Source organism: Glutamicibacter uratoxydans (genome assembly GCF_006539925.1).
Classification (GTDB): Bacteria; Actinomycetota; Actinomycetes; order Actinomycetales; family Micrococcaceae; genus Glutamicibacter; species Glutamicibacter uratoxydans.
Genome location: NZ_BJNY01000008.1, coordinates 115,132 through 170,529, shown reverse-complemented (window position 1 = coordinate 170,529; position 55,398 = coordinate 115,132). Strand labels below are relative to the sequence as shown.

Below are 55,398 nucleotides of genomic sequence, written 5' to 3'. Positions count from 1 at the left end.
CCTGGAGCGATCTGAGTCAACCTGCACGTCCCACCGAAAGGAATCACCAATGAGCACGCCATTCATCCTGGACCATGTCACGATCCTGAGCGGTGACCGCGAAGGGAGCACGATCGATGATGCGATGATCGTCGTTGATTCGGCGGGAAAGATCACCGCAGCGGGCCCGCGGGCCGGTATCCAGAAGCCGGCGGGCTGCCGCTACATCGACGGCGGCGGCCGCTTTGCCGCCCCGGGGCTGATCAACGCGCACGCCCACCTGTTCTCCGACGGCAAGCCCCTGCCGGCGTTCATGACCAGCGAGAAGGCGGAGCACCTGGTCGCCAAGTTCATGCACAGCAAGCCCGGCGAGCTGCTGCTGAACAAGCGCACCAAAACCAATGTACTCACGCAGATGAACAGCGGCGTGACCACCATCCGCTCGCTGGGCGACGCCCGCTATGAGGCGGTGCGGGTGCGCGACGCGATCGAGCGCGGGGACTACCTGGGCCCGCGCGTCTACCCTTCCGGCCCGCTGCTTGCCATGCCCGGAGGGCACGGGGCGCCGCAGATCGCGCTGTGCTCCACCAGCCCTGCCGAGGCGGCCCAGCAGGTGCGCGACAACCTGGCGGCGGGCACCACCGCCATCAAGATCGCCGCAACCGGCGGGGTCACCGACGCCCGGGAGATCGGCCAGGCGGGCACCCCGGAGATGCCCGAGGAGCAGATGCGCGCCATCTGCGAGACGGCACACGAGGCGGGCATCATCGTCGCCGCCCATGCCCAGAGCGCCGAGGGCATCGCCATGGCGCTGCGCGCCGGGGTGGACACCATCGAGCACGGGGCGGGCATGAACGAGGAGATTATCGCCCTGTTCAAGGACAACCCGAACTCCCTGCGCGGCTCCTCCGCGCTGATTCCCACGCTGCAGGCCTGCCTGCCGCTGGTGAAGCTGGACCCGAAGGTCACCGGCATCAACGAGATCGTGCGCGCCAACGCCGAAATGATCTACGAGGAAATGCTGGCAGGTATCCGGGATGCGCTGGAGCACGGCATCACGATCGGCATGGGCACCGACTCCGCGCTGACCCACGTCACCCACTACAACACCTGGCGCGAGATGGACTACGTGCACCGCTATGGCGGGCTGACCCGCGCCCATGCGCTGCATGCCGCCACCCAGGCCAACGCGCAGCTGCTGGGCATCGATGCGATCACCGGCTCCATCGAGGCGGGCAAGGACGCAGACCTGGTGGTGCTTGATGCCAATCCGCTGGCCGCAGGGTTCCGCGCCTTTGAGAACCCGTTCCTGGTGGCCACGCGCGGGCAGGTGATCCAGCAGCCGAAGGTCAAGCGTTTCGCCGACCTCGACGCGAAGCTGGACTCCTTCTAGGAAGCGGCGCATGCCATCGCCTTCCGCCCCGCCGCAGCTGGCGCGGCTGGTCCTGCTGTCGGCCGCCGCGGTGTGCGTCGGGCTGCTGCCAGTCGGGCTGGCCGCCTGGCTCTTCGACGCGCAGATCGCCCAGGGCGTGTACATCGGGCTGGTGCTGATGACCTCCGTGGTGCGCACGCTGAACCCGCGCGAGCAGTGGCTGGCGGCGGGATTCAGCGCGCTGGTGGCCGCCGCCGGGTCATTCATCGGCCCGCAGCTCGGGTGGCTGCTGCTTGCAGTGCCCGTGGTCTGCGCCGTGCAGGGCTGGTTCAGCCTGCACAGCACCCAGGCGGTGGCGGTGCTGCCTGCCATCCTGCTGCTCGACGCCATGGGCGGAAGGCAGCAGCAGTGGCTGGCGATGGGCATCGCCACGTTCGTCGGCGCGGTGTTCCTGATCCTGGCGGCAAGACTTGCCAAGATCAGCGCCGAGCCCAAGCCCCTGGCCGCGGCGCCGGCGCTGCTGCACGCCTGCCTGCTGGCGGCCGGCTGCCTCCTCCTGGTGCTACTGGGCCACTGGCTGGGAGTCGAGCGGGGCCACTGGGCGCTGTTGGCCTTCTGCCTGATGTTCACCCCTGCGCTGGTGACCGGCCAGCAGCGTTCGGCCTTCGGCTACATCGCCGCGGTGATGATGGGAACCGTGCTGGCGGCGGCGGTCGGCCTGCTGAATGTCGAGGTCCTCACCGTTGCCTTCTTGGTTATCGGTGCGCTGGGGACCGTGGCGGGAACACTCGCTGCACGGCCCATCCTCTCGGCCAGTGCGCTGACCCTGGCCGTCATCCTGCTCAACTCCATGGCCAGCGGTGAAAGCGTCGGCGCCATCGGCGGGCAGCGGGCAGGGCTGGCGCTGCTGTCCCTGGCAGTGGTGCTGTCGCTGCTCTGGATCGGCCGCTGGGCCGGCGCAAACTTTTCACTTTTCAACCCCGAGCCCGCCGGCGGGCAGACTGGAGCCAGAGAATGATCGACCCCATGATCAGCACCTTTGCAGTGCTCGGCCTGTCAATCATCGTTTTCATCTGGAACAAGGTCTCCCCGGCCCTGGTGGCGCTCGGGGTCGCCCTGGCGCTCTACTTCGCCGGCGCGGTGAGCTTCGAGCAGGCGATTGCCGGGTTCGGCGACCCCATCGTGGTGTATCTGGCGGGCCTGTTCGTGGTCAGCGATGCCCTGGAAGCCACCGGCATCACCGCCTGGGCCGGGTCGCAGCTGGCCGGCAAGGTGGGCGAGAAGCGTTCCCGGGTGGTCATCGCCCTGATGCTGCTCTCCGCGGGCCTGACCGCACTGATCAGCGTGAACGGGGCCGTGGCGGCCCTGGTCCCGGTGGCCGCGATGCTTGCCACGCGCACCGGGCAGCCGCCGTCCAAGGTCTTGATCCCGCTGGCCTTCGCCGCCCATGCCGGTTCCATGCTCACCCTGCTCGGCACGCCGATCAACGTGCTGGTCTCCGAACTGTCGGTCCAGGCGGGCGGGCGGCCCTTCGGCTTCTTCGAATTCGCGCTGGTCGGCATCCCGCTGCTGACCGGAACCATCCTGCTCTGCCTATTCCTGGGCCCCAAGCTGCTGCCCGCCCATGCTTCCAGCAGCGCCCCGCGGGACCTGAGCCGCCACGTCCAGACCCTGGCGGCGGCCTACGGCCTGGACGAGGATTCCTCGAAGGTCTCCTACTCCGACGGCATCACCGAGGTGCTGATCCCTCCCCGCTCCGAATTCATCGGGGATATCGTCTTCCCCGGAATGCTCACCGAGTCCAAACAGCTGGTCGTCTCCGCCATCCACCGGCAGGGCGAGGCGCTGGGCAGGGCGAAGCTGCAGGCGGGCGACGTGCTGGTGCTGCGCGGCGGATGGGATGCGGTGGAGGCCAAGGCCGCGCATCCCGGGGTCCTTCCGGTGGACAGCCCCGAGCAGGTCCGCCGCCAGGCAGTGGTGCTCGGGCCGCGCTCCTATGTTGCGGCGGCGGTGCTGGTGCTGATGTGCGTGGTGCTGGCCACCGGGCTGGTCCCCGCGGCGATCACGGTGCTGGCAGCGGCCGGGGTGCTGGTGCTGGCGCGCACCCTGAGCGTGGAGCAGGCGCAGCGGTCCATCTCCCTGCCGACGCTGGTCATCGTCGCCGGCATGATCCCGCTGTCCACCGCCATTCAAACCAGCGGCGCGGCGGAGGTGATTGCCGCCGGGCTGATGAAATACCTCGGCGGCTCCTCCCCGCGCATCATGCTTCTGGGCATTGTCATCGTGGTGATGCTGCTGGGCCAGTTCATCAGCAACCTGGCCACGGTGCTGATCGTGGCGCCGATCGCCGTGGCGGTGGCTCAGAGCACCGGGGTCTCCCCGATGCCCATGATGATGGCGATCACCGTTGCCGGAGCGGCGTCATTCCTCACCCCGGTGGCCACCGCGGGCAACCTGATGATCCAGGAGCCCGGCGGATACAGCTTCGGGGACTACTGGAAGCTCGGGCTGCCGAACCTGCTGCTCTTCGGCCTCGTCGCGGTAGTGCTCGTCCCGATCATCTGGCCGTTCTAGCCAGCAGCACCGAAGAAAGGATCGACCCACATGCCTGCTTCACCAGAATCCAGGGCCGCGGAGCTTGAAAAACGCTCCTGGGCGCCCATGGCCGGCCTGTTCCTGGCCCAGGTGCTCATGTCATTCAACGTCTCTGCGCTGCCGATCTCCCTGGGCGGGATGGTTCAGGACTTCGGGGTGCCGCCCACCACAGCGGGATCCACCATCGTGGTCTACGGCCTGTCGGTGGCCGCGCTGGTGATGACCGGTGCAAAGCTCGGACAGCGCGTGGGCTGGGTGCTGATCTTCCGCTGCACGCTGCTGGTGTTCATCGCCTCCTCACTGATGATGCTCTTGGGGCCAACCGTCGCCTGGGCCATCGGCGGACAGGTGCTGGCCGGCGCGGCGGCCGCGATCATCGTCCCGGCGCTGGTGGCGCTGATTGCCGAGAACTACAAGGGCGAGCAGCAGGCGACCGCGGTGGGCTCGCTGGGCACCTTCGTGGGCTGGCGGCCGATCTTCGCCGTCACCCTGGTCCTGGCAGTGGCAGTGGTTGCCTTGAGCTTCAAGCTGCGCGCCGACCAGCCTGATCCCGCCGTGAAGATCGACCTGCTGGCCTCCGCGCTGGTGGGCGCGGCGATCGTGCTGCTGACCCTGGGCTTCAACAACCTCAACGGCTGGGGTGTGCTGCTGGCCAGCGATACGGCTCCATTCGCGCTGGGCCCGCTCTCCCCGGCCCCGGTATTGGTGGTGCTGGGATTGGTGTTCGGGCAGCTGTTCTTCCTGCGCACCCGCGGCCGCATGCGCCGCGGCCAGGTGCCGCTGGTGGATCTGAGCGTGCTGGACCACGCCGCCGAACGCGCGGCGGTCTACGCCATGTTCATCATCGTGGCCATGGAGGCGGCGGTGAACTTCACCGTGCCGCTCTACATCCAAGTGGTCCAGGGACGCACCCCCTTCGACACCTCGTTGGCCATGATGCCGTTCAACCTGACGGTATTCATCACCGCGACGCTGATTGTGCGCTTCTACAAGAAGTACACTCCGCGCGCCATTGCACTGTTCTCTTTCACGCTGACTACCGCGGCGCTGGTCTGGCTTTCCTTCGTCGTCACCAACAACTGGGAAACCCTGCCAACGATCCTGGGGCTGGTGGTCTTCGGCATCGGCCAGGGCGCGCTGGTCACCCTGGTCTTCAACGTGCTTGTCACAGCCGCGCCGAAGCATCTTGCCGGCGATGTGGGCTCGCTGCGCGGCACCACGCAGAATCTGGCCTCCGCGGTGGGCACAGCGGTGATGGGCGCGGTGCTGGTGACCACGCTGAGCGCCGGCATCACCAGCAGCGTTCAGGAGAATCCGCAGCTGCCCGAGCAGCTGGTGGCCCAGGTGGACCTGGACAACGTGGACTTCATGAGCAATGAGGCGCTCAAGGAGGCGCTGGCGAATACCACCGCCACACACGAGCAGGTCGCCCGGGCGGTGGAGATCAACGAGCAGCAGCGCCTGCGCACCTTGAAACTGGGCTTCCTGGTCCTTGCCGGCCTCAGCCTGGCGGCGGCGGTCCCCGCCTCGCGGCTGCCGAAGTACCGCCCGGGAGAAATCCCCGAATAGCGGGCGCCTGCAGGTAGACTCTGCCCTAATCATCACCGCATAAGGAGCACCCATGACGCAAAAGCCCGCTGGCGGCGCAGGATTCTTCACCACCTCACGTGTGCTTGCCATAATTCTGGCCATCATCGCGCTGGTCTTCATCTTCTCCAACACCCAGATGGCCACCTTGAACCTGATCGGCATTAAGATCACGATGCCCGGGTGGCTCTGGTTCTTCGGACTGCTGGTCGTCGGGTTCGTCATCGGCTCCATGACGCCGTGGTTCCAGAGCAAGAAGAAGTAGCGGCCCAGGTGGCCGGACGCATGAGCTCAGGGAGCAGACCGTGGATCCGCAGCGTCCTGCTTTTTGCGCTGTCGGCCTTCGCGGCGATCTCCATTGCACGGCTCATGCGGTCCATCGACTGGGATGCCGTGGGGTCAGCCCTGGCACACCTGCTGTGGTGGCAGCCGGTGGTGCTGCTCGCCGTGCTGGTGGTGCGCCAAGTGGCCAACGCCGCGCCCCTGTCCTACTACATCGAAGGGGTGTCCCTGTACCGGGCGACGCTCAATGACATGTCGGCGTCCACGCTCACCGCCTTCGCCCCGCCGCCCAGCGACATGGCGCTGCGCGTGGCGATGTTCTCCTCCTGGGGCGTCAAGACGCCGGTGGCGATTGCCGGGACGACGATGAATGCGATGACTTTTTTCATCGTGCGCTTCGCGGCTCCGCTGCTCGGGTTCGTGCTGGTCTTTGCCACCGGACGTACCGTGGGCCTGCGCTGGCTGGATGCCATCAGCCTGGGCATCGCGGCGTTCCTGGTCGCGGCGGTGCTGATCATGACCCGGTCCGAAGTGGCAGCCCGCAGGCTGGGTGAAGGCTGCGGAAAAGTGGCCTGCCGGTTCAAGAAGAGCATCAGCCCGAGCGAGTGGGCCGAAAAATGCACGATGTTCCAGCAGGAACTCGAATCAAGGTTCCGCTTCGCCTTCCCCCGCTCGATCCTCGTGTCCCTGGGGATGGTTGCCTGCGATGGATTGCTGCTCCTGCTGGCGCTGCGCTTCGTCGGGATCGATGCTCAAACCCTGTCCCTGGCGGATATTGCCGTGGCTTTCCTCTTTGCCTTTCCGCTCACCGCGTTCCCCATGTCGGGGATGGGCGTAGTGGATGTGCTCATCGCTGTGGCCTGCGTCGAAGCGGCGGGCAGCGGGGTTCAAGAACCGGTGTTCGCGGCATTGATCATCTGGCGCATTTTCAACGTTGCCGGCCCGCTGCTTTTAGGAATTGTTGCCGGTGCGCTGTGGAAGCGCTCCATGAAGAAGCCGGGCCTAGCCCGGCCCGACGTCGACTAGTCTGGCACCGTGAACGAAATACCTGCACGGCCTAATCTCCCCCGGCTGCTCAAGCGGTCACTGGTGCTCGTGGGCTTGATGCTGGTTCCCGTGCTCCTGGCCGCTGTTCTGTTCTCCCAGCAGGCGGTGCTGGGCGTGGGCATCGGCCTGGCCCTGATGACCTCGGTAGTGCGTGCATTGGCCCCGCGCGAGCGCTGGTTTGCCGCCGGAGCCGGCGCCGCAGTTGCCGCCGCCGGCAGCTATCTGGGCCCGGAGAGCTGGTGGCTGCTGCTGGCAGTGGTGGTGGTGTGCCTCGTCCAGGGCTGGTTTGCCAGACACAGCGTGCAGGCAGTGGCCATCCTGCCCGCCATGCTGATGCTCAGCGCCCAGAATTCAGACCACTCCCAATGGCTGACCGTGGGCCTCGCAACGCTGGCAGGCTCTGCCTACCTTCTGGTCCTGGCTCAGCTGATGGGCTTGGCAGGAAAGCCGAAGCCGATTGCCCCACGGCTGGCCTTGGCGCACAGCGCCTTGCTGGGCATTGGCTGCCTCGCCTTGGTGCTGCTGAGTCGCTACTTCGAAATCCATCGGGCCAACTGGGCGCTGTTGGCCTTCTGCATCATGTTCACGCCCGACCTGCTGCTGCGGAAGAACAACAAGGCAGTGCTGGGCTATCTGGCTGCGGTCACCGGTGGCGCGGTTCTTGCGGCGCTCGTCGGCGTGATTTCGAGCCCCGTTCTGACGCTGGCGGTTCTTGCCTGCGGCGCTGTGGCAACGGTGGCCGGCTCCTTGGCCGGGCAGCCGGCCATCGGCGTCAGTTCAGTGACGCTCACAGTGATCCTGCTTAGCTCGATCACCAGTGATGAAAGCATCGGCTACCTGAGTGTCCAGCGCGCTGGCCTGGCTTTCCTTTCACTCATTGTTGCAGGCCTCATGGTGCTGGTCGGAAGACTGGTCCAGCGCAAGCTGATCCAACGGCACCACCTTGAATAAAGAGTTGGAATCTTTATTGTGGGAGGGAATTATTTAATCGGCAAAACTGATAATCTCAGCCCATGGATGAATCGCTCACAGCATTTATGAATTCCTTCGCCACGCTAGCGCGCCTTGCCCAGGAACAGCAGCCAGCCCCTTCTGGAGAGCCGCTGGCGCCGGTGCTCGAGCAATATTTGGGCTTTGCCCCGCATACGGTTTCGGTGCTCACCGAAACCTTCGGTAACCATCGGCTGGCAGATGCCAATATCGTGCTCGAAGAATTCGCCAGCCACGACCCCGAGGCGACGATCATCGGCATTGCTGGCCAGGAACGCAATCACATGGATCTGGCAGACATGCTCGATCCAGGATCGATGCATGTGTCCATCGCCGAGCCAATCTTCACCTCCCTAGCTGTTGGGCCAGGACAGCAGCGCCGATTTCTCGCCTACGGCATCCACCTGTTCAAGCACCTTGGCAAGCCTCTTGCCGTCGCCCTTCGCCGGGCAGATCCGCGTTTTGGACGCGAGACGTGCACCTTGGAAATCATTGCAGCCGATCCGCAAGCCGGCGATGCATTCGTCGCAGGGTTCCGCGAGCAGCTGCGTGAAACGAGCGTCTTCCGCGGGCACGTCATTTCCTTCAAGCCTTCGGACTATGGAAACAGCAACGCTGGGGTGGCTTTCCATGAGCGCCCGAAGCTTGGCAAAGACGAGCTGATCCTTCCCGAGGGAGTTCGGGAGCGGATCTCTGAGCAGGTGCTGGGCATTGGGCTTAACCGCGATTTTCTTCGTTCCCACGGCGTCCACCTGAAGCGCGGCGTGCTGCTCTACGGCCCTCCGGGGACGGGAAAAACCCACACCGTGCGGTACCTGACTTCAGAGGCCGAAGGCCAGACGGTGATCCTGCTCAACGGAAATACCCTGCCCCTGGTCAGCGAGGCGACCGCCATGGCCCGTGCATTGCAGCCCGCCGTAGTCGTCCTGGAAGACTGCGATTTGATTGCTGAAGACCGCCATTTCGGCCATGGCCCCCAGCCGCTGCTCTTCGAAGTCCTCGATTCATTGGATGGACTGGATGCTGATGCCGATGTTGCCTTCGTGCTGACCACCAACCGCGTCGAGTCCCTGGAGCGGGCCCTGGTGCAGCGCCCCGGGCGCATCGATCTTGCCGTTGAGATTCCGCGTCCCGAGCTTGAAGGACGGCTGGCCTTGCTGAAACTATATGGCGGGCATGTGCACGCCAGCGAAGAAACCCTGGCTGAGGTAGCGCAGCTCATCGAGGGGACGACGGCTTCCTTCGTCAAAGAACTGATCCGGCGTACGGTGCTCATCGCAGCCATTAAGGCCCAATCGCCAAAAGACGAAGATCTCTTGACCGCCGCCCGCGAGCTCATGAGCGACCAGGCCCTGCTGACGCGCAACCTGCTGGGAGGCACGTCCAATCCAGACGAGGAAGATTTCGACGATGACGGCGAAGCATCCAGCTTCGGCTACATTGCCCACTCCCCGATGAGCGGCTCCTACTTCCCCATGGCCCTGGGAGAGGATGAGACCGATCTAGGCTTCAAGGACGAGTAGCCGGCGTTCCTCCATGCATCATGGTCAACAGCGGGTTCGGTGGCGAACCCGCTGTTTCGCCGTCAGGTTGTCCATGGCTGCCCGGGAAGCAAGCCTTTCGTGCTTTGAGCCAAAAACTCATTTTTAACATTTCCCCGTAACCCCTTTGCAAAAGATTCCCGCCGAGGATAGATTGTTATATGAGCGTTTGGTATACAAATATTATGCTTGGCCGCTAGTCTCCGCACGTAGATTTGTTGCGTTTCTAATTTGACTTGGCCTCAGAAGTTCGCGCCCCGCGGCGAATGAACAATTCAATCCGCTTGACCGGCATTTACATATATTCAGAGGGTGCTGCAGCGCCCTCCCTGCCGCACGCTCATTAGCTGGCCAAGCGACGGATCTTCCCAGGAGAAAACATGAGCAACAACATTTACGCTGAAGCATTGACGCAGGCAATCGCCCAAGCGAGGCTAGCTGTAGACGAAGGCGGAATGCCTTTCGGCGCCGCCCTCGTGGTGGATGGAGAAATCGTATCCCTTGGCCGCAATCGCCAGATCCCAGACAGCGACTACTTCGCACATGCCGAGGTCAAGGCCCTCACCGATCATGTGAAGAAGCCTTATGCAAAGGAAGCAGGCGCAGTCTTGGTAGCCACCGAGGCACCTTGCATCATGTGCTGCGGCACCGCACTGGTGTCAGGAATCAGCAAAGTCATCGTGGGCGAAGATGTGCATTTCGCCGGCGGACTGGACGTTCTGCGCAACGAAGGCGTCGAGGTAGAGGTCTTGGGCAACGAAGAGTGCATTGCCATGGTTGGCGATTTCATTGCCGAGCACGAAGACCGCTGGAACTTCTTCAGCGCATAGACGCTACGGCCTCTAGCCCCATGCCCCCAGCAGGAGATCATTTCTGCCGGGTATGGGGCTATTTCCTTTTGCCCGATAGCACCTAGCACAGCGTGAATCCATCCCTGTAAAATCGGGGATGCCCAAGGAATTTCACCCCGAAATTCACCACAAGAATGCTCAACGCATAAAAATCAACATCGAACAGTTCGGGCGATTAGGTATACCGAAAATTCGGCGGTCAAGTTGATGCACCACGAGGCCGCAGCGTTGCTGCGGCCTCGTGGTGCACCTTTTCCTTATTCCGATACGAGCCTGTCTAAACGCCCTCGCGAGATGATAGCGATCTGCGCCAAGGCATCTTTGAACTCAGCAGCGGTGCTTTGCCCCTTGCGGCGCTCGAACTCCGAGAAGATTGACTCCTTGGTGTGCCCGCGCACCGCAATCACAAATGGGAAACCGTGATGCGCGGTATATTCACGGTTCAGCTGCTGCATGCGAGCGAGCTCTTGCGCAGTCAACGCATCAAGCCCAGCACTTGACTGCTCGCCCACAGACTCGTTGGTCATCTCCCCCGCTTGAGCTTCTTTTCCAGCCAGCTCAGGATGGGCGTTAAGGAAGTCCAACAACTGGGCTCGCGGCGAAGAACTGACAACGTCGAACATTGCCCTGTGCAAATCTGCAACGCTCTCGAAAGGCCCCCTTTGCCAGGCGCCTTCGGCCACCCATGGAGAATTCTCGAAAACTGGGCCAAGGTCGTTGACGAACTGCTCTTGCGTCATCGCATTGATCTCTTGCAAATCAAGGTTGCTCATAATTAGGCTTCTACCTCAACGTCCTGCTGAATTGCCGCTTCATTTCCCTTTGCACCCTTGCGGGCTTCGCGGAACTTTGGAACAAAGCTCAGAATCAGCACAGCCGCCAACGCTTCAACTATTCCAATGATGATCAGGCCCGGGGTCAGGCTGCCGGTAGAATCCTTCAGCGCTCCGAGCATGTACGGCGCACCGAAACCTGCCAGGTTGGCAATCGAGTTGATCAGCGCGACACCACCTGCAGCAGCGGCACCGGTCAAGAAGTGGTTCGGCATCTGCCAGAACACCGGAATGGCACCCATCGTACCGATGATGGCCAATCCCAGAGCAAGGATTGCGCCCAGTGGGCTGACATTGATCAGCAGACCAGCTGCTACCAGCGATCCTGCTCCAACCAGTGCGCCGATAGACGTATTCCAGCGGGATTCACCGGTACGGTCGGAAATGAATCCGTTGGCAATCATTGCCACAGCGCCGCCGAGGTTGACCGCCGCCATGATCCAGCCAAGAACCATTGGATCCTTGAAGCCAACCTCGGATACCAGCGACGGTCCGTAGAAGGTCAGCGTGGAGTTGGCTGCAATGATGCAGAAGAAGATCACGATGAACAGCCAGATGGTTTTGCCCTTCAAGGCTCCAAGCATACTGTGCTCGCGATGTTCAAGCTTGGCGTTCTCTGCGTCCAGTTCTTCTTGAACCATCTTCTTTTCGAAAGTGGTCAGCCACTTCGCCTGGTGCGGACGGTCCGTGAGGTAGACCCAGGTCACGAAGCCGAGAATGATTGACGGAATACCTTCGATAATGAAGACCCACTGCCAGTCGTTCAGGCCCAACACTCCGTGCATGTTCGACATGATGACGCCTGCGAGAGGACCGCCCAGCACACCGGCAAATGCCGAAGCCGACATGAACATGCCGAAGGCTTTTGCTCGTCGGTTCGCAGGGAACCAGTAGGTCAGGTACAAGATGATGCCCGGGTAGAAGCCGGCCTCAAAAACACCAAGCAAGAAACGCATGATGTAGAACATCACCGGCGTGGTCACGGTGAACATCAGAATACTGATGACGCCCCAGCCAAGGGTGATACGCATAATCGTCTTCTTAGCCCCAATCTTCTGCAGCAGAAGGTTGCTCGGCACCTCAAAGAAGAAGTACCCCAAGAAGAAAATTCCGGCACCTAGGCCATAGATCGCTTCGCTCCAGCCAAGCTCTTCGAGCATGCGCATTTTCACGAAGCCGATGTTCACTCGGTCAATCCACGCAACGATCCATAAGAGCATCAGGAATGGAATAAGGCGCATAAAGATCTTGCGATAAACGCGATCTGGCGCCTGAGGTACTGCGTCAAATGACGCTTCAGGGGTTGCCACAAAGTCCTCCGGGGGTGAGTGGGATGCAAGAGGGGTGCGAATCATCGGAAAATTTCGCATTGCAAAATTAAAATTCCAAAATGAGACTTTTCGATAGTGGCACCCATCACAGCATTTGGTCAACCATCTGACCAATAATGACGGAAACTGCATGAAATATTCGCCTAAAAGATGACATTAACGAAGGCCTTATACACGAAGTTTCCTCACGGATCCATATTTTTAGAGAAACTTGATCGAACGCTAGTAACTTTTGATCTAGCAGAGTTAACAAATCCAGCGACTGCAAATTCTGTTGCATTTAAAGGATTGTGCACTCCAAAATGGCAGGTTTATCCGATACCAGACGATATCTTTACGTCACTTTCACACCGCGACTCGCAACCACGCGTCCACGCCAGAGACATGTGAAGCGCATGAATATTAAGTCACAAAAAATGGTTAACCATTTTAATCGACCTGTTTGCTCATCTTGATTGGTGGCCTCTCTAGCGGCGCCTGAGGCTTTTCTAACGAAGAGCTTCACACATGCCGCAACACGCTGGCCCAGAACGGCCGCCAGATGCCGGTCTCTTGATGCTAAAAGACTAGTCAAAGTCTAGTTATGCCAGCTTCTCCAAGAAGAAGGCGTCAGCCGGACACCGCTGCGCTACGGCCCTGCCGAACTAGCCGCAGACGGCCTTGAGACGATTCAACTAGGTCTGCGCTTTCGACCCACGAATTCTATAAACCGCGGCAGGTTGGTCTTTTCAAACGGTTGACAAGGCCCTGGGCAGTGGACTTACTGTTGTGCCCATGCGAAGGACTACCTCCTCGCCCATCGCCTGCAACAAGGCGCATGTAGTTTCACGTTGAAGACCTACCTGAATTTTGGTCTTCAGCACGCCGCTCAGTCCGTAGACCGTGTTACCCCACGCCGCGCACGAGCCTAGCCTCCCTTCAATTGTTTGGCAGCAAAGACTACTTGGCACGCTTTCATCCCGAGCCAGCTGTCGATTTCTTCCCCCATTTCCGGACCCCTTGCCCCTCCAAGGCTTGGGCTCTGCCCCAAATTAGGAGCACCCATGGCGTTTCGCCGTACAAAAATTTCCGCCGCTCTCTTGGCCCTGCCTATGGCTTTTGCGTTGTCCGCTTGTTCACCTGCCGCGCCGACAGCAACGCCGAGCCCCTCTGCGCTGCCTGAGGATGTCCAAGTTCAGCCAGTTTCAGCCAAATCTGAACGCGGGCATCTCAGTACGCATATCCTCGATACGGTGTCGGGAAAGCCGGCCCAAGGCGTTGACGTGGTTCTAGAGCATCGAGTGAAGAACAAATGGAAGCAAGTCGCCAACGGTACGACCGATGAAGACGGACGGATCGAAAGTCTTGGCCCGAAAACCTTAGAGAATGGCGCCTACCGCATTACGTTCGAGACAGAAGCGTATTTCAAGCAACTGAAGCAGGATACGTTCTTCCCCTCCATCCCCATTGACTTCTACATCAGCAGCCCAGACCAGCACTACCATGTGCCGCTGTTGCTGAGTCCTTTCGCTTACTCCACCTATCGCGGCAGCTAGCCATCAAGACCTGAAAAGGCAGCCGAGCCACATGGTTCGGCTGCCTTTTCAGCGTCGCGCTTCACGTTGAAGCTACTTCAGGATCTCGCTCGCGAAACTGACCGATCCATCCTTGGTAACAGTGCTCCATGCAACGGCTTTGTCGTTGGCATAGATTTCTTCAAAGTTATTCTTCGGAGTAAAGGCGAAGAGCTTCCCGGTAACCGAATCGAGCACTACTGCTTCATTGCCCAACTGTCCGAGTTCCTCGGGATTCTCCATCGACCACGAGCTGAAGGTCCGGTTTCCCGAAGTGCTGGTGGCGAACGCGGCCCGATCTGCGGGCAGATCGAGCTGCCAGGCCTTTTGAGTATCCAGGTTCAGCACCACGGTCTTGTAGTCTGCCTTGCCGGAATCGATGTCAAAGCTGACGCTGGTTCCATTCTGCATGGCCGGCCAGTTGTGCAGTCCATCTCCGCTGAAGCCGCCAAGTTCAAAGTCTTGGCCAGCCTGCAGCAGCTTCTTGCCGTTGAGCAGTTCAATACCCGCAACCTTGCTCTGCCCAGACTCTGTCTTCTCCTTGCTGAGCTTAAGAATGGCAATCCCCTGGGGAGTGTTGTACACCGCGGCAGCGTTCTTGGCTTCTACCCGCGGTTTTCCATCGGCAAATGAGGCCGAGAGCACCTGAGCGCCGGACCATTCATTCGTTGCCCAATAAATGCGGTCTTTGGCCACCACGAAATCGGCGGCGTTCTCGACATTGCTGATTTTCTTCAGGCTGTCAGCGCCGGGTGCATAGACTGCCACATCGCTGAGGTTTTTGTCGTGCTTGGACTTGCTGGTCACCGCAAGAACCAGGTCGCCCTGAACGCTGAATCTCGTCGTATCGGAATCCCCAACGATTTCTTCGTTCGGCCAGTACAGGGTGTACGTGCCTTCTGCATCCACGGTAAACGGTAGCTGGTCCCGGACAACCACCGGCCGCCCATCAGACAGCACGCCGATGAAGTCTTCTCCCTTGGGCAGAGTGTGCGCCGCACGCCCCGAAATTTCGGAGTCAGCAGGTTTGACGGCTGAATCAACTGCCAGTTCGACAGCTTCAATCTTGCTGCCATCACCCCAGGACAACCCCTTGATGGCAGTCGTCTTTTGAGAATCAACGTCGCCAACTGGTTGTGTCGTGCTGCGTGGCGAAGCATCATTGCTCTGGGCAGCGGAGGAGCTGGCAGCACCAGTGGGAGCCGCATCAGGCGCTGCTGTTGAGCAGGAGGCCAGGGCCAAGCTCAGTGTGCAGAGGCCGACGACAAGCGAAGAACGTGAAACTATTCGAACCGACGCAACCATGGGTGCCTCATTTCCTGAATGAAATCCGAAGGATGATCCACTGCCATCCTGCTTACTTCCATCGACATTTACAACACCCATTTGATTATTGTGATCGAACCGTGACGCCCCATTCACCAGGTGTTTGCCTTCGACGCAGAAAACCCCGGTCCGCCTTAAAAAACGCGTACGATCATTCAGCGGGACGAGGGCCTGCTACAGCTTTCACCACCAGTGCATAATCATCATGGACATCAACGCGGGTCAGATGTTCATACCTCACCTTGATCAGGGTCTCGCTCCATGTTCCGTCCGGGTCGATGCAGTGGAACCAGAAAGAATTCTTCTTCCAACGGTCCACCGTCCCGATCCAGAGTTTGTCAGGCTCGCGCACTTCTTCATGGATCGACAGCACCGAGTTCAGTTCAGCAAGACGCGACAAGAATGCCTGTTCTGCAGCAAGGTCCAGGGATTTCCACGGGTTTGCGGGAGGCCAAAAATCCTGCGTGCGAAGGAACGGCAGGAAGGTCCGCGAGAAGACGACCCTCGAGATATTGCCCAAGCGGACCAGTGTGTAGCCGTTGAAGTACCCGCCGTCTCGAAGAACCGCCAGCAGCACCCAACCTTGAGAAATTTGCAGCACGATTGCTTCATCGTGCTCATCTGGTGCCACGCTTCGATAGATCTTCACCGGCACCAGCTCGTCTTGCGAGCAATTCAACCGGGAGATGACCTTCGACCGCTTCTGGAGTTTAGCCATGGCCCATCATCTCCTAGCAGGCTGCCGCCTGGCTACTGGGCAAACTGGGTTTCATACAGGGTTGTGTAGCGGCCACCGAGGCTGAGCAGTTCACTGTGGGTGCCGCGCTCGATGATCTTTCCGCCTTCAACAACAAGGATCTCGTCTGCCGAACGGATCGTTGAAAGCCGGTGGGCGATGATTAGCGCCGTCCGATTCTCCAATGCCTCGGTCAGCGCCGCTTGTACCGCCGCCTCATTGGCCGAGTCCAAGGCAGCGGTCGCCTCGTCGAGAATCACTACCTGTGGAGCCGCCAGCAGCAGCCGCGCGATGGTCATCCGCTGGCGTTCGCCACCCGAAAGCCGGTAGCCGCGCTCGCCTACTACCGTGTCCAGCTGATCGGGCAGCTCCTCGATCACCGGGCGCAGGCGGGCGCGTTCCAAGGCCTCCCACAGCTGCTCGTCGCTGGCTCCGGGGCGGGCCAAAAGAAGGTTCGAGCGGATCGATTCGTGGAACAGGTGTCCATCCTGGGTCACCATGGAGACGACTTCGCGCAGCGAATCCATCTTGATATGGCGAATGTCTTCCCCGGCCAGCTGCACGCTGCCCGAATCCACATCGTAGAGGCGGGCCAGCAGCGATGCGATAGTGGATTTTCCGGCACCCGAGGAGCCGACCAGGGCCACTGTCTTCCCTGCAGGGACCTCGAAATTGATATCGTGCAGCACCTCTTGTCCACCGCGGGTGTCCAGTACTGCCACCTCTTCCAAAGAGGCGAGGGAGACTTTGTCTGCGCTGGGGTAGGAGAAATTCACATCGACGAATTTCACCGAAACCGGGCCCGGCTGCAGCCGGTGGGCATCCGGGGCATCGGCAATCAGCGGTTCCAGATCCAAGACCTCAAAAACGCGGTCGAAGCTGACCAGTGCGCTAGTAATCTCAACCCTTGCGTTGGCCAGCGCCGTCAGCGGAACATACAGGCGCGTCAGCAGCATGCCAAGAACCACCACATCGCCGGCAGCGAGGTCGCCGCGCACCGCGTAGACGCCGCCCAGTCCGTAGACCAAGGCCAAAGCCAGCGCTGCAACAAGCGTCAGGGCCGCGACAAAGTAGAACTGGCGCATGGTCATTTTCACGCCGATGTCGCGGACGCGGCCGGCGCGCAGTGCAAACTGGTCCGCCTCGTCCTTGGGGCGTCCGAAGAGCTTGATCAGCGTCGCTCCGGGGGCGGAGAAGCGTTCGGTCATCTGCGTGCCCATGGCCGCATTCAGGTCCGCTGATTCCTTGCGCAGCAGCGCCACCGACTTGCCGAAGTGCCGGGCCGGCAGCAGGAAAATGGGCAGCAGCACCAATGCCAGTGCGGTGACCTGCCACGAAGTAGTGAACATGACTGCGGCGGTGAGAATCAATGCGACAGTATTCGATACCAGCCCGGACAGCGTGCCGGCGAAGGCCGACTGGGCCCCGATGACGTCGTTGTTCAGGCGGCTGACCAAGGCGCCGGTGCGCGTTCGGGCGAAGAATGCGATCGGCATTTTCTGCACGTGGTTGAACACCGCCGTGCGCAGGTCGTAGATGATCCCTTCTCCCAGCTTGGAGGAGAACCAGCGGACCACCACCGAAACCACTGCATCAAGAACGGCAACTACCGCAATCATCAGCGCAAGGTTGATGATCACCTGGATGCCGCTGCGGGCCACGATCTCATCGACGATGCGTCCGGCAAGCACCGGGGTGATGACCGCGAGGATCGCGGAGATGATGGAGAAGATGACGAAGACGATCAAGCGGGATTTATAGCCTGCGGCAAACTTGAGCACCCTTTTGGGTGTTGTCTCGGCGTAGGCGCGCCCCTTGTCGCCCGATAGCCTCCAAAGGGAATGCCATGCGGCGCTTTCCATGCTCATTGTTGTACTCTCGCGATCTCGCTGGGCTGAGTTTCAGCTAGGCTCATGTTCTCAGCAAGCGTGGCAGCTGATCCAGCTAGGTTCAGCTTATTTCCCTGGCATTGCTTGAGATACCCATGTTCCAGTCCGCCGAGCATTGCTGAGTTTCAGTGAAGAAACTGATAGGTGAACCAAGAAGCCTCGGCGGCTGAATCGCATTGATGGCGGGTCGACTCCGCGTCGGCCGTGCGCCGCCGCAATGCCCTTGCCGCCCTGCTTCCCAAAGATCTGGCGGCGGTCAGTTCAAGGGCTCTAAATCAGGAAAACGCTGGTCGAGGTCCTCTTCATCCCACGGCTCCCCTTGAGGTTCGTCCATCGCTATGGTCGAGAGGATGTGCGGATAGTCGTTGTCCAAGCTCCTGCCATCGCTGGCCGAGGCATACGCATCTGCCGCGGCATACTGCATCCATTCCCCGCTGTCGCTGTCTCCCACGCTGGCTAGAAGGGAATCGCCCAGAACCAGAGGATCATCAGCGACTGCTTCGAAATAATCTTGTCCCTGTGCGACAGCCCAGCTGCGGAGGTACTCAAAGCAGTCATCCGAACATCCGCCATGGAGCACATAGGCGGCTCCCCATAAGTCACAGGTGTAGAGTTGCTGGTTCTTCCTGGCGAACTCGTCGTGGAACGCTGCTATCTGTTCGAAGCTTAGCTTGGAGAGAATTTCTTCCAATGCCATGGCCTGCTGCTCGACATCGCCCTTGGAAGCACTTCGGGACCGCTCAATGATCTCCCAAAAGTCTTCCGATTTCATCGGCGGCACAGCTTTTTCAACCGCCTGCGTCGGAGTATTGACAGCTGCCGCCGCGGGAGTTGGAGTACTCGCTGGTTCTGAGGCGCCGGCGCACGAAACCAGTCCGATAGCCACTGCGGCAAAAAGAGCTGCCATGGCGCCCTTCAGCTGGGGAATAGTGCGTCTGCCACCCATATGTTTCCTTAAAACTCAGGTCGACCACTTCTCATTAGGGGAGATCATATCCGCGGACGCCCTTCCCCTAACAGCCTTGCGTCACAGGGCAGCCGATCCGCGTCATTGAGACTGGCATCACACAATCGGGCGCATTGCAAGGCTGTTACGCGGAAAATTTCCACCCGCAACGAATAAGTCGTAACACCCGCAACCTTCCGAGCTAGCACTGCCTATAAGACCAGAAGGCCAAAACTCGAAAATTTGTGGTGGAACAGACGTGGGCAAGCTTCATGAATCTTCATGACCCCCGATTAAGACTTTTTGTGTCTCTTGGTGCATGACGAAAAGCGTCCTTTTAAGACGGGAGAAGAACCCTCGTGTACGACCAAGTCAGCACGCTCGCGCGGCTTCAGCCCGTCTTCCTAACGTGGAATCACCGACATCAACGGAACATCGTCGCCTCTCCCACAAGGAACCATCATGAAATTCTCCTCCGCTTCGCCACTGATCCGCCGCGGCACCCCGCTGGCCCTGTTGGCCGCCGGCGCACTGCTGTTTACCGGCTGCGCCCCAACGTCTCAGGCAGCCGAAGGCGACATCCACAATGTGACAGTTGGCACCGGCGAACTCTCGCCGGTCAACGACGTCATCTCCGAGGTAGCCAAGGAACACGGCATCAACGTTGAATGGCAGTCGTTCTCCGACTGGACCCTGCCCAACCAGGCCTTGGCGCATGGAGAATCGGATGTGAACGCCTTCCAGCATCTTGCGTTCTTATCGGCTTATAACGTCGCCGAGAACCAGGACCTCACCCCAGTAGGCTCCACCCAGATCACCACCTGGGGCATCTTCTCCGACAAGTACGATTCGGTGGATGCGATCCCGGACGGCGCAACCATTGCGATTCCCAATGATCCATCGAATTCCGCCCGCACGCTCTTCTTGCTGCAGCAGGCCGGGCTGATCACCCTGGCCAAGGATGTGGGCATCTACCCCACCGTGGACGACATCACGCAGAACTCCAAGAACCTGAAGTTCTCCCCGATCGTCGCCCAGCAGCTGGTCAACGTCTACAAGGATGTCGACGCGATTGTCGTGGGCACCGCCACCATCGATCAGGCGCTGTCCATTACGAAGGACAAGGCACTGGCCATCGACGACCCGAACGCCAAGTCTTCCCTCCCCTACGTCAACGTGGTGGCTGTGCGCGGTGAAGACGCCGATTCGGAGGTCTACCGCGAACTGGCGAAGTCGTGGAAGGATCCACGCGTGCTTGAAGCCATCAAAGAAGAGTCCAAGGACAACTCCATCGTGGTGGACATCCCGGTAGAACAGCTGCGCGAAACCTTGACCGAACTTGAAGACCTCGCTCGCGGCTTGGAGAAGTAGGGACAATGAAAAGCACTGTATTTTCTTCCCTCGCGCTTCTGGCAGCCGGATCGCTGCTGTTCACCGGATGCGCCTCAAGTTCCCAAGCCGCCGACGGCGAGCTCCAGTCGATTACAGTGGGCACCAGCGAACTGGGACCCGTGGAAGACACCATCGCGCAGGTAGCCAAGGAAAAGGGAATCAAGGTCGAATGGCAGTCGTTCTCCGACTGGACCCTGCCCAACCAGGCACTGGCCAACGGCGAATCGGATGTCAACGCATTCCAGCATCTGGCATTCCTTTCGGTCTTCAACACCGCTGAGCAGCAGGACATCACGCCCGTGGGATCCACCGTCATCACCACCATGGGCCTCTACTCCGATAAGTACGATTCAGTGGAATCGCTGCCCCAGAATGCCACGGTGGCAGTGTCAAACAACGCCTCGCATATGGCGCGCACCCTGTTCATGCTTGAGCAAGCCGGCCTGCTCAAGCTGGCCGAGAACGTGGGCATCTACCCCACCGTCGATGACATCATCGAGAACCCCAAAAACATCGTCTTCAAGCCGATTGTCGCCCAGCAGCTGGTGACGGTCTTCAAGGATGTCGACGCGATTGTGGTGGGTTCCACCACCATCGACCAGGCGCTGAGCATCCCCCGCGACCAGGCATTGGCCTTGGACGACGCCAATGCGGAATCTGCGTGGCCCTACGTGAATATCGTTGCCGTGCGCGGTGAAGACGCAGATTCGCAGCTCTACAAGCAGTTCGCCCAGACCTGGCAGGACCAGCGCGTCAAGGACGCTGTCGAAGCAGACTCCAAGGGCAATACCGTGGTGGTAGACGTCCCCGTAGAAAAGCTGCGCACCACGCTTGAAGAATTGGAAGAGGTGGCCCGTGGCCTCGAAAAGTAATGTCCTCGACCAGCCGGTCCAGCCTCTGAATGATGCAGCTGGACGTGATGAGATGATCCGCTTCGAGAACGTCTCAAAGATCTTCGACTCGCGCGGCGAACGCGTGCAGGCGCTAAAGGACGTGAACCTGTCCGTGGCCCGCGGAGACATCTTCGGCGTGGTCGGCTACTCCGGCGCTGGAAAATCCACACTGCTGCGCACCATCAATGGGCTGGAAATCCCCAGCACCGGCAAGGTGCTGGTGGACGGAGCCGACATCGGGGCGTTGAACGGGAAGCAGCTGAGCGCCGCACGCCAGAACATCGGCATGATCTTCCAGCAGTTCAACCTGCTGCTCTCGCGGAACATCTTCCAGAACATCGCCTACCCGCTGCGCCTTGCCGGCGTCTCCAAGGCCGAGACCAAGAAGCGCGTCTACGAACTGTTGGACTTCGTGGGCCTGGGCGACAAGGCCAAGGCCTACCCGGAGCAGCTGTCCGGCGGGCAGAAGCAGCGGGTGGGCATCGCCCGCGCGCTGGCCAACCGCCCGGCGGTGCTCATCTGCGACGAGGCCACCAGCGCGCTGGACCCGCAGACCACCGGCGAAGTGCTGGACCTGCTCAAGAAGGTGAACCGCGAGTACGGAATCACGATCCTGCTGATCACCCACGAAATGGATGTCATCCGCAAGATCTGCAACAAGGTGGCTGTCATGGAGGGCGGCACCGTGGTGGAGCACGGCGGGGTCTACGAGGTGTTTTCAGACCCGCAGGCGCCGGTGACCAGCCGCTTCGTCTCCTCGGTGCTCGACCACCGCCCGGGAACTGAGGCCATCGAGCATATTCGCAAAACCCACCGCGGCCAGCTGGTGCAGATCGAGGTCAAGGACGAAGGATCCTCCGATCCGTTCCTCTCGCGCATTGCCCGGAAACGCAATGTGGACTTCAACATCGTCTACGGCGGGGTCAACGAGCTGCAGTCGCGGGTCTTCGGCTCGCTGACGGTGGAGCTGCTGGGCAGCGGCCCCGATATTGAACTGGCACTGGACGACCTGGCACAGGTCGCCGAGATTCGAAAGGCAGGCTGACATGGGAACCACCAACTGGGAGCTGCTCTGGCCGAAGATCTGGACCGCCCTGCTGCAGACCCTGCAGATGGTCACCATCGCCATGGTGCTGGCATCGATCTTCGGAGTGCTGCTGGGGCTGGTGCTCTACAGCACCCGACCCGGGCACATCCTGGCCAACAAGTTCGTTTTCGCCCTGCTCAACGGCGTCATCAACGTGATCCGGCCGATCCCCTTCATCATCTTCATCGTCGCCATCGGCCCGCTGACCAGAGCTGTCATCGGAACCACCATCGGCACGAACGCCGCGATCTTTGCGCTGACCATCGTTGCGTCGCTGAGCATCGCGCGCATCGTGGAGAACAACCTGGTGGCAGTGGATCCCGGGGCCATCGAGGCGGGTAGGGCCATGGGCGCCCGCCCGCTGCGGATCCTGTTCACCATTGTGGTGCCTGAGGGGCTGGGCGCATTGATCCTGGGGCTGACCTACATGATGGTCGCGCTGATCGACGCCACCGCGGTGGCGGGCCTAGTGGGCGGCGGAGGGCTGGGCGATCTGGCCATGGTCTACGGCTACCAGCGCTTCGACTCCACCGTCATGCTGGTGATCATCGTGTTCCTGATCATTCTGGTGCAGCTGGCCCAGTACGGCGGCAATGCGCTCTCGCGCAAGATCCTGCGCCGCGGCTAGCAATCCAGGATGGCCGAGAGGACCTGTGCGGGGGCTGTGATCTTCCAGTTCATGGGAGAATTCCAGCATGAGCATGGAACGGATGTACCCGCGGGGCAGGCACAAGGACCGGAAGCGCGATGTCCTGCGCTCGCTGATCGTGGCACTGTCTCTGGTAGTCCTCTTCCTCACCGTCCCGCTCAGCAGGTTGGACCCAAGCCCCTGGTGGCTGGTCCTGCTGATCGTGGGCACCGCACTGGTGCTGCTCACAGCGCTGTTCCGGCTGATCAGGCGCGGCGCGGGCTTGTTCCGGCTGTTGAATCTGCTGATGACCGTGGTCATCGCCTTCGCCTTTGGCTTCTACACCATTTCGGTGCACATGCCAGGACAGTTCGAGGGCATTGACACCCGCATCGACGCCCTCTACTTCACGCTGACCACCATGACCACAACCGGTTACGGGGATATCCACCCCACCGGCCAGCTGGGGAAGGTCATGGTCTCGCTGGCGCTGGTGTTCGACGTGGTCTTCCTGGGCCTGATCGGCGGCGAGATCTCCCGCCATGCCTCCGAACTGCGCAGCAAAACCACGGGAAGTGAAAAATGAGCACCCTCAGCAAAGCCTTGGCCATTGCGCTCAAACCTCCGGCGACTGCCGTCATCACGGGCGCCGCGGCGGGAACCATCGCGCTGCTGACCTATCAGGGGATGCTGGCGCTGCAGCATCTGGTGTGGGCGCCGGCCGCCGACGGCTCCTTAGCCGGGCCGCTGCGCATCTTCCTGACCATCGTGCTGGGCGGCGTCCTGCTGCTCCTGCTCGCACGCATCGAAGCCTCCGAGTCCGTGGACCAGCTGCTGCGGGATGCCGAGCACCCGCGCAGCCGCTCGCGGCGCAAGATCTTGGTCACCGCGCTGGTCGCCATCGTCTCCGTCGCCTTTGGCGGAGCGATCGGCCCGGAGGCAGGCCTGCTGGCGGTGGTGGCCCAGTGCGCTGTCATCGTCTCCGGGTTCATCGCCCGCGATGAGGCGCAGGCGCGGGCGATCTCGCAGGCCGGCGCGGCAGGCGTCATTGGCGGGCTCTACGGTTCGCCTCCCGCCGCGGCCGCCATCACCGGCGACGGCGAAAGCCTTGCGCCGAGCCGGCTGATGTCCTTCGTCGCCGGCATTTCAGGATTCCTTGCATTCACCGGACTGTCCCGCTCGGTCTTCGGCTCCACCGGCCTGGCCGCCATCGAGCTGCCTGAACCGGGAAGCGGCAGCAGCTGGCTGCTGATCGTCCCGGTGCTTGTGGGCGTCGGCATGGGAGCCGCCTTCCGCTGGCTCCACCACGGCGCCGAAGCCCTCGCTGCCAAGATGTCCCGGCCCTGGGCGCCCATGGCGGCAGGCACCCTGCTCTTTGCCGGGCTGGCGGCGGCAGTTCCCCTGGTGATGTTCTCCGGACACCACGAAATGGCTGGCATCACCGACGCCCTCGCCGGCGGCGAAGCCGGAACCCTGTGGATCGTTGCCGGGTCGAAGATCCTTGCGGTGGTGCTGTGTCTGGCGGCCGGGTGGCGCGGCGGGGAGATCTTCCCTCTGGTCTTCGTCGGCGCTGCGGCCGGCGCCGCAACGGCGCTGATGCTGCCCGGCCTCGACCCCGCTTCAGCGATGGCGGCGGCCATGGCCGCAACGCTGGCCGTCGGCTGGCGCAGGCCGCTGGCCGCGCTGTTCGTGCTGGTGCTGGTCCTGGAATCCGGTCTGGCGCTGCCGCTGCTGCTGGGCATCGGCGTGGGCACCGTGATCGACAAGGTGTTCTTCAGTTCCCCGGAAGACAGCGTGAAGGCAGAGACTGCCTGAACTAGCTAGACGCTGCGATCAACTAGGGGTGTTGTCCAGATCGATGAGCAGCATCATGGCAGGCGGCTCAAAAGGATCGCTTCGCCGGCGCTGATCACTGCATCGTGCAGCTGCTGCGCGGTGAAGGCCTCGAAGCCTGGATCCAGGCTCGGTCCCAGGCAGGCACCGAGAAAACAGCTGACCGCCAGGCCCGCCTGGGCATCGGTGCGCCCGCCGGCAAGCATTTCACGTATGCGGCTGAACATCGACACCAGCTGCGGGTCGGCTTCAAGGATTCGAGAAGCCGCCGAATCAGCCATGATGACTTGGTAGGAGCGCGAGTTCGTGGCAATGCATTCGGCAAGCCCTGCGATGATCAGTTCGGCTTGCCCCGGGCCCGCTGGCAGTTTTTCTGCCTGCTGAACCGCCTTGTCCAGGATTGCCAGTCCGGGCTTGAGCGCTTCGAGCACAATATCGGCCTTGGCCTGAAAATGGTGGTAAACCGCGGCCTTGGTCACCCCTAGGGAATTGGCGATCTGCTGCAGCGACACGCCATCGATGCCATCGCGGGCAAATAGCTTCAGCGCCGCGTCGAGCACCCCCGAACGGCCAGGTGCCAAACGCTGTTTTTTGGGCTGCTGCCTTACGCTCATTCTTTGCATCCTTCCAGAGCTCAATCTTAGCCCGAGCCGCGCTGCTGGGCTAAGAAACAGTCCTGCCAGCCGGCGGCTGCCCGACGCGCAGGACAGTTGTGGAGCCAACTGGAAGGCTTTCAAAAACAGGGGCTTCATCTGCCCATTTACGCTGAGTCGCAGCTGCGGCCGCGGCTCGCCCCTAGACAAAACTAGCCGATTGGCTAGTATGGGTGAATTGGGGTATTTATAGTCCAGCCGTCCTTTCAGGGAGTTTCCTCATGACAGCAAAATCCGTACTTTCACCGGTAAAAATCAACCACAGCGAAGTTGACCTTCTTGTCATCGGTTCGGGCACAGGACTGGCCACCGCCCTGGCGGCTAAGGAACTGGGGCTCAACGTGGCAGTGGTCGAGAAGACCAAGTACGTCGGAGGTTCGACCGCTCGTTCCGGCGGCGCGTTCTGGATTCCGGCAAACCCAGTGCTGCAGCGCGATGGAGCCGTGGACTCGCCCGAACGCGGGGAGAAATACATCGAGGCGGTGGTTGCCGGGACAAGCCCTGCCGAACGCTGGAAAGCCTTCTTGGAGTTCGGCGATGAAACGGTCCGCATGCTTGAACGCATGACGCAGCTGAGCTTCTTCTGGGCCAAAGGCTACTCCGACTACCATCCCGAAAAACCAGGCGGCAGCGCCGCGGGCCGTTCAGTGGAAGCCCGCCCCTTTGACCTGAACAAGCTGGGCGAACAGCGCGGCAGATTCCAGCCTGCGACCATGGCCGCACCCCTGCCCATGCCAGTCACCGGCGCCGACTACAAATGGTTGAACCTCATTGCCAAGGCCCCGGTCAAGGCATTGCCTCGTGCGATCAAGCGCGTGATCCAGGGAATCGGCGGCCTGGCCCTCGGCCGCGACTACGGAGCAGGCGGCCAAGCCATCGCCGCCGGGATGTACGCCGGAGCTCTTGAGGCGGGAATCCCCGTATGGACCGAAGCGGCGCTGGTTGACCTGGAATCCAGCGATGGCGTGATTACCGCCGCCGTGCTGGAGCAGAATGGCGAACGCATTGCGGTGCGCGCCAAATACGGCGTCGTTTTGGCTGCCGGCGGATTCGACCACAACATGCCGATGCGGCGCCAGTACCAAAGCCCCTCGCTGGAACAGGACCTGAGCTTGGGCGCCACGGGCAACAGCGGCGACGCCATTGTCCTGGCCCAGAAGCTCAATGCCCAGCTGGCTGGAATGCAGCAGTCCTGGTGGTTCCCTGCGGTGGCGCCGCTGGAAGCCGAGGCCTCGCCGATGATCCTTTTGGCGGAGCGCTCCCTGCCTGGATCATTCATGGTTGATTCTTCGGGCAGGCGCTTCATCAACGAATCCACCGACTACATGAGCTTCGGGCAGGAGGTGCTGCGCCGCGAAGCTTCCGGCGACCCGGTCGGCGAAATGTGGCTGGTCTTCGACCAGACCTATCGCGACAGCTACATGTTCGCGGGCCAGGTGTTCCCCCGCATGGCGCTGCCGCAGTCCTGGTACGCGGCGGGCATCGCCCACAAGGCCGCAAGCATCGGCGAACTGGCCGCTGGAATGGGAGTCCCTGCCGAGGCCCTGGCCCGGAGCCTGCATGCCTTCAACGAGGCGGCAGGCACCGGCACCGACGACCAATTCGGCCGCGGCGCCTCCGCCTATGACCGCTACTACGGGGATCCAACGCAGACGCCTAATCCGAACCTGCGCCCGCTGGACGGCAAGGCCTACTATGCGGTCAAGGTCGTACTCTCGGACCTCGGCACCTGCGGCGGCATCTTGACCGATGGACACGGGCAGGCGTTGGACACCTCGGGCAATGTCATCGAGGGCCTCTACGCACAGGGCAACTCGGCGGCGAATATCTTCGGCGAGGTCTACCCGGGCGCCGGCGCCACAATCGGGCAGGGCCTTGTCTACGGAACCATCATCGCAACCCATGCGGCGCAGAAAGCCCAAGCACACAGCACTGCACAGCGCAGCAGCTAAGCGGCACCCTAGTGAAAGCCGAGCCGGTCCGGCTCGGCTTTCACCGCATCCGGAGCTGTCAGGCCAGTTCCGGCGCAGGCCTGTCCTGGTCTCGGACGCCCGAGGCTTCGATCAGGACCACCAAGACGATCATCAGGCCGGCCGCGCTGAGCACCGAGGCCACGGCGATGGTGACATCCGAACTGGTGGTCGGGGTGAAGTAGGGCAGCAGCAGGCAGGCTCCGATCAGCAGGGCGACCGCCAAAAATGCCCACTTGTAGATTCCGCGCAGGCAGTGGCGCAGGATCAGCGACCATACGCCAAGCAGGAAGATGGCCACCGGGATGGTCAGCGTGGCTACCGCCACCGTGGAGGACAGCCCGGAGCTCCCGGCTTCGTGGTCCAGCAGGACCTTCACCCCGGCGGAGAACGCTCCGGCGGCAGCGAAGACGAAGTAGTGTCCATAGCCGAAGACCATCGGCGCCTTGCGCTTCTGCAGCCACACGCTGGCATCCGAGGAGAAGTACACCCACCACAGTCCGGCGGCGAGGATGAATCCGCCCACGCCCAGCAGCGAGAACTGCAATAGCTGCGAGGCGTTTTCAAAGGCATTGGCCGCGGCGGCGGTGGAGGCGAGCACCGATTCGCCCAGGACGATCAGGGTGAAGGAGCCGTAGCGGTCGGCAATGTGCTCGGGGTGCCACGGGGTCTGCCCGGCCCGCTCGGCGAACAGCGGGACCGAAATTTCGCAGAGCACCAGGAAGAAGAACACCGGCACGGCGAACTGCGCTGGCACCAGCGGATAGCAGATCCACAAGACCTGGACTATGGGGATGCAGACCGCGTAGCGCAGGGCTGTGCGCTTCAGCCCCGGGTGGCTTCGCGAAGCCCTGATCCATTGCGCCACCAGGGCGAGCCTCATGACCACATACCCGGCGATGATGATCCGGTAGTCGCCGCTGGTCATGGCCGCGGTGGTGCCTACCGCGAGCACCACAACCCCTGCCATCTGCGTCAGGGCAAGCACCCGGTACAGCCAGTCGTCGGCGTCGAAGGCGCTGGCGAACCACGTAAAGTTCATCCATGCCCACCACACCGCGAAGAACACCATCAGATAGGACAGCATTCCGCCGCCGATATCCGAGTGGGTTTCGGCGGTCACCAGCTGGGCCGAAGCCAGCGACACCGAGACCGCAAAGATCAGGTCGAAGAAGAGCTCCAGGGGGCTGGAAGAGCGGAAGACCTCGGCGGGGTCTCGCGGCCGCATGCGCTTCACGCGCAGCTTGCGGGAGGCGTAGATTTCTTCGTTTGGCACGGTTTCCTCGACTCGCTGAAAAACACAGGGGGTACTGGAAAATACTAGCGCCGGGCCGCCGCTTGGGCTCAAGTGTGCCGGCAGGCCGAGGACAGGCGGATAGCCAAGGGGCCGGGGCCTCCGCGCGGATTGTTCCGCAGGCAGCCACCGGCCCCTTAGTCTCGTGCTTCGCTTAGGCGTCGCCCACCAGCACGTCTTCGGCGATTTCCTCACGGCTCTCGTGGGCCTTGCCGATGTGGCTGAGCTTGTGCCCGGCGAGCAGCAGAACCACGATGGCGACAAGCACTGCGCCCGCGCCCAGCCAGTACGGCGAGGCAGGGCCTGCGGCCGCAGCCAGCGGACCGGCAACTGCCGGGGCGATTGCGCCGCCCAGGAAGCGGACGCCCGAGTAGGTGCTGGATGCGACGTTGCGCGGCAGGTCGGTGGCTTCCATGACCGCCTCGGTCAGGGCGGTGTTCATGACGCCGAGCACCAGGCCGGCGACGATAACCAGCACGATCAGCACGGTGAGCTGTGCGTGGAAGACTGCCATCAGGCCCAGGAGCACCGTCAGGGTGCCGAGCATGGTGAACAGCACCGGACGCAGGCCGAACTTGCGGGTTGCCGGTGGGGCCGCGAAGACCGAGGTCAGGGCCAGGGCCAGGCCCCAGCCGAAGAAGACGTAGCCCAGTTCGGTGGCGCCGAATTCAAGGCCGGCGGCCTTGGCGGCGGCTTCCAGCGGGAAGGGCGTGTAGGCCAGCAGTATGAAGAAGCCGAAGTTGTAGAACACCGCGGTGACCGACAGGGCCAGCAGCGCCGGGTTGCGCAGGGCCTTGAAGCTGGAAGATAGCGAGACATTGGCGGGAGCCGGAGCATCCTTGGGAAGCTTCAGGAATCCGATAATTGCCACCAGGGCAATGGCCATGAGCACCGCGGTGCCGAAGAATGGGCCGCGCCAGGACAGCGTGCCCAGCACGCCGCCGACCAGCGGTCCTACCGCCATGCCGATGCCCAGGGCAGCTTCATAGAGCACGATGGCCTGACCGCTGCCGCCGCTGGCCGCGCCGACGATGGCCGCCAGGGCGGTGGAGATGAACAGCGCGTTGCCCAGGCCCCAGCCTGCGCGGAAGCCCAGGATCTCGTTGACATTCGAGCTGGCGCCGGCGAGCGCCGCGAAGGCGACGATCAGCACCAGGCCGATGATCAGGGTCTTCTTCACGCCGATGCGGCCGGAGACCCAGCTGGTGAAGAACATCGCGATGCCGGTGATGAACAGGTAGCTGGTGAACAGCAGCATGGTCTGCGACTGCGTGGCTTCCAGTGCGCGGCTAATGGCCGGCAGGATCGGATCCACCAGGCCGATGCCCATGAAGGAGACCATGCAGGCAAAGGCGATGGCCCATACCGAGCTGGGCTGCTTGAGCAGCGAGGGTTGTTTGGCTTCAGTTTGTGTCATTCGGTAATACTCTTTTTCGCGCTTGCGTGATGATTTTCGTTCAATGCGTGTTCCTGCAGCTGCTGCGCCACCTGCTCCAGAACGCTGACGGCGTCGGCCAGCATGTTCCGCTGTTCCGCGTCGAGGTGGACCATGGCCTCGTTCAGGGCGTCGGCCGCCCGGCGCCGGTAGGCGTGGACCTGTTCAAGACCCTGGGCAGTGAGTTCGGCTAGGGAGGCCCGATGGTCGGCGGGGTCTGCCGTCTTGCGGACGAGCCCTTCGTTGTCCAGGCGCTGCACCATGGAGGTCATGGTCGGCTGGGCGATGCGCTCCCCCGCCGCCAGGTCGCCGATCCTCCGCGGGCCGTGGTCTGCCAGCGTGCCGAGCACCCGCCAGGCGGATACCGAGCGGCCCTGGCCGACAATCCGGCCCAAATATCTGGAGATGGATCCGGAAATGCGCGAGACGCTGGCCGCCGTGTCATCGGTGACCTGTGCCTGCATCTCGTATTCCATAGCTCCACTATACAATTAAATGCATAGAGTTGCTATGCATTTAATTATGATCTGGCAGACGTTCCAGCGCCCCGCATTGGCGTCACAGTGCACCGCGAGCTATCGGAATGCACTATTAGTGCAGTATTCTGCATTTGTGGATGCACCAACCGAACTGCTTGCCCGCGCCATCGGCGCGCGCGTCAAACACGAGCGCCTGGCCAGGCAATGGACCCTTGACCAGCTGGCCGCCAATGCGCAGCTCAGCCGCCGGATGCTCGTCAACGTCGAACAGGGAACAGTCAACCCCAGCGTCGGCACCCTGCTGCGCCTGAGCGACGCTTTGGGCGTGGGGCTTCCGGCGCTCGTGGAGCCGCCGCGCAGCAAGCCGGCCAAGCTCACCCGCAAGGGCGGGGGCACCACGCTGTGGAGCGGCGAGCACGGCGGAACCGGGGTGCTGCTGGGCGGCACCCGCTCCCCCAACGTCGTCGAACTGTGGGACTGGAGAATGAACCCGGGCGAAGAACACCACATTGACCCGCACTCCGCCGGCACCGAGGAGCTGCTGCAGGTCATCGCCGGCCAGCTCACGGTGCAGGTGGGCGCCGAAACCTATGAGCTGAACGAATCCGACGCCCTGTGCTTTGCCGGGGACATCTTCCATTCCTATGCCAACGCCTCCGCGGCCCCGGCGCGCTTCAGCCTCGCAGTCTACGAGCCGGGCGTGGGTGAGGACTCGTGAGGCGGCGCATTGCCAGCCTGCCGCCGTGGACCCTTGCGGTGGCGGCGATGCTCTCCATCCAATTCGCCAACGCGCTCTCGGTGGGCGTGCTGCGCGAGGTCGGCCCGGCAGGCACCGCCTGGCTGCGCATGTGCTTCGGCGCGGCATTCCTGTGGATGATCGCCAGGCCTCAGTTCAGCTCGATTAGCCGCAAGGACCTGCCGGCGCTGCTCATCCTGGGCGTGGCCACCGGATTCATGACCACCTTCTTCCTCGGCGCGGTGCAGCGCATCGACCTGGGCACCGCGGTGGCCATCGAGTTCCTGGGCCCGCTGGCGGTGGCAGGCATCATGAGCAAGAACCGCGCGGCGCTGCTCTGGCCGGGGCTGGCGCTGTGCGGCGTGGTGCTGCTGACCGAGCCCTGGGCCGGGAAGATCGATCTGGCCGGCGTCGGGTTGGCTCTGCTTTCCGGGGTCTGCTGGGGGCTGTACAACGTGTACACCCAGCGGGTGGGCGACCGCTTCTCCGGGATCAGCGGGCTGTCGCTGACCATCCCGATCGCCGCCATCGCCACCGCCCCGGTGGGCTTGCCGCAGGTCATCCACGGAAACCTCCTCTGGTGGGTGCTTCTGGCGGCCGCTGGCATTGCGCTGATCACCCCGGTGATCGCCTTCGGCCTTGAAATGCTGGCGCTGCGCCGCATGAACCACACGGCCTTTGGCACGCTGCTGTCCATCGAACCTGCTTTCGGCGTGCTCATGGGCCTGCTGGTGCTCGGCCAGTCTCCCGCCGCGCTGCAGCTGCTGGGCATCGCTATTGTTGTCACTGCCGGGGCCGCCGCCCAGCGCGGCGGCGCACGCGCCGATCCGCAGGGCCCCGAAGAAATCATTGAGCATCCAATTCCCGAGAACCCGACCCAGGAAAGAGGCTGAACCCCATGACACCAGCAGCACTGATCACCGGAGCCACCGGAGGCATCGGCAGGGCGATCGCAGACATCCTCGCCCCCACCCACCGCCTCTACCTGCTGGGCCGCAATGCAGAAGCGCTGGCCCAGCTGGCCGAAGGATATCCGCAGGCAGAGGTCTTGGAGGCGGATTTGAACTCGCCGGCCGGCGCTGCCGGGCTGGGCCAGGAGATCGAGCGCCTCGACGTGCTAGTGCACAGCGCCGGGGTGCTGCGCATGGGCGGCGTGGAGCAGACCGTGCAGGCCGACTGGGAGGAAAGCTTCCAAGTCAACGTGCTGGCCCCGGTGGTGCTGACCCGTGCGCTGCTGCCGGCCCTGCGCACCGCGGGCGGACACGTCTTCATGATCAACTCCGGGCTGGGGCTGCGCACCATTGCAGGCTCCGGACCCTACAGCGCCAGCAAATTCGCCATGAAGGCCTTCGCCGACGCGCTGCGTCTGGAAGAAGCCGAACACGGAGTCAAGGTCACCTCCATCCACCCGGGCCGGGTGGGCACCGCCATGCAGGCCCAGCTGCACGCCTGGGAAAACAAGGAGTACGACGCCGAGGCCTGGGTGCGCCCCGAACAGGTAGCGCAGACGCTGCTCACCGCGCTGACCCTGGGCGATGCGGCCAACCTGGATTCCATCAGCATCAACCCTGCCCCGCGCAAGCCATGAGCCTATTCGCCGGGCTGTCAGCCTTCCCGCTGACTCCGCTGAACCGAGACCGGATCGACGAGCGGTCGTTCGCCGCGCTGGTCCAGCGGCTGCAAGCCGCCGGGGTGGATTCGATCACTGCGCTGGGCTCCACCGGCTCCTATGCCTACTTGGACGGGGCCGAACGCGACCGCGTCGCGGCGCTGGCCGTCGAGCATGCAGGCGGCATCCCGGTCTTCGTCGGTGTGGGCGAACTGCGCACCTCGCGAATGCTGGCGCGCATCGACGGGGCGCAGGCGGCCGGAGCCAGCGGCATCATGCTTGCCCCGCTGGGCTACCAAAAGCTCAATGACCAGGAAGTCTTTGAACTCTTCGCCGCGGCCAGCACGCACAGCGAGCTGCCGATCATCCTCTACGACAACCCGGGCACCACGCACTTTGCCTTCACCCCTCAGCTCTACACGCGCATTGCCCAGTTGCCGAACATCGCCTCGATCAAGATCCCCGGAGTGCCGGCAGAACCCGCAGCGGCGCTCGGGCACGTGCGCCGACTGCGCTCTGTGCTGCCTGCTCGGGTCACCCTGGGCGTCTCCGGGGACCAGTTCGGAGCCGCCGGACTGCTGGCAGGATGCGAGGCCTGGTACTCGGTCATCGGCGGAACCCTGCCGCGGCTGGCACTGTCCCTAGCCCGGCTGGCCACGTCGGGCCAGGCAGATGCGGCACTGGCCGAATCGCGGCGCCTTGCCCCGCTGTGGGAGCAGTTTGCGCGCTTCGGCAGCCTGCGCGTCACGGCGGCGATCGCCGAACAGCTGGGCTTGGTGCCGGAGAACTGCCTGCCGCTGCCGGTCCAAGGACTTGATGCACGCCAGCGGACGGAGCTTGCACGGGTCGTGGCCCAGCTGGGCCTCGCCGAATAGCCGCTGTGGAATACTGGGCAGGTGCCCAATGACTACTGGCCCCTGGCAGATCTCCAGCTGCGCACCAAGCGCCTCACGCTGCTGGTTCCGACCGGCGCCCAGCTTCTTGAGGTCGCCGCGGTGGCGGCCCGCGGCGTGCACCGGCCCGGCGAACATCCGTTCCTGACCCCGTGGACCGAGCTGCCGGCGGAGCAGCGGGCGCGCCATGTCCTGCAGCAGCACTGGAGCCGGGCGGGCGCCTGGAGCCCTCAGCGGTGGGCCCTTGAATTCGCAGTGTACCGCCAGGACGAGCCACTGGGCATGGCGGTGCTCAAGGCAACCGACTTCGCCGTCACACGTGAGGTGAAAACCGAATCCTGGCTAGGGCTGGAACACCAAGGCCAAGGCTACGGCACCGAGGCCCGCAGCGCACTGCTGCACCTGGCGTTCACCGGCCTGGGCGCCGAATATGCACTCACCGAGGTCTTCCGCGACAACGCGGCCTCGCAGGCGGTCTCGAAAAAGCTCGGATACCGCAAGGACGGGATCAGCCGTGATGTGCTGCACGGCCAAGCTGTCATCTCAGACCGGCTGCGGCTGGCAGCCGCCGGCTTTGCCGCGGTGGACGCACCGGCGGCGAGCATCCACGGGCTGGTGCAGTGCCTGCCATTCTTCCTCGGCCCGCAGGACCCGGCGAGCGCATGATCCTGGCGCTGGACGAGCTCATCCGGGCGCCTTTTGACGCCGCAGGGATCTTCTCATTTTTCGCGGCCCGCGCCGTCCCCGGGGTGGAGAGCGTCCAGCTGGGCGATCCGCGCCGGCTGCGCTATGCCAGAACGCTGCGCCTGCCCGGCGGGCCGAGCGCCTGCGAAATCACCGCATTGCAGGTGCCCGAAGGAAGCAGGCTGCAGGTCCGCCTGGAACTGGCCGCCGCGGAAGACGAAGCCCTAGCGCTGTGGCTGGTCCGCCGGCTGCTGGACCTTGACGCGCCGGCCGAGCAGATCGACGCTGAGCTGGCCGAGGCTGGGCTGGCCGACGCGGTGCGCCGGACTCCCGGCATCCGGGTGCCCGGCGCCGTGGACCCGCAGGAGATCGTGATCCGCGCGATCATCGGCCAGCAGATCTCAGTCAAGGCCGCCACCACACACCTTGGCAGGCTCAGCGCCGCGGTGTCCACCGTCTGCACTTCGCGCTTTGCCGGGCTGGACAGGCTCTTTCCCGACGCCGGGCAGATTGCCGGCGGCGTGCCGGTGCCGGACGCCCACGAGGCGCTCGACCCGGACCGCGTGCTGCGCCTGCCGCGCCGGTCCATTGCGGCGGTGGCGGGAACTGCACGGGCGCTGGAGCTCGGAGAGCTGCAGGTGGGCTTCGGCTCCGATCCTGCCGCGCTGCGGGCGGCGCTGCTGGATACGGCAGGCATCGGCCCATGGACCGCCGCCTATATCGGGATGCGGGTGCTCGGCGACGCGGATGCCTGGCTGCCAAGAGACGTGGCACTGGCGTCCGGTGCCGCCAGGCTGGGACTGATTGACCGGCAGCTGGGCGCGGCGCAGCGGCACCGGGTGCTGGAAGAGTACGCACAGCGCTGGGCGCCATGGCGCTCCTACGCTGCAATGCACCTGTGGCAGGCGGCGGGCACCCTAGAATAATCCGCAGGAGGAACCAGTGAATAAACCAAGCAGCACCGCGGAACGGATCGAATCCCGGTCCACCACCTGGGCAGTGATTGCCTTCGCGGTCAGCATGGCGGCCGTCGCGGCGCTGTTCGGGCCGGCGCGCAGGCCGCTGGCAGGAGCCGAGTCCCTGGGCTCGATGGCCGCCTGGTTTGCCACGGTGTTCACCGGCCTGGGCTTCGCCGCCTCCTATTATCTGGAATCCAGGCACAACCCGCAGCATTGGCGCGAGTCGCTGCCGTGGATCAAGCGCTGCCTCGACTTGGTCGCGCTGGCGGCCGCCATCATGATGCTCTGCCACCTGCTCATCGTCGCGGTCTCCTATCTGTTCCAGATCGGTTTTGTGGGCCTTGACGTGGACCGCTACGGCGGTGCGGTGCTGGCCGCCGGCACCACCGCCGCGATGACCTACATCGGCGTGCAGTCCGGGTCCCGGGTGAACTCGCAGTCCATTGCCCAGGTGGCCATCGCCACCGCCTTCGTCGGCACCATGGCCAGCATGATCGCCGCACCGGACCAGGCCTGGTGGGAATGGCATTTCTCGGCGCTGGGCAACAGCGATTCAGCCTCCGGCGCACGCTTCAACCTCACCTTGACGGTCACCGGGCTGGCCGTCACGGCGCTGGCGAACTACGTCGGCCATGACCTGTCCCAGGGGATGGACCAGCGCGGGGCGGCCGACAAGAAGCTCGTCACGCTGCTCAGCTGGCTGCTGGCAGGCATCGGGCTGTGCATGATGGGCGTCGGGTTGGTTCCCGATGCGCAGAACACCCCGGTGCACGTGGGCTTCGCCTCCGGCATGGTGCTGCTCTTCGCCGTGTTCTCCTACTTCCTGATGCGCCGCGTCCCCGGAATCCCCAAGGACTTCATGATCTTCTCCGGAATCGTCGTGGCGGCCGTCGTGGTCTCCGTGCTGCTGTGGGTGCCCATCGGCTACTACAACCTGACGGGCATGGAATTCGTCGCCGCCGGGTTCCTGTTCTCCTGGCTGATCGTCTTTGTGCGCACCGCCGCGGCCTACGGCCGGGAAGCCCAGCCCGGAAGCTAGGTCATCTGCCGGCACAATGTTGCGGCCAGCCCCCGGTGCGCCGATAGGCTTTCGAGGCAGGAGCAGCCAATTGACCAAGGAATGACAGTGCGCAGAATCAACCTCGGGCGCGGCCTGGAAACCACCATCCAGGGCTTCGGCGCCATGTCCTTCAGCGGCACCTACGGCGCCGCCGAGGATGCGCAGTCGCTGCGCACCCTGCACCACGTCATCGATTCGGGAGTCACCTTCCTGGACACCGCGAATGTCTACGGCAACGGCCACAACGAAACGCTGCTGGCCCAGGTGCTCAAAACCCGCCGCCGCGAGGTAGTCCTTGCCACCAAGGCGGGGATCGTGCGGCCCAAGAACCCGAATGAACCGCGCGCCAACGGAGATCCCGCGTTCATCAAGCGCTGCCTGGATGAAAGCCTGCAGCGTTTGGGCGTGGAGGAGATCGACCTGTACTACTACCACCGGGTGGATGCGCGGGTGCCCATCGAGGAGACCGTCGGCGCCTACGCCGACCTGGTGCAGGCAGGCAAGATCAGGCACATCGGCCTCTCCGAAGTCACCAGCGGCGAGCTGCGCCGGGCCGCCGCGGTGCACCCGATCACCGCAGTCCAGATGGAATACTCGATCTTCAGCCGCGACATCGAGTCCCACCTGCTGCCCGCCGCCCGGGAGCTCGGCGTGGGGCTGGTGCCCTATGCGTCGCTGGGCCGCGGCTTCTTCACCGGCCAGGCTGATTCACTGGAGCAGCTGGAGCCGGAGGATTTGCGCAGGCACTTCCCGCGCTTCGCCCCGGAGCACGTCGCCGCCAACATCGCGCTGCGCCGGCAGATCGACGCGGTAGCCGCCGCCGAAGGCATCAGCACCGCCCAGGCATCGCTGGCCTGGGTCTACGAGAAGGCGCGCGCCTTCGGCCTGGCGGTGTCCCCGATCCCCGGCACCCGCTACGCCGAACACGTCGACGACAATCTCGCGGCCGCCAGCATCGAGCTCTCCGCGCAGTCGGTCAAGGAGCTGGACGCGCTCGCCGGCCAGGTGTCCGGCGAGCGCCAGCAGGACATCTACTCGGTGTCCAAGGGCCGCGAAGAGCTGCAGCTGGCTGGGGAATCAGCCCCAGAACTGCGCTAGGCCAGCGGCTGCCTGCCGGCCCTGGCGGAAGCCCTCACGGGCGGCCGCCGGGCGCAGCGACAGGTCCATCGCCTTGGCGCCCATATACGGCTGGGCCTTTTCATCCGGGAGCAGCACCTGCACCTGGCTGCCCTCCGAGCGCAGCCGCCGCACCTGGGCTGTCAGCGCCGTGCCCCAGGATTCGGGGTGCAGGCTGCGCCCGCCCAGCGGCGAGAGCACCAGCACCCTGACATAGCCGCTGGCCAGATCCGCATTCTCGTTGCACCGGTAGCCTCCGTCAATGTATGCCTTGCCGCCAATCCAGTAGGGCAGGGAGCTGGAGCAGCTAGCGGCCACCGCGTCGGCCAGGGCCACCGCGCTGTTGTTTCCGAAGACCGCCGGCTCCCCCGCGGTGGCGTCCACGGCGGCCAGCATGATCTTGCGGTGTTCGGGCCACTGCGCCCCGGGGAACCTCGCCTCCACGATGCCACGCCAGCGCGTGCTGAATTCAAGGTCTCTGGCCCCGGGGAGTTCAAGCGCCGCGGCGCTCATTGCCCGGTGCAGCTGCCGTATGTCGCTGCAGAAGTCGATGATGCGCTGGATCCTGGCCAGGTGCTCCGTCGTCCGGCCGCCGCCGGCAGGCTTGCGCGGAGCCTGCATTCCAGCAGGAGTTTGGATCGCCGCTTCATAGAGCTCTTCGGCGCTGGATCCCGCTAGCTGCGCCGCGGCGGTGGCGCCTGCGGAAGTGCCCACGGTGAGCTCTGACTGGCTGACGTCCAGGCCGGCAGATTCCAGCCCAGCGATGACGCCGATCAGCCATGCGTTGCCGGTGGATCCGCCGCCGCCCAGGACCAGGGCGCGGTGGTTGACGGGGAAAAGTGAAGTGTTCATGGCATTGCCCTTCGATGAAGAATCTTCGGGCGCCGAGGCGCAGCTGCTAGTCTGCGCGGTTCGGGTAGGCGGCGCCCGCTGTCGGTACTGCAGACATCGGGCATCACCTCCAAAAATCGCTGCGCGGATTGCCGCGCAGAAAAAGTGTACCTCGTGAGCTGGCGGCTTGCAGCCCTGTTCCATACAGTCGAAACTGGTAGGGGATCCAGCCGCAGGCTTCGAAGGGACGGCATAGTTTATGAAAATCGCGTTGGCTCAGGTGCTCAGTACTGCAGATCCGCAGCGGAATCTTGCCATCATCCGCGACCATGCCAAGCAGGCGGCCGCCGCCGGCGCGTCGCTGGTGGTGTTTCCGGAGGCGATGCAGGTGGCCTTCGGCAATCCCGTGGCCAAGTTCGCCGAACCGGTCAACGCGCGCTGGGCTGGAATCGTCAGGCAGCAGGCCCGGGACCTGGGCATCACGATCGTGGCCGGCATGTTCACGCCCGGCGAGGACGGCCGGGTGCGCAACACCCTCTTGGCCACCGGCCAGGGCGTCGACGCCCACTACGACAAGATCCACCTCTTCGACGCCTTCGGCTACCTCGAATCGGATGCTGTCACGCCCGGGGACGCCCCCGTGCAGTTCGAGCTCGAAGGCAGCACCATCGGCTTGGGCATCTGCTATGACCTGCGGTTCCCGAACTTGTTTATCGCCAACGCCAAGGCCGGGGCCGCAATCAACATCATCAGCGCTTCCTGGGGCGCCGGCGAAGGCAAAGTCGAGCAGTGGACGACGCTGGCCCAGGCCCGCGCCCTGGATACCACCACCTTCGTGATTGCCGTGGGGCAGGCAGATCCCGAAAGCGTCGGCCGTCAGGCGGCTGGAACGACGCCCCTGGGGGTGGGCCATTCGCTGGCAGTCGATCCGCTGGGCAGGATCATCGCTCAGGCTGGAGCCGCCCCTGAACTACTCATCGTCGACCTGGACCTGGACCTGGTGGAACAGGCCAGGGAAAAGCTGCCGGTGTTAAAGAATATGGTGGAGCTCTAGTTCACTCCGGGGTTCTGGGCCCCGAGCCATTCAAGGATCTGCTCCCAGGCTTTTTCTCCCACGCCGCGGCGCATCAGCCCATGGTGGCCGATGCTCGGCACGCCCAGCTCCTGCGGGGTGGCGGTGCGCCGCTGCACCGAGGCGGCAGTCAGATGCCCGGTGAGCTGGTCCATCTGCGCCGGCGAGGCCCAGGGGTCGTCGCTGGCGCCCAGCGCCAGCACCGGCACCGTCATCTTGGCCGCGCGGGCGGCGGCCTGCATGCCCGGGTCGTCAAAGAAGTAGTGCTTTTTGGCGGTCCAGCGGCTCCATTCAAGCATGGCCGCCGTGGGGATATCTTCACCCAGGCCCAACCGGCGGCCCGGCATATATCCGGCGATCAGGCTGGCCGCCGGCCCGATCAGGTTCAGGATCAGCATCACGCGCAGCCTCTCGGGCAGCGATTCGATGGTGCGGATGGCCGCAACATGGCTGGCAATGACCACCGCGCCGGAGAGCCTTTGGGTGCCGTAGTTGAGCACCAGCGCATGCCCGCCCACACTGTGGCCCAGCGCGAACTGCGCCAGCTGCGGGTATTGCTCGCCGGCCCATTCCGCCACCGCGTCAACGTCCTGCCGGATCCAGTCGCTCATGCCGATGGCCCGGTGCTCCGCCGGCGATCCAGACGCCCCGGTGCCGCGGTAGTCGTAGGTGAGCACCACATAGCCGCGGCGTGCGGCGTATTCGGCAAATCCACGGTAGAAGCCCTGCGGGGTTGCCGTGGCCGAGTGCACGATCAGCACTCCCACTGCCCTGTCCGCCGGCTCGTAGACCGTGGCGGCCACCGAATCCTTCGCGGTGATCAGGATGCGAACGCTCTTCCCCAGAATTGTTGATAGGCCCATGGCTCCACACTAGCCACAAGTTACTGGCGGGTAAATAACATGTCAGCGCTTTACGTAGTTTCCGGTGCAACGCCAGCGGGACCCGCAGGCTGTGCCTGCGGGTCCCGCGTGGATGACTAGGAGGGATCTTTGTCTAGATTCTCATCCGGGTCGTTTTTTACATCTTCAGTTGTGCTGTTTTTCGGCTCCGCCTCAGTGGTCTGAGGTCTTGGCGAGCCTGGGTACAGGCATCTCGATGGCTCCAGTCTGAACCTTTTCGTATTCCTCGTAGTTCAGTACTGGGATCTCGAAGCCGTCCTTGTCGATCAGCTTGCCGCCTTCGAAGTGGTCGCCGTCGATCAGGCCGCAGACTTCGTCTTCACGAACCATGCGAGGTGGAGCAGCGGAGAACACCGATGCGTCCTTGGTGTTGCCAGCCTTCAGCTCGTTGAACAGCAGGTTCAGCAGCACAGCCATGATGGCGGCCGAGGAAATGCCCGAGTGGAAGATGGTCTGGAACCATACTGGGAAGCTCTCGTAGAAGTCAGGCTTCACGATCGGCACGCAGCCGAAGGCGATGGAAGCTGCCACGATGACCAGGTTCATGCCGTCGTACTTGATCTTCGACAGGGTGCGGATGCCGGAGGCTGCCACGGTGCCGAACAGTACGATGCCTGCACCGCCCAAGACTGGAGGTGGGATGGCACCGACGACGCGGCCCAATACTGGCAGCAGGCCCAGGACAACCAGGATGCCGCCGCCGGCTGCAACTACGAAGCGGCTGGTGATGCCGGTGATGGCCACCAGGCCGACGTTCTGTGCGAAGGCAGACTGGGTGAAGGTGTTGAAGATTGGTGCAACTGCGGAGGAGACCATGTCTGCGCGCAGGCCGTTGGCGATGCGCTTGGAGTCGACCTTGGTGTCTGCAATTTCGCCTACGGCCAGGATGTCAGCGGTGGTCTCGGTCAGGATTACGAGAACAACGATGGTCATCGAGATGATGCCGCCAATTTCAAAGACCGGCATGCCGAAGGCAAGTGGCTGTGGGAAGGCGAAGATTGCGCCGTTGCCAACCTTGGAGAAGTCAGCCATGCCCAGCAGGGCTGCTGCTACAGTGCCAAGCACGATGGCCAGCAGGATGGACATGCGGGAAATGGCCGCATTGCCGACCTTCGACAGGAGCAGGACTACCAGCAGGGTGCCGGCTGCAAGGCCGATGTTCTGCAGCGATCCGTAATCCTCTGCCTTGGCGTTGCCGCCCATGGCCCAGTTTGCTGCGACCGGCGTCAGCGAGATGCCGATCATGGTGATGACAGTGCCGGTGACGACCGGCGGGAAGAATCTAATGACTCGCGCGAAGAACGGCGCGATGAGGAAGCCGATGAGTGCTGCTACAAGGACTGCGCCAAACACCGCCTGGATACCGCCACCGCCGTTGACGATGGCCACCATGGTGGACACCGATGCGAAGGACGTTCCCTGTACGAGCGGAAGCTGTGCACCGAAGAATGGGATGCCGATAGTCTGCAGAATGGTTGCAAGACCGCCGACGAAAAGACAGCTGGCGACCAGAAGGCCGATTTCTTCGGGGGATACACCGGCTGCGCTGCCGATGATCAGTGGCGGTGCGATAATGCCGCCGTACATGGTCAAGACGTGTTGAAGACCATAGGCAAAAGATTTACCTAGGGGCAGTTTTGCATCTTCGGGACGAGTCCCTTTGATAAATTCATCTTGTGTAGCGCTCATGGCTGACCTCCTAAGTCAGTCGCTGCCAAGAGGGTGCCGGCGCGGACACGCCGGCACCCCCTCAACGCTCTAATTAGATAAATGCTGGAATGTTGGTCCAGATTGGGTGGCGAGCCTCGGTCTCCTCGCGAATGACAGTGGCTTCGATCAGACCGTATGGACGGTCAGCTGCAAAGAAGACTTCGTTCGGGTTGTCCTGGCCGAAGACTTCCAGATCAACCAGGAAGTGGTGGTTGTTCGGCAGCGAGAACTTGATCTCTGCGATCTCTGGGTTGGCTTCCAGAGCGGCCTTGCCCATTTCGAACATGGTGTGCTGCAGAGCCATCGAGTGAGTGTTAGCGAACAGGGTCAACAGCTGCTCACGCACCGATGCGTAAACTGCGTTGAAGTCGATACCCTTTTCGATTGCTTCCTCGGTGTAGCGCCAGCGAGCGGTCACGTCGGTTGCCAGGATGCGATCGCTGGTTTCCTTCAGGGTGGTGTACTTGTCAACTGGGAAGCCGTGGAACTCGGAACCGGTGGACTTCAGAACGGTGAGGTCCTCCAGGCCGGCAACGATGCTCTTCGAGCCGTCGGCTGCGATCTCCAGAACAGCGGTGCGAACTTCGCTCTTGTTCTTCGAGAATGCGTGGTCGTGATCGTTGATGCGATCCCAGAAGTACTGCTGTGCTGCCCAGCGGCCGCCGGTGATCCACTCGAACTCGCCGGTGAAGTGAGCGCCCAGGCGAAGCAGGAACTCTTCTGGGCTCTTGACGCCGTCACGGGCCAGGCCGTAAACGGTGTTCTTCTGGGTGTCGGTTGGAACAACCTTGCCGTTGTCGCCTTCCAGGTGTGCTTCGGTGAAGTCACCGTGCAGCTGGGAGGTAACGTTCAGGTCCTCGATCTGGTGGCGGGCGGTGTCGCGGGTGATCTTGACCAGGCGAACTTCGGCCTTGCCGTACTGGTTCTCGCCAAGAACGATCTTGGTGGATGCTGGTGCAGTGGTTTCGGTAGTCATGTTTCTAACTTCCTCGGTACGTGGAATATGCAAACGGGCTGATAAGAAGAGGTACGTGGTAGTGCTCATCGACGCTATTGACGTAGAAGTCGATGGTTACCCCGGGGAAGAAGCTTTCCGTTCCCTGCTTCCCGAAGTATTCCCCGATTTCGAATGAAACTCGGTAGTGGCCTACTTCAACCTGAGTCGGTCCAAGGTTCTTGATGCGGCCGTCCGCATCAGTGACCCCTGTGCCGATTTCTTGCCAGCCGGATGCCGTCTTGGCTTCCAGCGTGGCCTTGACACCGGAGGATGGCCTCCCGGTCCCGGTGTCGAGAATGTGGGTGGTGATGTGGCTGCGTTCTGCGGTTACATCTGCCATGTGTTCATCTCCTGCCTTTGCGAGTATTGGTTGGAGGGATAGTTGGTACAAAAATCTATAGACTTCTAGCCAGATAATCAGGCAAGGAGTTAGTTTTTGACCGCGTCCTGCAAGCGAAGCAGGGCGATCTGGCGCAACTGGTCAGCAACTTCGGCCAGTTCAGCCTCATCGGTGTTGCCTAGTCGGCGCTGGCATTCAGCGAGGATCTCTTCGCTGCTGCGGCCAGCGGCCCGGATGAGGAAGACGCGATCGAAGCGCTCCTCGTATTCCCGGTTGGCAACTGCAAGACGTGCTGAGACGTCTGCGTTCAGGTCCAGGGTTGACTGCTCTCCGCGGGAGAGGTTTGCCTCCTGGCTGTCTCCGCTGGCTCGCTCGCCGATCCGTGGATGGTGAGCCAATGCCGCGGCAATTTCTTCCTGGTTGAATGGCTGCGCGCTTCGAGCCGCAGATTCGTTCAGTTCCTCTAAGGTGGAGAAAGGGCGAGCTGAAACCAGATCGTTGATCCAGCGCTCAATATCGATGCATGGACGCAAAACTTCAGCTGCTTCCGACTCGGAAACTTCATTGAAGACATTCAAATGCATCGGGTGCTCAGCTTTCTTCGTGCCTAAGTGGCGTCTTAATCCATGGAATCTTGCTGAACACCCTTACCACCGATGAGTATCGGCTTCGACTAGATGTTGACTCCGTGGAACGTTGTGATTCCACTGTAAGCCACTTCACACGGTGTGCGTCAAGTCATAACCGGAGAATTTTGAAAAAGTCCGACTTATGCGGGATTTTCGCATCGCGGATAAGTTTTTTTACGCGAAACTCTTGCTATCCAAGCGTGACTCACTACATACTAGTTTCGTAAGGCAAAAGAAAACTTCCACGATTCGGAAGTGGATATCATTTGAAGGAGGGTCACAATGACCGCTATCAATCCAGCAAACGTGTACTGCTCACCTGAAGGAAAGTGCGTTGTAGTGGCCACCGAAGCTCTGAGCTCAGGCCTCTTCCACCCAATTGAGAACCTGGACCCTGATATCGCCCCGCGCATTCGCATCACCGGCGAAACGCCGAGCATCTGGAGCAAGTTCTTCGGACGGCACTAAGAATTGCACCTAGGTGCACCATATAGACCACGTAGAGATCATTCCCCTGAGGCGTCGGGCGTGATCTCTACGTTCTTTTAAAGCCAAAGATCGCGTAATGACGTAAGTCATTACGCGATCTTTGGCTTTGTCTACTAATTGCCAAGCTTTGCGACGCTGAGCAGTATGCTCGACTCTTCCAGTGCGGTGATTTGGGTCTTTCCCTCTGGGAGAATCAGCAGATCCTGGTCGCGGCCTTCCCACTGTTCATTATTCGAGCTGATTCTGATTCGCCCGCCCAGCACCAGAACCGTCGCCTCGCCTGGGTTCTCATGTTCCTGCAGTTCGGTTCCGGCCGCCAGGGCAATCACTGTCTGGCGCAAAGTATGCTCATGTCCGCCGAAAACGGTCCTAGCCGCGCGCCCGTTGCTGGAGGTCGATGCTTCGCGCAGCTCTGCCCGAGCGATAGCGGTAAGTGAAAACTTTTTCATGGGTCCCCGTTCTTCTTCCGCGTTTCACGTCCAGTAGTTCACGGCCTCTGCCGTTTCGACGCGCTGACTACCAGCATGTCGCTAGCTAGCTGCAGGGTCAAGGCACTGGCCCCGCGTCTAGCGAAGGACCAGGGCGGCAAGCACGGGCAGTGCAACCAGCGAAAAGATGCAGGTGATGACAATTGCCATCGCCGTAGGGTCGCCGTCTCCGGTATCGTTCTGGGCCATGATGTAGGCGGTCGCGCTTGTTGGCATAGCGGCCATCAGCACCGCCGTGTTGAACCAGATGTCGGGAAGCTGCGGCGCAAAAAGCTCAAGGCACAGCACCGTCAGCAGCGGCAAGGCCAGAAGCTTGCCAAGAACCATCACTCCCAGCGCAGTCTTCGAACCACGCACCTTCGATTTCACCAAGCCCTCCGTTACAGCTGGCTTTGAAACCTCGGATTTTCTGCGCATGCTGCGCTCAATCGTCCTGCGCAGAGACATGCCGATGACGAACAGCGCACCGGGCGCCGCCGCGCCGGCGAGCAGATCCACTGTGTCATCCAGCGGCTTGGGGACGTCAAGCGAAAATACCAGCACTGCACCGCCTATCAGCATCGACCATGTCACCGGGCTGTAGAGCAGAGCGTTTCTGACAGTTCGCATCATCCGCGCCCCGCTGGGCCTATGCCCCCGGCCACCAGCCGAAGGGAGCATGATCTGTGCAAGAATCGGGAACCCCACCATAAAGATCACATTGTGGACCAGCTGGCCCATGCCGGCGGCCAGTCCTGCCTGAGGACCCATGACGCCGAGTATCACCGGAATGCCGAGGTAGGAAACATTGCCGAAAGAGGTTGTCAGCATTCCCGCCAAAGACTGCGAGTTCTCCAAGCGCAGTACATAGCGAAAAACCGCCCAGCTGAACAGCGCGAAGACCAGCGCAGCGCCGGCCGCTGCCCCAAGGAATTCCAGGGGAACTCCGCCGCTGGCATCGGCCTGGGCTACTACTTTGTAGAGCAGCGCCGGAAGGGCCACATAGAACACGAAAACGTTGAGGGCAGGCTCGACGCTGGAAGGAAATTTGGGTGCGTAGCTGGCGGCGTAGCCAACGATCATGACGAAGAAGAGCGGCAGCACGCCAAATAACACGTCGAGAAACACGGAACTCCTTTGGATTGGCCGGGTTCGCTGTCTCAAACCGGCCCGTTCTACGCTACGGGCTTCCGGGGAAGTTCGCAGAACGCATGAACACCATGCGTCATCTACGCCGTCAATGGAGCAATATGCCGGCAACTTCTGGGAGTTGCGGCCCTTTGCTTCCTAGGATTGATAGACACGCCTCGCCAATGACCCACTAGCCGCAAGGAAATTTGATGACCCAGGCATCTTCAGCACCCGCAACTATCGTTATTACCGGCGCAGGTTCCGGTATCGGACGAGCCACCGCGCGGCTTCTTCTCCAGAAGGGGTGGAATGTTGTTCTGGCCGGACGCACCGAAGCGACCCTGCAGGAAACCGCCGAGGGGAATCCGCGGGCGCTGGTTGTCCCCACCGATGTCACCGTTCCGGCTGCCGTCGACGAGCTCTTCACTCAAGCCGCGCAGCATTTTGGAACTGTCGACGTGTTGTTCAATAACGCAGGCATCTTCGGTCCCGCCGTAGCCATTGACGAGCTGAGCCCTGCAGACTGGGACCAGGTCTGCACAATCAATCTCACTGGGGCGATGAACGCGGCCCGTTCGGCATTCAAGCTGTTCAAGGCCCAAGGAGGTGGGCGAATCATCAACAACGGATCAATCTCAGCTCAGGTGCCGCGCGTGAATTCGGTGGCCTACTCGGTAACCAAGCATGCCATTGCGGGGCTGACCAAGTCATTGGAGCTGGATGGCCGGGCGTATCGCATCCGCGCAACCCAGTTGGATATCGGCAATACCGCCAGCGACCTGCTCGATGATTTCGGAGCAACCCAGGGTGCGCTGCAGCCCAATGGCCAGCGGGCAGTCGAACCGACCTTTCCGCTGATCGAAGCCGCGGAAGCTGTAGCCTATATCGCGTCGGTCCCGCTGGGGACGTCCATCAACCAGTTCACCATCACCGCCGGAGGCATGCCGTATATCGGCCGAGGCTAATCGGCGGGCGCTAGTTGTCGAGGTCTAGAAGAACTGCGCGAGCAGTTCTTCTAGCTTCGCAAAGGCCGAGTTCCAGGCCTTGGTGCTGGATTCGAGGACTTCAAAAGGCAGCGGGCTCTGGGTCAGCGTAATAATCGTCTTGCCCGCGAACTCGCTGAAATCGATCCGGGTATGGATCACGAGGTCAAGAGTCATCTCATGCGGGCCATCGGCGCTGGCAAGGCATTTGTATTCGTCAAAGGTCGTAATGACAGCCTTGAGCGGAACCATGGCTTCAGGGTTCTGGACCTGGACCATATTCAGCTCGTGGCGGCCGCCGACTACCGGCTCAAGAACCACGGAATCTTCCTCGACCGACCATCCGTGCGGACCCCACCACTGAGAGATGATTTCTGGTTCCACAAATGCCGCCCAGACCGCACTGCGCGGTGCCGAAAACTGCCGGGTTACAACCAGTTCGCTCATGGATTCCATGCGTTAAAGATTATCGCGGAACCACCTGACCGGTCGATATGAGATCGACTACTGTGGGCGCCGACGTGGCTCCATGCGTCCTACGGTATATATCGTCTGGGCGTCAGGCTGGGTTCCTGCAGCCTCATGGGCCTTGAACACCTTATATGCGCGGTCCCACTTGATACGCTCCCGCGGACTGGCGGTCACTGTACGCTCGGCAGGGCCGAAAATGCTCAATCCCAGGTACTTCAAGCGCCACAGGGCTCGGTATCCGGCACTTAATCCGGTGGTGTCGTCAATGATGGGCAGCGGTGACTCATCCATGATGGCTCTAACCTCTTCGGTGTCGTCGGAAGTGTTTTTACGCTTCCTCACGGCACCAGTGTACGGCATTAGTTGGTGCACCAACTAATTTGTAGATCACTGCTTTGGAGCCGCGGAACCTGCCATAATCATGCGGTTCAAAATGGAGCGCAGCTCCACCACGTCGTCCATGCTCAGCTCAAGCCTGCGCATCATCTCCCGAGGAACCTTGACTGCCTCATTACGCAGTTCAGCACCCTGTTCAGTAGTGTTGATAATGATCGCCCGCTCATCCTCCGGGTTGCGCGTCTTAGAAATCAGCCCCGCTTTCTCCAGCCTCTTCAGCAGAGGGGACAGAGTTCCCGGATCCAGATGCAACTGTTCACTCAGTTCCCGCGCACTGAGCGGAGCGAACTCCCACAGCGCCAGCATGACCAGATATTGCGGGTGGGTCAGGCCCATGGGGTCGAGGACCGGCTTATAGGCAGAGATCACCGAGCGTGAGGCAACTGCCAGTCCGAAGCAGATCTGCTTCTCCAATGCGAGCAGGTCCTCGTCTTGCAGGTGAGTACTCTCCACGGTTTGTGCATCTCCTTCTAATCCGCCGGATTCGTCCGTCCCATTGATCGTACGCTGTGCCAGCTAAAATTATTTGAGATCTAAATGAATGAGCAAGAAGGAATACAGTGGCGCAGTCGAAGGTCAACGGGGTCATTCAGAAGATCAACTACTGGATCGAGCACATGCCGCCGGCGGCTTTCTCCGCGGCCATGGCTCCCGGAATCATCGGCGTGGGGCTGGCCCTTGCAGGCTTCAACGGCCTGAGCATGGCCTTCTGCATCATCACCACAATCGTCTTTGTACTGCTCTTCATCGCACTGGCGCTGCGGCTCATCCGCCATCGCGCCCTGCTGCACCAAGATGCCCTGCACCCGGGCAAGGGATTCGGCTTCTTCACCATCGCCGCGGCTGCAAATGTTCTGGCTTTGGCCCTGGGCCTGCTGAATCTGCCCACCCCCTCGCTGATTGCCTCCGTCTTTGGAACCCTGGCCTGGCTGCTGCTCACCTATTCCCTTCCCTCCGGCCTGGTGTTGCACGAGCGGCCGACCCCAGCAATCGCCGACGCCAACGGGTCGTGGTTCTTATGGGTTGTGGCCACCCAGTCGGTGGCTGGGGCTCTGGTCCACCACGCCGACCGCGGTGTGCTGGTGGGCATCGTTGCCGCCGGAACCTGGCTGCTTGGATGCGCGCTGTACCTCCTGCTGGTCACCTTGGTGACCCTGCGAATGATCCGCTACACCAACCAGGCCGAAACGCTCTCCCCCACCTACTGGATCTTCATGGGCGCCACCGCCATCAGCGTGCTGACCGGATCGCAGCTGCTGGGGCTGACGAATTCGGGCGACCTGCCCATGTGGCTGCAGCCGAACATCGCCTTCATTACCGTCAGCCTACTGGCCATCGGCCTGTGGCTGATTCCGATGCTGGTGATCTTCGGGTTCTGGCGCCACGTGGTGCGCCGCCACCCGCTGGTCTATGAAACCGGCCTGTGGGCATTGGTCTTCCCCATCGGCATGCTTGCCACGGCCTGCATGTCCCTGGGCTCCTATCCTGGATTCGGCGGGCTGTTCCTGCTCGGCGAATTCACCATCTGGTGTGCCGTGGCTTCATGGCTGGGAACTGCGGCGTTGTGGCTAGCGAAAGTACGCCCCACTGCATAGCCTTATGGCTATGAGCAACCTTGAGCAGGCCCCGGCCGAGATCGACTGCTGCGCGGGCGAGTCCCGTGCCGAGGTCGAAACCCTGGAACCACGTGCAGTCCCGCTCGGCGGACCGCGGGCCATGACAGTTTTCCGCACCTTGCCGCAGAAACAGCGAAGCCTGATCGGCGCCTGGTGCTTCCTGGACCACTACGGTCCTGATGAAGTGGAGGTCACCGGCGGCATGGACGTCCCACGCCATCCGCATACCGGCCTGCAGACAGTTTCCTGGCTTTTCACCGGCGGCATCAACCACATTGATTCGGCCGGCCACGAAGCACTGGTGAGGCCCGGCGAGGTGAACCTCATGACCGCCGGGCACGGAATCAGCCACTCGGAAATCGTGACCGCCGAAACCCGGGTGCTGCACGGCGCCCAGCTGTGGACTGCGCTGCCCGACAGCGCCCGGAACATGCCTCCGACCTTTGAGAACTACCGTCCGGAACCGCTGCATACCGACCAGTGGACCATGTCAGTCTTCCTTGGCAGCTTCAGCATCGGCGAGCTGTCCTCCACCTCGCCCGTGCAGACACACACCGAGCTCTCGGGCGCCGAAATCCGGCTGCAGCCCGGTGCGGAAGTCTTCATTTCGGTGCCTTCGCACCACGAACACGGGGTATTGCTGGATTCCGGCAGCCTGCAGGTCAACGGACACGACCTGAAAGTGCGGGACCTGGGCTTCATCAAGGCGGGCTGCACCACCTTGCATCTGAAGGCCGGCGATGAACCGGTGCTGGCACTGCTGATCGGCGGCGAGCCGTTGAATGAAAACATCTTGATGTGGTGGAACTTCGTAGGACGCACCCATGAAGAAGTCCTCGCCTTCCGAGCCCAGTGGCAGGCGGAGATCGGAGCCGAGCCGGGCGATGCTTCCGAAGACCGCTTCGGCCCCTTCCCACCGAACACCCCTGACCCGCTGCCCGCCCCGGCCCTGCCCACGGTTCGGCTCCGCCCGCGCGTCAATCCTTCCTAGAAAGAACATTTGAGGAGATCAATCCATGAGTGAAATCAAGCCGGTATTTCTGCCCGAGCGCAACCGTTTTGCCCTCGATGACGACGGAAAGCACATTGGAGCCGCGCACTTCCGCGACTTCGACGGCGCCGACGGCGTGGAGCGCGTCTTCTTCCACACCACGGTGGATGAAGAGTACGGCGGCCAGGGCCTCGCCAGCGTCTTGGTGAAGTACGCGCTGGAAAACACCATTGCTTCCGGGGCCAAGATCGTCGCGGTCTGCCCCTATGTCAAAGCCTACGTCGCCAAGCACAAGGAGTACGAGCCGAACCTCGTCGCGCCAACCCCGGCGCACCTGGAGATCCTGCCGCGGGGCTGACCCGCAATTTCAGGGCTTGAGCTCAAGGCCGAGCTCGGCCAACGCCTCGCGCAGAATCCGGATGGCCTTGGGGCCCACTCCGTGAAGCGCGAGCAGCGCCCTTTCACCGGCGTCACCAGCCTGCTCCAGGCTGGTGATGCCGGTTTGCGTTAAGGCGCGGGTAGCAGGTGCGCCGATGCGGGGAAGTGGCGTAGTAGTCATAGGGTCAGGCTACACAGCTACGGCTTGCGGCGCTTTGGTCCGCGGCGAAACTGCAATGAGCACGACGGCAAGCAGCAGGCAGAAGCCGAACACCGAGACGAAGCCCATTCCGGCTGCGGCCATTGCGAAAATGACGCCTCCAATGGCGGTAACTCCGGCGGTGCCCAATGAATCAGCCAGCGTCATTGCCGATGAGTTAAAGCCCTGCTCGTTATCCGCCGACAGCGCCAGCATATTCACGTTCTGGCGCGGGAAGATCATTCCCATTCCCAGCCCACCCATGGCCCAGCCGCAAATCAGCAGCATTACCGGCGGATGGAACAGCGCAGTGGCAAGGGCGGTGGCAATCGCCAAGGTGCTGGCGGCGGCTCCCAGTGTAATGCTCATGGAGTTTGGTAGCTTCTCCCCCAGCTTGCCCTGCAGCCATGAACCCACAGACCAGCAGATTGCCGAGGCCGTCAGCACCAGTCCTGCCCGGTCGGGACCAAGCTGGTAGTCCTCGCGCAGCATGTAGGGAAGGTAAACTTCCACGCCGAAGAACGCTCCGGAAGTCAGGGTGCGCGTAATGATGGTGGCAGGCAGGCCGCGGCGGGCGGTAAACGTTCCTCGGGGCAGCAGCGGACGAATCGCGATCAGCGCCAGAAGCAGCGCGGCGAGCAGTGCGGCCAGCGACCAGGCGGTGCCGGTGTTGCCCAACAGGTTCATGGCGATAACCGCCGAGGCAGTGAGCGCCGCCAGCGCAAGACGCTTGGTGGATACCGGCCCAAGTTCCTTGTTGTGCTCCCGCGGCAGCTTGTTCAACGCCGGAATGATCGCGGCAAATGCAAGAACCACCAGGACCATCACTCCGAGGAAGACCCAGCGCCAGCCCAGCTGAACCGCAATGACGCCTGCCAGCCACGGTCCGATCAATGCCGGCAGCACCCAGGCGGTGGCAAAGAGGGCAAAGATCTTCGCATGCAGATTCCCTGGGTAGGCCCGGGCGATCAACACATAGATAGCCACGGTGATGGCTCCGCCGCCGATCCCCTGCAGCACGCGGCCCCCAATGAGCATCGGCATGTTCACGGAGGTGCCGCAGATCAGCAGCCCAACAGTGAAAATAGCAACTGATGCAAAGAGCGGGATCTTCGGCCCGCGGCGGTCGGTGATCTCGCCGGCGGCTACCATGCCGAGCATTCCGCTGGCCATGGGAGCCGCGAACGACAGCGCAAAGAGTCTTTCGCCGTGGAGGAGCTCGCTGACCAGCGGCATCACCGTGGTGACAGCCATAGACTCGAAAGCAACCAAGAAGACAAGAATGAACATGCCCAAAGTGGTGGAAAGATGCTGCGGCGAAAAGATGGTTTCGGCTGCTGGCGCATCGCTGCGAGGGCTTCGTTCGTTGGGCATGAGCCAATCTTGTCAGATCTCACGGTGAAGTCCGAAGTGCATGCTTCGTTTTATTGGCTGGTCGACCTGTGCACTTTTTGGGGTACACGAAAAGATTTCAACATTGTTCGGGCTTTTTTGGTGCAATTTCCGCGAATTGCAAAATACAATTTAATTCTGTATGAGTTAAGCAAGATCCAGCAACTACGGGCCGTTTGGCTCTCCATCGCGCCAAAGGAGTCAAATCATGCCTGTTGAATGCAAAGAAATCGTCGTTGGCGTGATTGACAATGAATATTACACCTGCGTTGGCCTGCAACAGGAGCTGTTTCGCACCAGCCCTGAAGGATACAAGCTGCTGGTCGTTTACGGCTCAACAGTGAAAGACTTATTCAATATCCTTGAAAAGCACGAATCAAAGCTCCCTCATCCTCATATTGTGCTGCTCGACAGGGTATTAAGCGATGAATCCACCGTTTCCGACAACGTCCAGGCACTTCGCGCCAAGGACATCCCGGTACTGGTCATCAGCAACTCGCCAACTCCGGTAACCACGCGGCAGGCGTACAGCGCAGGAGCCTCGGGCGTAGTCCACAAACAGCGCTCAACCGAACAATTGGTGTCAGATATCTTTGATGTCATCAAAGGAAAAATAATCTATACCAAAGAATTTGCACTGGCAATCAAAGCTAGCGAAGAATATATCGACGCAAAGCTTTCTCCTCGCGAAATAGAAACACTTGCGTTATACAGCCTCGGATATTCCATGAACGAAACCGGCGATAGATTAGATATTTCGGCAGGAACTGTCAAGACAAATTTGGGCCGAATCCGCCAGAAATACCTCAAGGTCGGCAGAGACGCTGAAGGCTTTGCGAATATCCGTCGACGCGCCTACGAAGACGGGCTTATTACCTACGAAGTGTTTCTGAGGGCACTTAAAGATGAAATTTACAATGTTGTCGACGGCGAAGAACGTGTCCTCGACGCTGACCACCTCGGCTAAGCCGCAATGAAGTCCAGCACCACGGATTACACGTCACATAGTGCGGCTGAAGGAATTGACAGGGTCCTGTTGGCGCTTGGCGGGAGCTACGGGCTAGCGGTCCTAGGCATGGCAGTACCGATTGCCGTGCCCCTCTTCATAGCCCATCCAGGAACTCTCTTCGGGCTGTGCATGCTGTTGCTGCCATTGCTCATTTGCGGATCAGTCATCACCTCGTTCTTCGCACCAAAAATCGGCAAAGCACTGGCTCTCACCGCAAGCATCTTGTTTCCCTTCACATTGGTGGCGTGGAATATGGGATGGCTCGGCATTGAGAACCTGGGAGAACCGCCGACTTGGGCCTGGGGCTTTCTTGGATCTGGGATCGGAGTAGCCGCCGCCTCGATGCGAGGACGGTGGGCCTATGTCCACGGCCTGGCAACCGCCGTCCTGATGATTTTGATTCCGCTAACACCCGGAGGGCAGGACAGATCGTGGTCCCAATCCATGCAGGACGGACTCCTAGCCTTAACACTGGCGGTTGTTGTGTGCGAGCCTTTCCTCGCACTGCGCCGCAGCGCCGCCCGCACCGATGCCGCCCACGCACGCGTGATGGCCCAGTACCGTTCCAGCGAAGCACAGCGCGTCGCCGAAGAGCAGCGCAAAAAGGTCGCTCGAATCATCCATGACCAGGTGCTTAGTTCCCTGCGTCACGCATCCATGGAACGCAGCGGCCTGAATCCTACACAGCTGCGCAGCCAGGTCAGTGCTGCCTTGGAGGAAGTGAACTCGGCTTTCGAGCGTAAGTCAGACGTGGGCTTGTTTACCCCTGCCGACTTGTATTCGGCCTTGGTCGCCAAGGCCAGCGCATTCCAAATCGTCCCTTCGGCCGATGGCACTCAGGGGTCACAGCTGGAAATACCCAAGCCTAGCTTTGACGCATTGCTCGGGGCCAGTCTTGAAGCGATCCGCAACACCGCGTCACACGCGCCGCATGCAACTGTCACTGTGGAAATCAACGCAGAGCATCACAGGGTACAAATAGTGGTCACCGATAACGGGCCGGGCTTTGACCGCAGCAAGATCCGGGCAAACCGGAGGGGCATCCGGGATTCAATTGTCGCCCGATGCCTAGAAGCTGGATGCAACGCACATTTCAACAGCACCCCCGGGCAGGGAGTTCAAGTTCGTTTGGATTATGAGGGCCGGCCACGGTGACAAACCACGAAATCTTGCGGCCGGTCTACCGAATTGTCGTCACAGCCTTCACCATTACCCATGTCATCCTGGGCATCATTTCCATCCCCACTTTGGAGATCGTCTGGCCTTGTGTGCTCGCGCTGCTGCTCTGCATGGGAGCCAGCTACTACGCCGCCTATGGACGACCCAAGTCGCTGAATCTTCTGCGCGGAGAATCACTGGTAATCGTTGGAATCACTACGTTGATGACGGTCCTTGTCAACTACGGGCTCAGCGATGGCTTCCCAGGATACGGATGGTGGAATTCAGGAGCAACTGAGATGATCCTGGTTGCTTTGGCGCTGCGTGGTCAGCTCCCCATAGCTTGGGCAGGACTGGGTCTGTTCGCAATAGCGCAATCCATAGGCGGAACATTGAACCACGTTGCCGCGGCTGAAATCGTGGGAAATATCGTCACACCCGCCATGTGGATCTTCTTTGCCGCTGTTACCCGCTGGCAAATTGAACGCAACCACCGCCAGATCCAGCTCTCGGAGCAAAAGGGCAAGGAAATCTACCAGCGGCAGGCTGAAGAGTACGCCTATCAAATTACCAAGGACGAGTGGGCCGGGTTCCTCGATGGTCCCGCCCGCCAAGCGCTGCAAGAAATCATCGACAATGCAGATCATCTCACCGAGGA

At 62.0% G+C, this 55,398-nt stretch carries 58 protein-coding genes (2 of these 58 cut by a window edge); 35 read left to right on the top strand and 23 right to left on the bottom strand.

Features of this window, described 5'->3' with window-relative positions; genetic code table 11:
• The 10 genes from AUR04nite_RS08460 to AUR04nite_RS08415 all read left to right on the top strand — a co-directional run.
• Nucleotides 1-53: the 3' end of a threonine/serine exporter family protein gene (locus tag AUR04nite_RS08460; protein WP_141363903.1), read on the top strand. It extends 1,234 nt beyond the left edge of the window; 53 of the gene's 1,287 nt are visible here — the last part of the coding sequence; the start codon falls outside the window, past its left edge; it ends in the stop codon at nt 51-53.
• Complete coding sequence (locus AUR04nite_RS08455) at nt 50-1,372, top strand: metal-dependent hydrolase family protein (RefSeq protein WP_141363901.1); 1,323 nt, start codon at nt 50-52, stop codon at nt 1,370-1,372. The genes AUR04nite_RS08460 and AUR04nite_RS08455 overlap by 4 nt, the downstream gene beginning before the upstream one ends.
• Before the next feature lie 10 nt (nt 1,373-1,382).
• Entirely contained in the window at nt 1,383-2,369 is a 987-nt protein-coding gene (locus tag AUR04nite_RS08450) for an FUSC family protein (protein WP_141363899.1), read from the top strand.
• A gap of 8 nt (nt 2,370-2,377) precedes the next feature.
• Nucleotides 2,378-3,925, top strand: a complete 1,548-nt coding sequence (locus AUR04nite_RS08445; RefSeq protein WP_246055457.1) for an SLC13 family permease — start codon at nt 2,378-2,380, stop codon at nt 3,923-3,925.
• A 30-nt stretch (nt 3,926-3,955) separates the two neighbouring features.
• Entirely contained in the window at nt 3,956-5,515 is a 1,560-nt protein-coding gene (locus AUR04nite_RS08440; protein ID WP_246055456.1) for an MFS transporter, read from the top strand.
• 52 nt (nt 5,516-5,567) lie between these two features.
• Nucleotides 5,568-5,798: a LapA family protein gene (locus tag AUR04nite_RS08435; RefSeq protein WP_141363895.1), complete on the top strand. Its 231-nt coding sequence runs from the start codon at nt 5,568-5,570 to the stop codon at nt 5,796-5,798.
• Nucleotides 5,774-6,841, top strand: a complete 1,068-nt coding sequence (locus tag AUR04nite_RS08430) for a lysylphosphatidylglycerol synthase domain-containing protein (RefSeq protein WP_170184144.1) — start codon at nt 5,774-5,776, stop codon at nt 6,839-6,841. Before AUR04nite_RS08435 ends, AUR04nite_RS08430 begins: the two co-directional genes overlap by 25 nt.
• Before the next feature lie 9 nt (nt 6,842-6,850).
• Nucleotides 6,851-7,813 (top strand): FUSC family protein, encoded by a 963-nt coding sequence (locus AUR04nite_RS08425; RefSeq protein WP_141363891.1) that lies wholly within the window; start codon nt 6,851-6,853, stop codon nt 7,811-7,813.
• Nucleotides 7,814-7,875: 62 nt separating this feature from the next.
• Nucleotides 7,876-9,375, top strand: a complete 1,500-nt coding sequence (locus tag AUR04nite_RS08420; protein WP_141363889.1) for an AAA family ATPase — start codon at nt 7,876-7,878, stop codon at nt 9,373-9,375.
• Between the two features lie 398 nt (nt 9,376-9,773).
• Nucleotides 9,774-10,223: a nucleoside deaminase gene (locus tag AUR04nite_RS08415; protein WP_141363887.1), complete on the top strand. Its 450-nt coding sequence runs from the start codon at nt 9,774-9,776 to the stop codon at nt 10,221-10,223.
• Between the two features lie 278 nt (nt 10,224-10,501).
• Here the strand turns inward: AUR04nite_RS08415 and uraD (AUR04nite_RS08410) are convergent, their stop codons facing one another.
• Nucleotides 10,502-11,017 (bottom strand): 2-oxo-4-hydroxy-4-carboxy-5-ureidoimidazoline decarboxylase, encoded by a 516-nt coding sequence (uraD, locus tag AUR04nite_RS08410; protein ID WP_141363885.1) that lies wholly within the window; start codon nt 11,015-11,017, stop codon nt 10,502-10,504.
• Between the two features lie 2 nt (nt 11,018-11,019).
• Entirely contained in the window at nt 11,020-12,318 is a 1,299-nt protein-coding gene (locus AUR04nite_RS08405; protein ID WP_218024662.1) for an MFS transporter, read from the bottom strand.
• A 1,133-nt stretch (nt 12,319-13,451) separates the two neighbouring features.
• Here AUR04nite_RS08405 and uraH (AUR04nite_RS08400) point away from each other — a divergent pair.
• Nucleotides 13,452-13,943, top strand: a complete 492-nt coding sequence (uraH, locus tag AUR04nite_RS08400; protein WP_307723230.1) for a hydroxyisourate hydrolase — start codon at nt 13,452-13,454, stop codon at nt 13,941-13,943.
• A 72-nt stretch (nt 13,944-14,015) separates the two neighbouring features.
• Here the strand turns inward: uraH (AUR04nite_RS08400) and AUR04nite_RS08395 are convergent, their stop codons facing one another.
• The 4 genes from AUR04nite_RS08395 to AUR04nite_RS08380 all read right to left on the bottom strand — a co-directional run bounded on the left by AUR04nite_RS08395 (nt 14,016) and on the right by AUR04nite_RS08380 (nt 18,858).
• A complete protein-coding gene (locus tag AUR04nite_RS08395; protein ID WP_141363881.1) occupies nt 14,016-15,266 on the bottom strand; it encodes a hypothetical protein in 1,251 nt (416 codons plus the stop codon).
• Between the two features lie 172 nt (nt 15,267-15,438).
• Nucleotides 15,439-16,005, bottom strand: a complete 567-nt coding sequence (locus tag AUR04nite_RS08390; RefSeq protein WP_141363879.1) for a hypothetical protein — start codon at nt 16,003-16,005, stop codon at nt 15,439-15,441.
• 32 nt (nt 16,006-16,037) lie between these two features.
• Nucleotides 16,038-17,891: an ABC transporter ATP-binding protein gene (locus AUR04nite_RS08385; protein WP_141363877.1), complete on the bottom strand. Its 1,854-nt coding sequence runs from the start codon at nt 17,889-17,891 to the stop codon at nt 16,038-16,040.
• A 277-nt stretch (nt 17,892-18,168) separates the two neighbouring features.
• A complete protein-coding gene (locus AUR04nite_RS08380) occupies nt 18,169-18,858 on the bottom strand; it encodes a DUF4240 domain-containing protein (protein ID WP_141363875.1) in 690 nt (229 codons plus the stop codon).
• A 462-nt stretch (nt 18,859-19,320) separates the two neighbouring features.
• On the opposite strand from AUR04nite_RS08380, the gene AUR04nite_RS08375 reads away from it, so the two are divergent.
• The 6 genes from AUR04nite_RS08375 (at nt 19,321) to AUR04nite_RS08350 (ending at nt 24,673) form a co-directional block, all read left to right on the top strand.
• Nucleotides 19,321-20,229 (top strand): MetQ/NlpA family ABC transporter substrate-binding protein, encoded by a 909-nt coding sequence (locus AUR04nite_RS08375; RefSeq protein ID WP_141363873.1) that lies wholly within the window; start codon nt 19,321-19,323, stop codon nt 20,227-20,229.
• 5 nt (nt 20,230-20,234) lie between these two features.
• Nucleotides 20,235-21,122, top strand: coding sequence for a MetQ/NlpA family ABC transporter substrate-binding protein (locus AUR04nite_RS08370; RefSeq protein WP_141363871.1), 888 nt, complete (start codon nt 20,235-20,237; stop codon nt 21,120-21,122).
• Between the two features lie 52 nt (nt 21,123-21,174).
• Complete coding sequence (locus AUR04nite_RS08365) at nt 21,175-22,188, top strand: methionine ABC transporter ATP-binding protein (protein ID WP_141363993.1); 1,014 nt, start codon at nt 21,175-21,177, stop codon at nt 22,186-22,188.
• Between the two features lies 1 nt (nt 22,189).
• A complete protein-coding gene (locus tag AUR04nite_RS08360) occupies nt 22,190-22,858 on the top strand; it encodes a methionine ABC transporter permease (protein ID WP_141363869.1) in 669 nt (222 codons plus the stop codon).
• Between the two features lie 67 nt (nt 22,859-22,925).
• Nucleotides 22,926-23,444, top strand: a complete 519-nt coding sequence (locus tag AUR04nite_RS08355) for an ion channel (protein WP_141363867.1) — start codon at nt 22,926-22,928, stop codon at nt 23,442-23,444.
• On the top strand, nt 23,441-24,673 hold the full coding sequence (locus AUR04nite_RS08350) for a chloride channel protein (RefSeq protein WP_141363865.1): 1,233 nt from the start codon (nt 23,441-23,443) through the stop codon (nt 24,671-24,673). The genes AUR04nite_RS08355 and AUR04nite_RS08350 overlap by 4 nt, the downstream gene beginning before the upstream one ends.
• Before the next feature lie 53 nt (nt 24,674-24,726).
• On the opposite strand, the gene AUR04nite_RS08345 is transcribed toward AUR04nite_RS08350, so the two are convergent.
• Complete coding sequence (locus AUR04nite_RS08345; protein ID WP_170184143.1) at nt 24,727-25,305, bottom strand: TetR/AcrR family transcriptional regulator; 579 nt, start codon at nt 25,303-25,305, stop codon at nt 24,727-24,729.
• Between the two features lie 260 nt (nt 25,306-25,565).
• On the opposite strand from AUR04nite_RS08345, the gene AUR04nite_RS08340 reads away from it, so the two are divergent.
• A complete protein-coding gene (locus AUR04nite_RS08340; RefSeq protein ID WP_141363860.1) occupies nt 25,566-27,296 on the top strand; it encodes a 3-ketosteroid-delta-1-dehydrogenase in 1,731 nt (576 codons plus the stop codon).
• 58 nt (nt 27,297-27,354) lie between these two features.
• Here AUR04nite_RS08340 and AUR04nite_RS08335 read toward each other — a convergent pair whose 3' ends face one another.
• From AUR04nite_RS08335 to AUR04nite_RS08325, 3 genes are all read right to left on the bottom strand, one after another.
• Nucleotides 27,355-28,590: a low temperature requirement protein A gene (locus tag AUR04nite_RS08335; protein ID WP_246055455.1), complete on the bottom strand. Its 1,236-nt coding sequence runs from the start codon at nt 28,588-28,590 to the stop codon at nt 27,355-27,357.
• A gap of 172 nt (nt 28,591-28,762) precedes the next feature.
• Nucleotides 28,763-30,025: an MFS transporter gene (locus AUR04nite_RS08330; RefSeq protein ID WP_141363858.1), complete on the bottom strand. Its 1,263-nt coding sequence runs from the start codon at nt 30,023-30,025 to the stop codon at nt 28,763-28,765.
• Nucleotides 30,022-30,519: a MarR family winged helix-turn-helix transcriptional regulator gene (locus AUR04nite_RS08325; protein ID WP_141363856.1), complete on the bottom strand. Its 498-nt coding sequence runs from the start codon at nt 30,517-30,519 to the stop codon at nt 30,022-30,024. The genes AUR04nite_RS08330 and AUR04nite_RS08325 overlap by 4 nt, the downstream gene beginning before the upstream one ends.
• A 136-nt stretch (nt 30,520-30,655) precedes the next feature.
• Here AUR04nite_RS08325 and AUR04nite_RS08320 point away from each other — a divergent pair, with 136 nt between their 5' ends.
• The 8 genes from AUR04nite_RS08320 (at nt 30,656) to AUR04nite_RS08285 (ending at nt 37,561) form a co-directional block, all read left to right on the top strand.
• The gene (locus AUR04nite_RS08320; protein ID WP_141363854.1) at nt 30,656-31,240 is read left to right on the top strand and encodes a helix-turn-helix domain-containing protein; all 585 of its coding nucleotides are present in this window, start codon (nt 30,656-30,658) and stop codon (nt 31,238-31,240) included.
• On the top strand, nt 31,237-32,151 hold the full coding sequence (locus AUR04nite_RS08315; RefSeq protein ID WP_307723228.1) for an EamA family transporter: 915 nt from the start codon (nt 31,237-31,239) through the stop codon (nt 32,149-32,151). The genes AUR04nite_RS08320 and AUR04nite_RS08315 overlap by 4 nt, the downstream gene beginning before the upstream one ends.
• Before the next feature lie 5 nt (nt 32,152-32,156).
• Nucleotides 32,157-32,846 (top strand): SDR family oxidoreductase, encoded by a 690-nt coding sequence (locus AUR04nite_RS08310; protein ID WP_141363852.1) that lies wholly within the window; start codon nt 32,157-32,159, stop codon nt 32,844-32,846.
• Nucleotides 32,843-33,742: a dihydrodipicolinate synthase family protein gene (locus tag AUR04nite_RS08305; protein WP_141363850.1), complete on the top strand. Its 900-nt coding sequence runs from the start codon at nt 32,843-32,845 to the stop codon at nt 33,740-33,742. Before AUR04nite_RS08310 ends, AUR04nite_RS08305 begins: the two co-directional genes overlap by 4 nt.
• 21 nt (nt 33,743-33,763) lie before the next feature.
• On the top strand, nt 33,764-34,426 hold the full coding sequence (locus tag AUR04nite_RS08300; protein ID WP_141363848.1) for a GNAT family N-acetyltransferase: 663 nt from the start codon (nt 33,764-33,766) through the stop codon (nt 34,424-34,426).
• A complete protein-coding gene (locus tag AUR04nite_RS08295) occupies nt 34,381-35,370 on the top strand; it encodes a DNA-3-methyladenine glycosylase family protein (protein ID WP_170184142.1) in 990 nt (329 codons plus the stop codon). Before AUR04nite_RS08300 ends, AUR04nite_RS08295 begins: the two co-directional genes overlap by 46 nt.
• A gap of 16 nt (nt 35,371-35,386) precedes the next feature.
• On the top strand, nt 35,387-36,442 hold the full coding sequence (locus AUR04nite_RS08290) for a DUF998 domain-containing protein (protein ID WP_141363844.1): 1,056 nt from the start codon (nt 35,387-35,389) through the stop codon (nt 36,440-36,442).
• A gap of 81 nt (nt 36,443-36,523) precedes the next feature.
• Nucleotides 36,524-37,561: an aldo/keto reductase gene (locus AUR04nite_RS08285; protein WP_141363842.1), complete on the top strand. Its 1,038-nt coding sequence runs from the start codon at nt 36,524-36,526 to the stop codon at nt 37,559-37,561.
• Here the strand turns inward: AUR04nite_RS08285 and AUR04nite_RS08280 are convergent.
• On the bottom strand, nt 37,541-38,431 hold the full coding sequence (locus AUR04nite_RS08280; protein ID WP_141363840.1) for a patatin-like phospholipase family protein: 891 nt from the start codon (nt 38,429-38,431) through the stop codon (nt 37,541-37,543). The two genes, AUR04nite_RS08285 and AUR04nite_RS08280, sit on opposite strands and share 21 nt — an antisense overlap.
• 238 nt (nt 38,432-38,669) lie before the next feature.
• Between AUR04nite_RS08280 and AUR04nite_RS08275 the strand changes: the two genes are divergently transcribed.
• Nucleotides 38,670-39,464 carry a carbon-nitrogen hydrolase family protein gene (locus AUR04nite_RS08275; protein ID WP_141363838.1) on the top strand — a complete coding sequence of 265 codons (795 nt, stop codon included), beginning with the start codon at nt 38,670-38,672 and terminating at the stop codon, nt 39,462-39,464.
• On the opposite strand, the gene AUR04nite_RS08270 is transcribed toward AUR04nite_RS08275, so the two are convergent.
• The 5 genes from AUR04nite_RS08270 to uraD (AUR04nite_RS08250) all read right to left on the bottom strand — a co-directional run bounded on the left by AUR04nite_RS08270 (nt 39,461) and on the right by uraD (AUR04nite_RS08250) (nt 44,015).
• Nucleotides 39,461-40,345, bottom strand: a complete 885-nt coding sequence (locus AUR04nite_RS08270) for an alpha/beta hydrolase family protein (protein ID WP_141363836.1) — start codon at nt 40,343-40,345, stop codon at nt 39,461-39,463. The two genes, AUR04nite_RS08275 and AUR04nite_RS08270, sit on opposite strands and share 4 nt — an antisense overlap.
• Nucleotides 40,346-40,537: 192 nt before the next feature.
• Nucleotides 40,538-42,073: a nucleobase:cation symporter-2 family protein gene (locus AUR04nite_RS08265; RefSeq protein ID WP_141363834.1), complete on the bottom strand. Its 1,536-nt coding sequence runs from the start codon at nt 42,071-42,073 to the stop codon at nt 40,538-40,540.
• 73 nt (nt 42,074-42,146) lie between these two features.
• Entirely contained in the window at nt 42,147-43,070 is a 924-nt protein-coding gene (gene pucL, locus AUR04nite_RS08260; protein WP_141363832.1) for a factor-independent urate hydroxylase, read from the bottom strand.
• A 4-nt stretch (nt 43,071-43,074) separates the two neighbouring features.
• Complete coding sequence (gene uraH, locus AUR04nite_RS08255; RefSeq protein WP_141363830.1) at nt 43,075-43,431, bottom strand: hydroxyisourate hydrolase; 357 nt, start codon at nt 43,429-43,431, stop codon at nt 43,075-43,077.
• An 89-nt stretch (nt 43,432-43,520) separates the two neighbouring features.
• Nucleotides 43,521-44,015 (bottom strand): 2-oxo-4-hydroxy-4-carboxy-5-ureidoimidazoline decarboxylase, encoded by a 495-nt coding sequence (uraD, locus tag AUR04nite_RS08250; protein WP_141363828.1) that lies wholly within the window; start codon nt 44,013-44,015, stop codon nt 43,521-43,523.
• A 384-nt stretch (nt 44,016-44,399) separates the two neighbouring features.
• Here uraD (AUR04nite_RS08250) and AUR04nite_RS18420 point away from each other — a divergent pair, with 384 nt between their 5' ends.
• On the top strand, nt 44,400-44,528 hold the full coding sequence (locus tag AUR04nite_RS18420) for a hypothetical protein (RefSeq protein WP_281285116.1): 129 nt from the start codon (nt 44,400-44,402) through the stop codon (nt 44,526-44,528).
• Nucleotides 44,529-44,662: 134 nt separating this feature from the next.
• On the opposite strand, the gene AUR04nite_RS08240 is transcribed toward AUR04nite_RS18420, so the two are convergent.
• Both AUR04nite_RS08240 and AUR04nite_RS08235 read right to left on the bottom strand, forming a co-directional pair.
• Nucleotides 44,663-44,998 carry a cupin domain-containing protein gene (locus AUR04nite_RS08240; RefSeq protein WP_141363824.1) on the bottom strand — a complete coding sequence of 112 codons (336 nt, stop codon included), beginning with the start codon at nt 44,996-44,998 and terminating at the stop codon, nt 44,663-44,665.
• A gap of 117 nt (nt 44,999-45,115) precedes the next feature.
• Nucleotides 45,116-46,144 carry an AEC family transporter gene (locus tag AUR04nite_RS08235; RefSeq protein ID WP_141363822.1) on the bottom strand — a complete coding sequence of 343 codons (1,029 nt, stop codon included), beginning with the start codon at nt 46,142-46,144 and terminating at the stop codon, nt 45,116-45,118.
• Nucleotides 46,145-46,356: 212 nt separating this feature from the next.
• Between AUR04nite_RS08235 and AUR04nite_RS08230 the strand changes: the two genes are divergently transcribed.
• Nucleotides 46,357-47,112 (top strand): SDR family oxidoreductase, encoded by a 756-nt coding sequence (locus AUR04nite_RS08230; protein WP_141363820.1) that lies wholly within the window; start codon nt 46,357-46,359, stop codon nt 47,110-47,112.
• A gap of 24 nt (nt 47,113-47,136) precedes the next feature.
• On the opposite strand, the gene AUR04nite_RS08225 is transcribed toward AUR04nite_RS08230, so the two are convergent.
• The 3 genes from AUR04nite_RS08225 to AUR04nite_RS08215 are packed head-to-tail and all read right to left on the bottom strand — an operon-like array spanning nt 47,137 to nt 48,450.
• Nucleotides 47,137-47,577: an SRPBCC family protein gene (locus AUR04nite_RS08225; RefSeq protein WP_170184141.1), complete on the bottom strand. Its 441-nt coding sequence runs from the start codon at nt 47,575-47,577 to the stop codon at nt 47,137-47,139.
• A gap of 57 nt (nt 47,578-47,634) precedes the next feature.
• On the bottom strand, nt 47,635-47,943 hold the full coding sequence (locus AUR04nite_RS08220) for a hypothetical protein (protein WP_246055454.1): 309 nt from the start codon (nt 47,941-47,943) through the stop codon (nt 47,635-47,637).
• A 45-nt stretch (nt 47,944-47,988) separates the two neighbouring features.
• On the bottom strand, nt 47,989-48,450 hold the full coding sequence (locus AUR04nite_RS08215) for a MarR family winged helix-turn-helix transcriptional regulator (protein WP_141363816.1): 462 nt from the start codon (nt 48,448-48,450) through the stop codon (nt 47,989-47,991).
• A gap of 107 nt (nt 48,451-48,557) precedes the next feature.
• On the opposite strand from AUR04nite_RS08215, the gene AUR04nite_RS08210 reads away from it, so the two are divergent.
• Genes AUR04nite_RS08210 through AUR04nite_RS08200 form a run of 3 tightly spaced genes read left to right on the top strand, consistent with a single transcriptional unit; the run spans nt 48,558 to nt 50,962 of the window.
• Nucleotides 48,558-49,592: a tellurite resistance/C4-dicarboxylate transporter family protein gene (locus tag AUR04nite_RS08210; RefSeq protein ID WP_141363814.1), complete on the top strand. Its 1,035-nt coding sequence runs from the start codon at nt 48,558-48,560 to the stop codon at nt 49,590-49,592.
• Nucleotides 49,593-49,602: 10 nt separating this feature from the next.
• Nucleotides 49,603-50,604, top strand: a complete 1,002-nt coding sequence (locus tag AUR04nite_RS08205) for a pirin family protein (RefSeq protein WP_141363812.1) — start codon at nt 49,603-49,605, stop codon at nt 50,602-50,604.
• Between the two features lie 25 nt (nt 50,605-50,629).
• Nucleotides 50,630-50,962 (top strand): GNAT family N-acetyltransferase, encoded by a 333-nt coding sequence (locus tag AUR04nite_RS08200; RefSeq protein ID WP_141363810.1) that lies wholly within the window; start codon nt 50,630-50,632, stop codon nt 50,960-50,962.
• Between the two features lie 9 nt (nt 50,963-50,971).
• Here AUR04nite_RS08200 and AUR04nite_RS08195 read toward each other — a convergent pair whose 3' ends face one another.
• Nucleotides 50,972-51,163: a helix-hairpin-helix domain-containing protein gene (locus AUR04nite_RS08195; protein WP_141363807.1), complete on the bottom strand. Its 192-nt coding sequence runs from the start codon at nt 51,161-51,163 to the stop codon at nt 50,972-50,974.
• A gap of 9 nt (nt 51,164-51,172) precedes the next feature.
• Entirely contained in the window at nt 51,173-52,555 is a 1,383-nt protein-coding gene (locus AUR04nite_RS08190) for an MFS transporter (RefSeq protein ID WP_141363805.1), read from the bottom strand.
• 226 nt (nt 52,556-52,781) lie between these two features.
• Between AUR04nite_RS08190 and AUR04nite_RS08185 the strand changes: the two genes are divergently transcribed.
• The 3 genes from AUR04nite_RS08185 to AUR04nite_RS08175 all read left to right on the top strand — a co-directional run.
• Nucleotides 52,782-53,540, top strand: a complete 759-nt coding sequence (locus AUR04nite_RS08185; RefSeq protein ID WP_141363803.1) for a response regulator transcription factor — start codon at nt 52,782-52,784, stop codon at nt 53,538-53,540.
• 108 nt (nt 53,541-53,648) lie between these two features.
• Nucleotides 53,649-54,737 carry a sensor histidine kinase gene (locus AUR04nite_RS08180; protein ID WP_141363801.1) on the top strand — a complete coding sequence of 363 codons (1,089 nt, stop codon included), beginning with the start codon at nt 53,649-53,651 and terminating at the stop codon, nt 54,735-54,737.
• Nucleotides 54,734-55,398, top strand: partial view of a hypothetical protein gene (locus AUR04nite_RS08175; protein ID WP_141363799.1) — the 5' portion only. 328 nt of this gene lie beyond the right edge of the window; the window shows 665 of its 993 coding nt (coding positions 1-665); it begins with the start codon at nt 54,734-54,736; its stop codon lies beyond the right edge, outside the window. The genes AUR04nite_RS08180 and AUR04nite_RS08175 overlap by 4 nt, the downstream gene beginning before the upstream one ends.

Bases quoted from the DNA above. Each gene is read 5' to 3' on its own strand.
- AUR04nite_RS08455 (WP_141363901.1), top strand. From the start codon at position 50: ATGAGCACGCCATTCATCCTGGACCATGTCACGATCCTGAGCGGTGAC.
- AUR04nite_RS08450 (WP_141363899.1), top strand. From the start codon at position 1,383: ATGCCATCGCCTTCCGCCCCGCCGCAGCTGGCGCGGCTGGTCCTGCTG.
- AUR04nite_RS08445 (WP_246055457.1), top strand. From the start codon at position 2,378: ATGATCAGCACCTTTGCAGTGCTCGGCCTGTCAATCATCGTTTTCATC.
- AUR04nite_RS08440 (WP_246055456.1), top strand. From the start codon at position 3,956: ATGCCTGCTTCACCAGAATCCAGGGCCGCGGAGCTTGAAAAACGCTCC.
- AUR04nite_RS08435 (WP_141363895.1), top strand. From the start codon at position 5,568: ATGACGCAAAAGCCCGCTGGCGGCGCAGGATTCTTCACCACCTCACGT.
- AUR04nite_RS08420 (WP_141363889.1), top strand. From the start codon at position 7,876: ATGGATGAATCGCTCACAGCATTTATGAATTCCTTCGCCACGCTAGCG.
- AUR04nite_RS08415 (WP_141363887.1), top strand. From the start codon at position 9,774: ATGAGCAACAACATTTACGCTGAAGCATTGACGCAGGCAATCGCCCAA.
- uraD (WP_141363885.1), bottom strand. From the start codon at position 11,017: ATGAGCAACCTTGATTTGCAAGAGATCAATGCGATGACGCAAGAGCAG.
- AUR04nite_RS08405 (WP_218024662.1), bottom strand. From the start codon at position 12,318: ATGCGCCTTATTCCATTCCTGATGCTCTTATGGATCGTTGCGTGGATT.
- uraH (WP_307723230.1), top strand. From the start codon at position 13,452: ATGGCGTTTCGCCGTACAAAAATTTCCGCCGCTCTCTTGGCCCTGCCT.
- AUR04nite_RS08395 (WP_141363881.1), bottom strand. From the start codon at position 15,266: ATGGTTGCGTCGGTTCGAATAGTTTCACGTTCTTCGCTTGTCGTCGGC.
- AUR04nite_RS08390 (WP_141363879.1), bottom strand. From the start codon at position 16,005: ATGGCTAAACTCCAGAAGCGGTCGAAGGTCATCTCCCGGTTGAATTGC.
- AUR04nite_RS08385 (WP_141363877.1), bottom strand. From the start codon at position 17,891: ATGAGCATGGAAAGCGCCGCATGGCATTCCCTTTGGAGGCTATCGGGC.
- AUR04nite_RS08380 (WP_141363875.1), bottom strand. From the start codon at position 18,858: ATGGGTGGCAGACGCACTATTCCCCAGCTGAAGGGCGCCATGGCAGCT.
- AUR04nite_RS08375 (WP_141363873.1), top strand. From the start codon at position 19,321: ATGAAATTCTCCTCCGCTTCGCCACTGATCCGCCGCGGCACCCCGCTG.
- AUR04nite_RS08370 (WP_141363871.1), top strand. From the start codon at position 20,235: ATGAAAAGCACTGTATTTTCTTCCCTCGCGCTTCTGGCAGCCGGATCG.
- AUR04nite_RS08365 (WP_141363993.1), top strand. From the start codon at position 21,175: ATGATCCGCTTCGAGAACGTCTCAAAGATCTTCGACTCGCGCGGCGAA.
- AUR04nite_RS08360 (WP_141363869.1), top strand. From the start codon at position 22,190: ATGGGAACCACCAACTGGGAGCTGCTCTGGCCGAAGATCTGGACCGCC.
- AUR04nite_RS08355 (WP_141363867.1), top strand. From the start codon at position 22,926: ATGAGCATGGAACGGATGTACCCGCGGGGCAGGCACAAGGACCGGAAG.
- AUR04nite_RS08350 (WP_141363865.1), top strand. From the start codon at position 23,441: ATGAGCACCCTCAGCAAAGCCTTGGCCATTGCGCTCAAACCTCCGGCG.
- AUR04nite_RS08345 (WP_170184143.1), bottom strand. From the start codon at position 25,305: ATGAGCGTAAGGCAGCAGCCCAAAAAACAGCGTTTGGCACCTGGCCGT.
- AUR04nite_RS08340 (WP_141363860.1), top strand. From the start codon at position 25,566: ATGACAGCAAAATCCGTACTTTCACCGGTAAAAATCAACCACAGCGAA.
- AUR04nite_RS08330 (WP_141363858.1), bottom strand. From the start codon at position 30,025: ATGACACAAACTGAAGCCAAACAACCCTCGCTGCTCAAGCAGCCCAGC.
- AUR04nite_RS08325 (WP_141363856.1), bottom strand. From the start codon at position 30,519: ATGGAATACGAGATGCAGGCACAGGTCACCGATGACACGGCGGCCAGC.
- AUR04nite_RS08310 (WP_141363852.1), top strand. From the start codon at position 32,157: ATGACACCAGCAGCACTGATCACCGGAGCCACCGGAGGCATCGGCAGG.
- AUR04nite_RS08305 (WP_141363850.1), top strand. From the start codon at position 32,843: ATGAGCCTATTCGCCGGGCTGTCAGCCTTCCCGCTGACTCCGCTGAAC.
- AUR04nite_RS08285 (WP_141363842.1), top strand. From the start codon at position 36,524: ATGACAGTGCGCAGAATCAACCTCGGGCGCGGCCTGGAAACCACCATC.
- AUR04nite_RS08280 (WP_141363840.1), bottom strand. From the start codon at position 38,431: ATGAACACTTCACTTTTCCCCGTCAACCACCGCGCCCTGGTCCTGGGC.
- AUR04nite_RS08275 (WP_141363838.1), top strand. From the start codon at position 38,670: ATGAAAATCGCGTTGGCTCAGGTGCTCAGTACTGCAGATCCGCAGCGG.
- AUR04nite_RS08270 (WP_141363836.1), bottom strand. From the start codon at position 40,345: ATGGGCCTATCAACAATTCTGGGGAAGAGCGTTCGCATCCTGATCACC.
- AUR04nite_RS08265 (WP_141363834.1), bottom strand. From the start codon at position 42,073: ATGAGCGCTACACAAGATGAATTTATCAAAGGGACTCGTCCCGAAGAT.
- pucL (WP_141363832.1), bottom strand. From the start codon at position 43,070: ATGACTACCGAAACCACTGCACCAGCATCCACCAAGATCGTTCTTGGC.
- uraH (WP_141363830.1), bottom strand. From the start codon at position 43,431: ATGGCAGATGTAACCGCAGAACGCAGCCACATCACCACCCACATTCTC.
- uraD (WP_141363828.1), bottom strand. From the start codon at position 44,015: ATGCATTTGAATGTCTTCAATGAAGTTTCCGAGTCGGAAGCAGCTGAA.
- AUR04nite_RS08240 (WP_141363824.1), bottom strand. From the start codon at position 44,998: ATGAAAAAGTTTTCACTTACCGCTATCGCTCGGGCAGAGCTGCGCGAA.
- AUR04nite_RS08230 (WP_141363820.1), top strand. From the start codon at position 46,357: ATGACCCAGGCATCTTCAGCACCCGCAACTATCGTTATTACCGGCGCA.
- AUR04nite_RS08225 (WP_170184141.1), bottom strand. From the start codon at position 47,577: ATGAGCGAACTGGTTGTAACCCGGCAGTTTTCGGCACCGCGCAGTGCG.
- AUR04nite_RS08205 (WP_141363812.1), top strand. From the start codon at position 49,603: ATGAGCAACCTTGAGCAGGCCCCGGCCGAGATCGACTGCTGCGCGGGC.
- AUR04nite_RS08200 (WP_141363810.1), top strand. From the start codon at position 50,630: ATGAGTGAAATCAAGCCGGTATTTCTGCCCGAGCGCAACCGTTTTGCC.
- AUR04nite_RS08195 (WP_141363807.1), bottom strand. From the start codon at position 51,163: ATGACTACTACGCCACTTCCCCGCATCGGCGCACCTGCTACCCGCGCC.
- AUR04nite_RS08190 (WP_141363805.1), bottom strand. From the start codon at position 52,555: ATGCCCAACGAACGAAGCCCTCGCAGCGATGCGCCAGCAGCCGAAACC.
- AUR04nite_RS08185 (WP_141363803.1), top strand. From the start codon at position 52,782: ATGCCTGTTGAATGCAAAGAAATCGTCGTTGGCGTGATTGACAATGAA.
- AUR04nite_RS08180 (WP_141363801.1), top strand. From the start codon at position 53,649: ATGGCAGTACCGATTGCCGTGCCCCTCTTCATAGCCCATCCAGGAACT.